Origin of the sequence: Streptomyces boluensis, from assembly GCF_009908195.1 — a bacterium.
Lineage (GTDB): Bacteria > Actinomycetota > Actinomycetes > Streptomycetales > Streptomycetaceae > Streptomyces > Streptomyces boluensis.
The window spans coordinates 1-40,721 of sequence record NZ_JAAAHS010000022.1 but is presented as its reverse complement, the minus strand read 5'-3'; the positions used below and the strand labels follow the sequence as shown (position 1 = coordinate 40,721).

General features: G+C 70.2%; 34 protein-coding genes and 5 tRNA genes. 25 read left to right on the top strand and 14 right to left on the bottom strand.

Going from position 1 to position 40,721, the window contains the following annotated elements; translation table 11 throughout:
* Window positions 1–5: 5 nt before the first annotated feature.
* Window positions 6–605: a YceI family protein gene (locus GUY60_RS05460; protein ID WP_161694335.1), complete on the bottom strand. Its 600-nt coding sequence runs from the start codon at window positions 603–605 to the stop codon at window positions 6–8.
* Between the two features lie 250 nt (window positions 606–855).
* Here GUY60_RS05460 and GUY60_RS05455 point away from each other — a divergent pair, with 250 nt between their 5' ends.
* The 4 genes from GUY60_RS05455 (at window position 856) to GUY60_RS05440 (ending at window position 9,020) form a co-directional block, all read left to right on the top strand.
* Window positions 856–4,698, top strand: coding sequence for an endo-alpha-N-acetylgalactosaminidase family protein (locus GUY60_RS05455; protein ID WP_161694334.1), 3,843 nt, complete (start codon window positions 856–858; stop codon window positions 4,696–4,698).
* A 3-nt stretch (window positions 4,699–4,701) separates the two neighbouring features.
* A complete protein-coding gene (locus GUY60_RS05450) occupies window positions 4,702–7,038 on the top strand; it encodes a polysaccharide lyase 8 family protein (RefSeq protein WP_161694332.1) in 2,337 nt (778 codons plus the stop codon).
* Window positions 7,039–7,201: 163 nt separating this feature from the next.
* Window positions 7,202–8,785 carry an acyl-CoA carboxylase subunit beta gene (locus tag GUY60_RS05445; RefSeq protein ID WP_161694330.1) on the top strand — a complete coding sequence of 528 codons (1,584 nt, stop codon included), beginning with the start codon at window positions 7,202–7,204 and terminating at the stop codon, window positions 8,783–8,785.
* A gap of 31 nt (window positions 8,786–8,816) precedes the next feature.
* On the top strand, window positions 8,817–9,020 hold the full coding sequence (locus tag GUY60_RS05440) for an acyl-CoA carboxylase subunit epsilon (protein ID WP_161694328.1): 204 nt from the start codon (window positions 8,817–8,819) through the stop codon (window positions 9,018–9,020).
* A gap of 275 nt (window positions 9,021–9,295) precedes the next feature.
* On the opposite strand, the gene GUY60_RS05435 is transcribed toward GUY60_RS05440, so the two are convergent.
* The 8 genes from GUY60_RS05435 to GUY60_RS05400 all read right to left on the bottom strand — a co-directional run bounded on the left by GUY60_RS05435 (window position 9,296) and on the right by GUY60_RS05400 (window position 19,823).
* Window positions 9,296–9,877: a GTP-binding protein gene (locus tag GUY60_RS05435; protein ID WP_161694326.1), complete on the bottom strand. Its 582-nt coding sequence runs from the start codon at window positions 9,875–9,877 to the stop codon at window positions 9,296–9,298.
* A complete protein-coding gene (locus tag GUY60_RS05430) occupies window positions 9,858–10,490 on the bottom strand; it encodes a DUF742 domain-containing protein (RefSeq protein WP_376771160.1) in 633 nt (210 codons plus the stop codon). The genes GUY60_RS05435 and GUY60_RS05430 overlap by 20 nt, the downstream gene beginning before the upstream one ends.
* Before the next feature lie 105 nt (window positions 10,491–10,595).
* Window positions 10,596–11,009: a roadblock/LC7 domain-containing protein gene (locus GUY60_RS05425; RefSeq protein WP_161694336.1), complete on the bottom strand. Its 414-nt coding sequence runs from the start codon at window positions 11,007–11,009 to the stop codon at window positions 10,596–10,598.
* Window positions 11,010–11,019: 10 nt separating this feature from the next.
* Window positions 11,020–14,262, bottom strand: coding sequence for a sensor histidine kinase (locus GUY60_RS05420; protein ID WP_161694322.1), 3,243 nt, complete (start codon window positions 14,260–14,262; stop codon window positions 11,020–11,022).
* A gap of 356 nt (window positions 14,263–14,618) precedes the next feature.
* On the bottom strand, window positions 14,619–15,200 hold the full coding sequence (locus tag GUY60_RS05415) for a GTP-binding protein (RefSeq protein ID WP_161694320.1): 582 nt from the start codon (window positions 15,198–15,200) through the stop codon (window positions 14,619–14,621).
* Window positions 15,181–15,585, bottom strand: coding sequence for a DUF742 domain-containing protein (locus GUY60_RS05410; protein ID WP_161694318.1), 405 nt, complete (start codon window positions 15,583–15,585; stop codon window positions 15,181–15,183). The genes GUY60_RS05415 and GUY60_RS05410 overlap by 20 nt, the downstream gene beginning before the upstream one ends.
* A gap of 89 nt (window positions 15,586–15,674) precedes the next feature.
* Window positions 15,675–16,088: a roadblock/LC7 domain-containing protein gene (locus GUY60_RS05405; RefSeq protein WP_187369938.1), complete on the bottom strand. Its 414-nt coding sequence runs from the start codon at window positions 16,086–16,088 to the stop codon at window positions 15,675–15,677.
* Between the two features lie 9 nt (window positions 16,089–16,097).
* On the bottom strand, window positions 16,098–19,823 hold the full coding sequence (locus tag GUY60_RS05400; protein WP_161694314.1) for a sensor histidine kinase: 3,726 nt from the start codon (window positions 19,821–19,823) through the stop codon (window positions 16,098–16,100).
* Window positions 19,824–20,383: 560 nt separating this feature from the next.
* Here GUY60_RS05400 and GUY60_RS05395 point away from each other — a divergent pair.
* The 9 genes from GUY60_RS05395 (at window position 20,384) to GUY60_RS05355 (ending at window position 24,326) form a co-directional block, all read left to right on the top strand.
* Entirely contained in the window at window positions 20,384–20,578 is a 195-nt protein-coding gene (locus GUY60_RS05395) for a hypothetical protein (RefSeq protein WP_161694312.1), read from the top strand.
* A 79-nt stretch (window positions 20,579–20,657) separates the two neighbouring features.
* The gene (locus GUY60_RS05390; protein ID WP_161694310.1) at window positions 20,658–21,446 is read left to right on the top strand and encodes a fumarylacetoacetate hydrolase family protein; all 789 of its coding nucleotides are present in this window, start codon (window positions 20,658–20,660) and stop codon (window positions 21,444–21,446) included.
* The gene (gltX, locus tag GUY60_RS05385; RefSeq protein ID WP_161694308.1) at window positions 21,439–22,917 is read left to right on the top strand and encodes a glutamate--tRNA ligase; all 1,479 of its coding nucleotides are present in this window, start codon (window positions 21,439–21,441) and stop codon (window positions 22,915–22,917) included. Before GUY60_RS05390 ends, gltX begins: the two co-directional genes overlap by 8 nt.
* Window positions 22,918–22,989: 72 nt before the next feature.
* Complete coding sequence (locus GUY60_RS05380; RefSeq protein WP_161694306.1) at window positions 22,990–23,727, top strand: HAD family hydrolase; 738 nt, start codon at window positions 22,990–22,992, stop codon at window positions 23,725–23,727.
* A gap of 87 nt (window positions 23,728–23,814) precedes the next feature.
* Window positions 23,815–23,886 (top strand) — tRNA-Gln (locus tag GUY60_RS05375).
* Between the two features lie 41 nt (window positions 23,887–23,927).
* Window positions 23,928–24,000 (top strand) — tRNA-Glu (locus tag GUY60_RS05370).
* A 63-nt stretch (window positions 24,001–24,063) separates the two neighbouring features.
* A tRNA-Glu gene (locus GUY60_RS05365) sits at window positions 24,064–24,136 on the top strand.
* Window positions 24,137–24,157: 21 nt separating this feature from the next.
* Window positions 24,158–24,229: transfer RNA gene (locus GUY60_RS05360), tRNA-Gln, on the top strand.
* Window positions 24,230–24,253: 24 nt separating this feature from the next.
* A tRNA-Glu gene (locus GUY60_RS05355) sits at window positions 24,254–24,326 on the top strand.
* Between the two features lie 261 nt (window positions 24,327–24,587).
* On the opposite strand, the gene ndgR is transcribed toward GUY60_RS05355, so the two are convergent.
* A complete protein-coding gene (ndgR, locus tag GUY60_RS05350) occupies window positions 24,588–25,304 on the bottom strand; it encodes an IclR family transcriptional regulator NdgR (protein ID WP_161694304.1) in 717 nt (238 codons plus the stop codon).
* 186 nt (window positions 25,305–25,490) lie between these two features.
* Here ndgR and leuC point away from each other — a divergent pair, with 186 nt between their 5' ends.
* The 5 genes from leuC (at window position 25,491) to GUY60_RS05325 (ending at window position 29,188) form a co-directional block, all read left to right on the top strand.
* Window positions 25,491–26,915 (top strand): 3-isopropylmalate dehydratase large subunit, encoded by a 1,425-nt coding sequence (gene leuC, locus GUY60_RS05345; protein ID WP_161694302.1) that lies wholly within the window; start codon window positions 25,491–25,493, stop codon window positions 26,913–26,915.
* Between the two features lie 6 nt (window positions 26,916–26,921).
* Window positions 26,922–27,515, top strand: coding sequence for a 3-isopropylmalate dehydratase small subunit (gene leuD / locus GUY60_RS05340; protein WP_161694301.1), 594 nt, complete (start codon window positions 26,922–26,924; stop codon window positions 27,513–27,515).
* A 252-nt stretch (window positions 27,516–27,767) separates the two neighbouring features.
* Complete coding sequence (locus GUY60_RS05335) at window positions 27,768–28,022, top strand: SCO5555 family protein (RefSeq protein ID WP_161694299.1); 255 nt, start codon at window positions 27,768–27,770, stop codon at window positions 28,020–28,022.
* A gap of 125 nt (window positions 28,023–28,147) precedes the next feature.
* On the top strand, window positions 28,148–28,822 hold the full coding sequence (locus tag GUY60_RS05330) for an HU family DNA-binding protein (RefSeq protein WP_161694297.1): 675 nt from the start codon (window positions 28,148–28,150) through the stop codon (window positions 28,820–28,822).
* 156 nt (window positions 28,823–28,978) lie between these two features.
* Window positions 28,979–29,188 (top strand): hypothetical protein, encoded by a 210-nt coding sequence (locus GUY60_RS05325; RefSeq protein WP_161694294.1) that lies wholly within the window; start codon window positions 28,979–28,981, stop codon window positions 29,186–29,188.
* Here the strand turns inward: GUY60_RS05325 and cofC are convergent.
* Entirely contained in the window at window positions 29,160–29,855 is a 696-nt protein-coding gene (cofC, locus tag GUY60_RS05320) for a 2-phospho-L-lactate guanylyltransferase (protein ID WP_161694292.1), read from the bottom strand. The two genes, GUY60_RS05325 and cofC, sit on opposite strands and share 29 nt — an antisense overlap.
* A gap of 158 nt (window positions 29,856–30,013) precedes the next feature.
* Here cofC and GUY60_RS05315 point away from each other — a divergent pair, with 158 nt between their 5' ends.
* From GUY60_RS05315 to GUY60_RS05305, 3 genes are all read left to right on the top strand, one after another.
* Window positions 30,014–30,805, top strand: a complete 792-nt coding sequence (locus GUY60_RS05315) for a lysophospholipid acyltransferase family protein (RefSeq protein WP_161694290.1) — start codon at window positions 30,014–30,016, stop codon at window positions 30,803–30,805.
* Window positions 30,802–31,812 (top strand): NAD(P)H-dependent glycerol-3-phosphate dehydrogenase, encoded by a 1,011-nt coding sequence (locus GUY60_RS05310; RefSeq protein ID WP_161694288.1) that lies wholly within the window; start codon window positions 30,802–30,804, stop codon window positions 31,810–31,812. Before GUY60_RS05315 ends, GUY60_RS05310 begins: the two co-directional genes overlap by 4 nt.
* Window positions 31,813–31,905: 93 nt before the next feature.
* Window positions 31,906–33,078 (top strand): D-alanine--D-alanine ligase family protein, encoded by a 1,173-nt coding sequence (locus GUY60_RS05305; protein ID WP_161694286.1) that lies wholly within the window; start codon window positions 31,906–31,908, stop codon window positions 33,076–33,078.
* 65 nt (window positions 33,079–33,143) lie between these two features.
* Here the strand turns inward: GUY60_RS05305 and GUY60_RS05300 are convergent, their stop codons facing one another.
* The gene (locus tag GUY60_RS05300) at window positions 33,144–33,626 is read right to left on the bottom strand and encodes a DUF3515 domain-containing protein (RefSeq protein ID WP_161694284.1); all 483 of its coding nucleotides are present in this window, start codon (window positions 33,624–33,626) and stop codon (window positions 33,144–33,146) included.
* A 20-nt stretch (window positions 33,627–33,646) separates the two neighbouring features.
* Window positions 33,647–33,880, bottom strand: a complete 234-nt coding sequence (locus tag GUY60_RS05295) for an Lrp/AsnC family transcriptional regulator (RefSeq protein ID WP_161694282.1) — start codon at window positions 33,878–33,880, stop codon at window positions 33,647–33,649.
* A 314-nt stretch (window positions 33,881–34,194) separates the two neighbouring features.
* On the opposite strand from GUY60_RS05295, the gene GUY60_RS05290 reads away from it, so the two are divergent.
* Window positions 34,195–35,160, top strand: coding sequence for a thiamine-phosphate kinase (locus tag GUY60_RS05290; RefSeq protein ID WP_161694280.1), 966 nt, complete (start codon window positions 34,195–34,197; stop codon window positions 35,158–35,160).
* A complete protein-coding gene (gene thiD / locus GUY60_RS05285) occupies window positions 35,157–35,957 on the top strand; it encodes a bifunctional hydroxymethylpyrimidine kinase/phosphomethylpyrimidine kinase (RefSeq protein ID WP_161694278.1) in 801 nt (266 codons plus the stop codon). The genes GUY60_RS05290 and thiD overlap by 4 nt, the downstream gene beginning before the upstream one ends.
* A 239-nt stretch (window positions 35,958–36,196) precedes the next feature.
* Here the strand turns inward: thiD and rpmB are convergent, their stop codons facing one another.
* Complete coding sequence (rpmB, locus tag GUY60_RS05280; protein ID WP_102913572.1) at window positions 36,197–36,382, bottom strand: 50S ribosomal protein L28; 186 nt, start codon at window positions 36,380–36,382, stop codon at window positions 36,197–36,199.
* A gap of 236 nt (window positions 36,383–36,618) precedes the next feature.
* On the opposite strand from rpmB, the gene GUY60_RS05275 reads away from it, so the two are divergent.
* Both GUY60_RS05275 and recG read left to right on the top strand, forming a co-directional pair.
* On the top strand, window positions 36,619–38,424 hold the full coding sequence (locus tag GUY60_RS05275; RefSeq protein WP_161694276.1) for a fatty acid kinase ATP-binding subunit FakA: 1,806 nt from the start codon (window positions 36,619–36,621) through the stop codon (window positions 38,422–38,424).
* Between the two features lie 68 nt (window positions 38,425–38,492).
* On the top strand, window positions 38,493–40,700 hold the full coding sequence (gene recG / locus GUY60_RS05270) for an ATP-dependent DNA helicase RecG (protein ID WP_161694274.1): 2,208 nt from the start codon (window positions 38,493–38,495) through the stop codon (window positions 40,698–40,700).
* The last annotated feature ends 21 nt before the right edge of the window (window positions 40,701–40,721 follow it).

Below are 40,721 nucleotides of genomic sequence, written 5' to 3'. Positions count from 1 at the left end.
GTGCGTTACTTCTTGATCGCCGAGATGTCGAAGTTCAGCTTGATCTTGTCCGAGACCAGGACGCCACCGGTCTCGAGCGCGGCGTTCCAGGTGAGGCCCCAGTCGGAGCGCAGGATCTCGGCCTTGCCCTCGAAGCCGACGCGCTCGTTGCCGAACGGGTCCGTGGCCGAGCCGTTGAACTCCAGGTCGATGGCGACGGGCTTCGTGATGCCCTTGATGGTCAGGTCGCCGTGGATCCGGTAGTCGTCGCCGCCACGGGTCTCGGCCGAGGTGGAGCGGAAGGACATGGCGGGGAAGGTCTCGGCGTCGAAGAAGTCGGCGCTCTTGAGGTGACCGTCGCGGTCGGCCGCACCGGTGTCGATGCTGTCCATCTTCACGTCGATGCTCGCGGTGGACGCCGCCGGGTTCGAGCCGTCCAGCTGGAGGCTGCCCTCGAAGTCGAGGAAGGCGCCCTTCACGTTGGTGACCATCGCGTGCCGGGCGGTGAAGCCGAGGCTGGAGTGCGAGGGGTCGATCGAGTAGTCGCCGGTGAGCGCTGCGAGCTCGGGGTTGACGTCGGCGGTGATGGTGGCGGTGCTGTCGTTCTTGCGGCCGAAGATGCCCATGACCTGCTCCTTGGGGGGACGAGCTTGAGGGGGACGAGCTCCGGACGAGTCCGAAGCAGGCTGTCGAACACCTGTTGAATGTTCAACGAGATTCACTGTAGCGCGATTAAGTTCAACATTCAACATCTATGGCGAAGGAGGTTCCCGGACCCGTGTCTCTTGGACGGAAGCGCGCCACTTCTTGGACTGCCGGAACCAGGAAACCCCCGGCCCGTTGACCCCGTACGAGGTGCGCCGCTACCCACGCACCATGTCCCGACGAACCCGAAGAATCCGCGCGGCCTGCGCCGTGCTCGCCGCCGCCACGTCCCTCGCCGTCGTGTCCCCGAGCCCGGTCACCGCCGCCTCCGGTGCGCCGCCCCTCCAGGCGCAAGTGATCTCCTCGCCGCAGCTCGACGTCGAGGTCGCGGCCGACTTCCCGCGCGTCACGTCCTACACCGACCGGGCCACGGGCGCCCGCCTGCTCGGCTCCACCCGCCCGGTCACCGAGGTCGTCCTCAACGGCGCCGCGTATGCCGTACGGGTCGAGGGCGCCCCCGACATCGAGGCGGACTCGGCCGCGTACACGCTCGCCTTCCCTGACCTGCCCGGCGTGCAACTGGACGCGACGCTCTCCGTCGACGGGCGCGCCACCGCGTTCCGGATCACCGCGGTCCGGGACACCGAGGCCTTCCGGGTCGGGACGCTCGACATCCCCGGGCACGACCTGGTCTCGGTGGGCAGCGCCGACCAGGGCGCCGAGACCGCCTTCACCCGGCTCGACCCGGACTCCACGAAGACCGCCGACGTGTTCGGGAAGGTCGGCGCCGACACCCCGGCGGAGAGTGCGCCGGCCGGTGCCTCGTACGCGATCGTCAATACGGGGCGGCTCGCCGCGGCCGTCGAGTCCAACTCGACGTACGACAAGCCGAGCGGCGCCACCGGCGGCGACGACGCCCGGTTCTGGCACCAGGCGCGGAAGACCGAGAGCGGCGAGACCCGGGTGGGTGTCTGGTCCGGGCAGTGGACGTACCGGGGCGCGGGCGCCGGGACGGTGGACCGGGACGATCTGCCCTGGGCGAAGGTCGTCGTCACGCCCGACGCCAACGGGGACAAGGCCGTCGACTGGCAGGACGGGGCCGTCGCGTTCCGCTCGATCGGCGTGAAGGCGCCCGGCGGCGAGCAGACCCCGGACCGGGTGATCACCCACATCCCGTTCAACTTCGCCAGCCAGGCCACGCACCCCTTCCTGCGCACCCTCGACGACGTCAAACGCGTCTCCCTCGCGACCGACGGCCTCGGCCAGCTGGCGCTGCTCAAGGGGTACGCGTCGGAGGGCCACGACTCCGCGCACCCCGACTACGGCGGCAACATCAACAAGCGCGCCGGCGGCCTCACCGACCTCAACAAGCTGCTCAAGGGCGGCAAGCAGTGGGGCGCGACCTTCGGCGTACATGTCAACGCCACCGAGGCCTACCCGGAGGCGAAGGCCTTCGACGAACAGCTCGTCGACAAGTCCAAGCCCGGCTGGAACTGGCTCAACCAGAGCTATTACATCGACCAGCGGCGCGACATCAACAGCGGTGACCTGGCCGAACGCTTCCAGCGGCTGCGCGAGGAGACCGACAGGAACCTGTCGCTCATCTACCTCGACGTGTACTACACGCACGGCTGGATCGCGGAGAAGACCGCGAGGGCCGTACGGGAACAGGGCTGGAACCTGGCCACCGAGTGGGCCGACAAGTTCGAGCGCGACTCGCTCTGGTCGCACTGGGCCAACGACCTGGACTACGGCGGCGCCACCAACAAGGGCCTCAACTCGCGGATCATCCGGTTCATCCGGAACGGCGAGAAAGACATCTGGAACGACCACCCGATCCTCGGCCAGACCTCCCTCGTCGACTTCGAGGGCTGGACCGGCGAGAACGACTTCAGCGCGTTCACCGACAACGTCTGGCAGAAGAACCTGCCCGCCAAGTTCCTCCAGCACCACACGATCCAGAAGTGGACCGAGAACCGCATCGACTTCTCCGGCGGTGTCCACGGCACCGTGGAGAACGGTACCCGGACGCTCTACGACGACGGCCGCAAGGTCCTCGACGGCGACGCGTATCTGCTGCCCTGGGACGGCGGCAAGAAGCTGTACCACTACAACAAGGGCGGTGGTACGACGAGTTGGGCCGCCTCCGACGGCGCCGCGTACACCGTGTACGAGCTCACCGACAACGGCCGGGTGAAGACCGGCACGGTCACCGCCACCGGCGGCAAGCTCACCCTGAAGGCCGACAAGGGCCGGCCGTACGTCCTCTACCCGGCCGACCGCACCCCCGAGCGCGCCGACCCCGCGTGGGGCGAGGGCACCCCGGTCGACGACCCCGGGTTCAACGACGCGGGGCTCGACGCCTGGACCACCACCGGCACCGTCGACCGGGACACCGACAGCCTCGGCCGCAACAACGGCAAGCTCTCCGGGCCCGGCGCCGCAGCCGTGTCGCAGAAGATCGACGGCCTGACCGGCGGCAAGCGCTACACCGCCTCCGCCTGGATCGAGGTCGAACCCGGCACCACCCGTCCGACCACGCTCTCGGCGGGCGGCGAGCACGTCACCGTCGAGCGTTCCACGGTGGAGAACACCATCGGGGGCAGCGACTGGCACGGCACGTACTTCCAGCGCGCCAAGGTCACGTTCACGGCGCCCGCCGACGGCCGCACCACCCTCAGCGTCGGCGCGGACCAGGGCGCGGGCACGGTCCGCGTGGACGACGTACGGCTCGTCGCGAACGCGCCCTCGACCGTCCAAGGGGCCGTCGCCCACGAGGACTTCGAGGCCGTCGACCAGGGATGGGGCCCCTTCCTCAAGGGCCCGGCGGGCGGCGCCAACGACCCGCGCACCCACATCGCGCAGAAGCACGCCCCGTACACCCAGGCGGGCTGGAACGCGAAGCTGGTCGACGATGTGCTTGGCGGCTCCGAGTCGCTGAAGACGCATGAGGGCAACACGGGGCTCGTGTACCGCACGGCCCCGGCGACCGTGCCGATGAAGGACGGGCGCGCCTACCGGGTCGAGTTCGACTACCAGGCCTCGCACGGGGGCGCCTTCGAATGGGTCACCGGCTACGACCAGTTCGCGGACGGCAGACCCGCCTCCGTCGAGACCCGGCACACCCCGCTGCCGCAGCAGCGCACCACCGGCCACTTCGAGCAGCGCGTCACGGCGGGCTGCGGCGACACCTGGACCGGACTGCGGATGCGCGAAGACGCCCCCGAGAGCGCCGACTTCGTCCTGGACGACTTCACCGTCACCGACCTGGGCCCGGCCGAGGAACAGGCCGCCTGCGCCACCCTCACGGTGCGCCCGGAGGCGGAGGTCCTGGAGCCGGGCCGGGCCAACGAGGTCACCGCGACCTTCACCAATCACGAGGCCACCGCCGCCGAGGACTTGAAGGTCACCCTCGGCCTGCCCGAGGGCTGGACCGCCGAGCCCGCCGGTCCGGTCACCCTCGACCCGGTCGCCCCCGGCGCAAGGGCAACCGCGACCTGGCAGGTCACCCCGCCCGCCGACGCCGCGTACCGGACGTACCAGCTCACCGCCGACGCCACGTACCGCACCGGCGACGGCGCCCGGAGCGTCACCGGCACGACCTCGGTGCGCACGCTGCCGCCCCCGCCCACCGCCGACGCCTGGGCCAGCGACCTGGACTGGACCGCCGCCGAGAACGGCTGGGGGCCGGTCGAGCGGGACCTGTCCAACGGCGGTACGGGCAGCGGCGACGGCACCCCGCTGAAGATCGGTTCGGTGTCGTACGAGAAGGGCCTCGGCACCCACGCACCCGCGAAGATCCGCTACTACCTGGGCGGGAAGTGCACCTCGTTCACCGCCGAGGTCGGCGTCGACGAGGCCCAACCGACGCGCGGCAGCGTTCAGTTCGGTGTCACGGCCGACGGCACGAGCAAGGCCGAGTCGCCGGTCCTCAGGGCCACCGACCCGGCGCACAGCCTCACCGCCGACGTCACCGGAGCCAAGTACGTCGAACTCCTTGTGGGCGACGGCGGCGACGGCAACGGTAATGACCACGCCGACTGGGGCAACGCCCGTTTCCACTGCGGAGGTTGAGACGTGCCGACAACACGCCGTACGTTCCTGACAGCTACGACCGCCACGGCGGCGGGGGCCGCGATGGGGGTGCTCGGGCCGCCTGCTTCGGCCGTCGCCGTGAGCGCCGAGGAGGAGTTCGACGCGCTCAGAGCCCGCTGGCTCACCGTGCAGCTCGGCACCGGCTACGACCCGGCCGCCGGGCCCTTCGCCGCCCGCCTCAAGGAGACCGGCGAGCTCGCGCGCGGGTTCCGCGACACGATGGCGCCCGCCGCCGACTCCCTCTGGCCCGGCTACGCCTTCGACCCGCCCGCCGGGATCACCCAGAGCTACAGCCGCCTGTGGACGATGACCCGCGCCCACGTCCAGGAGGGCACCGGCCTCACCGGCGACGCGGGCCTGCTCGCCGACATCGTGCGCGGCCTCGACCACCTCGCGACGACCGTCTACAACCCGTCCACCACGCGCTACGGCAACTGGTGGGAGTGGCAGATAGGCAGCCCACGCCTGCTCCTCGACATCGTCGCCGCCCTGTACGACCAGCTCACCGAGGCGCAGCGGGAAGCGGCCTTCGCGGCCGTCGGCCACTTCATCCCCGACTCCATGCTCGGCGACTACACCGGCACCTCGACCGGCGCCAACCGCGTCGACCTGTGCCGCTCGGTCGCCCTGCGCGGCATCCTCGGCCGGAAACCGGAGAAGGTCGCCCTCGCGCGCGACGCCCTCTCGCCGGTCTTCCCGTACGTCACCAAGGGCGACGGTCTTTACGCCGACGGCTCGTTCGTGCAGCACACCTGGGTCGCGTACGCGGGCACGTACGGGCAGGTCCTGATGGACGGGCTCGGACGCCTTTTCACGCTGCTCGCCGGGTCCACCTGGGAGGTCAAGGACCCCAAGAAGCAGATCATCCTGGACAGCGTCGAGCACGCCTTCGCGCCGCTCATCCACGACGGCCTGATGATGGACAGCGTCAACGGCCGTGCCATCAGCCGCGGTTACCTCAAGGCCGACGACCGCAAGGTGATGCGCTCCGACCACTTCCACGGCCAGGGCCTGATCGCCGCGATCGCGCTGCTCGCCCAGGGCGCGAGCCCCGCCGAGCAAGCCCGCTGGCACGGCATGGTGAAGGGCTGGATCGACCGCGACACGGTCTCCCCGATCCTCACCGGGCGGCAGTTCGACACCGACGACCTGGCCCGGCTGCACGCGGTCGCCGCCACCTCCGTACCGGCCGCGCCCGAACCCGTGGCGCACAAGCTGTACACCGCCATGGACCGGGCCGTGCACCGCAGGCCCGGCTGGTGCGCGAACATCTCGATGGCCTCGGAGCGGATCTCGTACTACGAGTGCGGCAACGGCGAGAACCCGCGCGGCTGGCACACCGGCGCGGGGATGCTCTATTGGTGGGGGCCGGAGGGCAAGTCGGACCAGTACACGGACTGGTTCTGGCCGACCGTCGACTTCTGCCGGCTGCCCGGAACCACCGTGTCCACCAAGCGACTTGCCGACAAGGCGGGCGGCGAGTGGGGCGAGCCACGGCCGGCCGCGCAGTGGGTCGGCGGCGCCACCGACGGCGAGTTCGCCGCCGTCGGCCAGCACCTCAAGGGCCTCGGCTCGACCCTGACGGCCCGCAAGTCCTGGTTCTGCGCCGCCGACACGGTGATCTGCCTGGGTGCGGGCATCACCGCGAGCGACGGAGTGCCCGTCGAGACGGTCGTGGACAACCGCAACCTCGGCGAGTCCGGCACCAACTCCTTCACACAGCAGGCGGGTTGGGCCCATCTGGAAGGGCACGGCGGCTGGGTCTTCCCGTCCGGCGGCCGACTGCGTACGCTGCGCGAGGACCGCACCGGCGCCTGGTCCGACATCAACACCACCAGCTCCACGGAACGCCGCACCCGCCGCTGGCAGACCCTGTGGTTCGACCACGGCACCGACCCCACCGACGCCTCGTACGCCTACCTGCTGATGCCCGGCGCGGGACAGCGCGCCCTCGCGGCCCGCGCCGCCGACCGCGACTGGCTGTCCGTCCTCGCCAACGACAACGCCCGCCAGGCCGTCTCCGTCCGCTCCCTGGGCCTGACCGCCGCGAACTTCTGGAAGGCCGGTACGGTGGGGCCGCTCACCGCCGACGGACCCGCGAGCGTGCTGCTGCGCCGCCGGGGAAGCACGGCAGACCTCACCGTCAGCGAGCCGAGCCGCACCGGACGCCCCGTGGAACTCGTCTGGCACCACCCGGCGGCCCGCGTCACAGCCGCCGACCCGACCGTCGAGGTCCTCGCCACCGGCAAGGAACTGCGGCTCCGGATCACCCCGGGCACAGCGGGGAGCAGCCACCGCTGTGAGGTGACTCTCAGCTGAACCGAGCACCATATTTGTGGGACCCCCACAAGGCGACCGCCCCCTGAGCAGTCACTTCAGCTGCACTGCCGAGGGTGTCTGTCCGGGGGTACCAGGAAAACGGGCCGGAGACTGTGAGGAGTCGACGGCCCGTTTCCCTTGGTCGGCTTCGTATGGTCACTACATGACCGTTTTGGACGACACCCCGGGTGAGCCCGCAGACGCTCGCGGCCGCGTGGCCGAGCTGCACGAGATCCGCGCCAAGGCGACGGCGGGCCCCAGCGAGAAGGCGACCGCCGCCCAGCACGCCAAGGGCAAGCTCACCGCCCGCGAGCGCATAGAGCTGCTCGTCGACCCGGGAACGTTCAAGGAGGTCGAGCAGCTGCGCCGGCACCGGGCGACAGGGTTCGGCCTGGAGAGCAAGAAGCCGTACACGGACGGTGTGATCACCGGCTGGGGCACGGTCGACGGCCGCACGGTCTTCGTCTACGCGCACGACTTCCGGATCTTCGGCGGCGCGCTGGGTGAGGCGCACGCGACGAAGATCCACAAGATCATGGACATGGCCATCGCGGCCGGTGCGCCGCTGGTCTCCCTGAACGACGGCGCGGGCGCCCGTATCCAGGAAGGCGTCAGCGCGCTCGCCGGATACGGCGGCATCTTCCAGCGCAACACCAAGGCGTCCGGCGTCATCCCGCAGATCAGCGTGATGCTCGGCCCGTGCGCGGGCGGCGCGGCGTACTCGCCCGCCCTGACGGACTTCGTGTTCATGGTCCGCGAGACCTCGCAGATGTTCATCACCGGTCCTGACGTCGTCAAGGCGGTGACGGGCGAGGAGATCACGCAGAACGGCCTCGGCGGCGCCGACGTGCACGCGGAGACCTCCGGCGTCGCGCACTTCGCGTACGACGACGAGGAGACCTGCATCGCCGAGGTCCGGTACCTCATCGGGATGCTGCCCTCCAACAACCGCGAGAACCCGCCGGTGACCCCCTCGGACGACCCGGCCGACCGGCGCTCGGACGTGCTGCTCGACCTGGTCCCGGCCGACGGCAACCGGCCGTACGACATGCACAAGGTCATCGAGGAGCTCGTCGACGACGGCGACTTCCTGGAGATCCACGAGCGCTGGGCCCGCAACATCGTCTGCGCGCTTGCCCGCCTCGACGGCCAGGTCGTCGGCATCGTCGCCAACCAGCCGCAGTCCCTCGCGGGCGTCCTGGACATCGAGGCCTCCGAGAAGGCTGCCCGTTTCGTCCAGATGTGCGATGCTTTCAACATCCCGATCGTGACGCTGTTGGACGTGCCGGGCTTCCTGCCAGGCGTCGACCAGGAGCACGGCGGCATCATCCGCCACGGCGCGAAGCTGCTCTACGCGTACTGCAACGCCACGGTGCCGCGTATCTCGCTGATCCTGCGCAAGGCGTACGGAGGTGCGTACATCGTCATGGACTCGCAGTCCATCGGCGCGGACCTCACGTACGCCTGGCCGACCAACGAGATCGCGGTCATGGGCGCCGAGGGCGCCGCGAACGTGATCTTCCGCCGCCAGATCGCGGAGGCCGAGGACTCGGAGGCGATGCGGGCGCGCATGGTCAAGGAGTACAAGGCCGAGCTGATGCACCCGTACTACGCCGCCGAACGCGGCCTCGTCGATGACGTCATCGACCCGGCGGAGACCCGCGAGGTGCTGATCGCGTCCCTGGCGATGCTCAGCAACAAGCACGCGGACCTGCCGTCCCGCAAGCACGGCAACCCCCCGCAGTAACCGCCTCACACGTTACGGAGACCCCGAACTCATGAGCACTCCCACTGATCACCTGCTGCGGGTCGAGAAGGGCCACGCGGAGCCGGAGGAGCTGGCGGCCATCACCGCCGTCCTGATGGCCCGCGCCGCGGCTCAGCCGGAGCCCGTTGTCGCGCACCGCGGCCGTACGAAGGCCGGCTGGCGCCGCCTGGAACGCACGCCGGGCTTCCGTGCCCCGCACAGCTGGCAGGACTGAGCGTCTGCCTTCCGGCTCCTCGGGCCCCCGTCACGCACGTCGTGGCGGGGGCTCTTGCTTTTTCCCCAGTCCCGCCCCTTCCCGAAAGTCCTGCGGACAGCCACGGGGCTCCGCCCCGGACCCCGCTCCTCAATCGCCGGAGGGGCTAATAGATAGCCCCTCCGGCGATTGAGGAGGCCCGTCCGGCGAGGACTTTCGGGAAGGGGCGGGGAGGGGAAACAAAAAGTCCCGCACCCCCAACCAGGGGCGCGGGACCAGAAGTTGAAGCGGAAGCGCTACCGCAGGCGAGCCATGAGCGCATGCTCGACCAGCGTGATCAGAGCCGACTTCGCATCGGCACGATGCCGCGCATCCGTCGTGATGATCGGAGTGTCAGGCCCGATCTGCAGAGCCTCCCGCACCTCGTCCGGGTTGTAGGGCTGGTGCCCTTCGAACCCGTTGAGCGCGATCACGAACGGCAGCCCGGAGTTCTCGAAGTAGTCCACCGCCGGGAAACAGTCCGCCAGACGCCGCGTGTCGACAAGGACGATCGCACCGATCGCACCCCGCACCAGGTCGTCCCACATGAACCAGAAGCGGTCCTGTCCGGGGGTGCCGAACAGGTAGAGGATCAGGTCCTGGTCGAGGGTGATGCGGCCGAAGTCCATGGCGACGGTGGTGGTGGTCTTGTCGCCGGTGTGCGTCAGGTCGTCGATTCCGGCCGACGCTGACGTCATGACTGCTTCCGTGCGCAGCGGGTTGATCTCCGAGACGGCGCCGACGAACGTGGTCTTGCCCACGCCGAAGCCGCCCGCCACCACGATTTTCGCGCTGGTGGTGGAGCGGGTTGCGCCGCCGCTAGAGCTTTCGAAGTCCACTGAGCACCCTTTCGAGCAGTGTCACGTCTGGCTGGCCGCCGGCGTTCTCGTCGCCGCCGGGCTGGTGGATGGCCACGAGTCCGGCCTCGGCGAGGTCCGCGACCAGAATCCGGGCCACCCCGAGGGGGATGGAGAGCAGTGCCGAGATCTCAGCGACGGACTTGATCTCTCGGCACAGGTTGCAGATCCGCTGGTGCTCGGGCAGTTGGCCCTGGAGCTGATGCGGCTGCGCCGTGGTGTGCACCAGCGCCTCGATGGCGAGCTGGTACCGCGGCCTGGTCCGGCCGCCCGTCATGGCGTACGGACGGACGAGCGGGTTGTGCGCGCCCCCGGCCGGCTGCGGCGGCTCAGCGGGACGCTGATGCGGCTGCACGGGCTGGATACGCGGCGCCTGCTGCTGCTCGTACGGACTGCGCGGCGCCGGAGGCCGCTGTTGGTCGTACGGCTGCTGCGCGCGCTGCGGCGGGGAGTAAGGCTGCTGCTGCCGACGGCTGGGTGCGGAGGGGAAGTTGTAGCGGTTGGGCGAACCCTCGCCGCCCTGGCCGCCTCGGTCCTGGCCGTAAGACCAGTTGGCCGAAGACGAACCCTCTGGGGGTGTTGCGCCACTTGCCACGTGCTTCCTCCTCCGACTGTGCCTGGCATCCATCACTGTGGTGCCGCGTCCCGAACTTTAAGGCCCCGGGACGCGAAAACGCACCGCCTGTCTGCTAGTTGAGAACTAACCGAGAAGGCTTCCCTGGAGCTCGGCCCGCAGGTCGGGGGTGAGCACGGTGCCCGCCCGGTCGACGAGAAGTGCCATCTCGTACCCGATGAGACCGATGTCCGCTTCGGGGTGCGCGAGTACGGCAAGGGAGGAACCGTCGGAGATGGACATGAGGAAGAGAAATCCTCGCTCCATCTCCACAACTGTCTGATTCACGCTGCCACCCTCGAAGATGCGGGACGCGCCCGCCGTCAGCGAGGTCAGACCGGAAGCGACCGCCGCCAGCTGGTCGGCACGGTCACGCGGGAACCCTTCGGACATAGCCAGAAGGAGTCCGTCGGCGGAGACCACCACCGTGTGGGAGACACCGGGGGTGTTCTCCACGAAGTTGGTGATCAACCAGTTCAGGTTCTGCGCCGCCTGGCTCATCGGGCTCACACTAACGCTCCTGGTTGTAGTTGCCACCAGGCCCACTGTGTTCACCAGTGGCCTGGCCGTTCGAGTCACTTCCTGCGTCGCGTCCCCGCTGAACACCGCGCCGCAGGTTGCTCAGCCTGCCACGCACGTCCTCAGGGGCACGGGAGATCTGCGGCCCACCCTGCGGGGTCTGCTCCGCCGTGCCCTCGACCAAGTTGGCCTTGGGAACCCGGCGCGGCAGTCCCGAGGTGGTGACCCCGCCCGCCCTGGGCTGCCGGAGCTGCTCGGCACGCTGCCAGCGGTCGTCGTTGGCGGAACGCCAGTCGTCGCCGGCACCGGCAGCGTCGGCGGGCCCTGCGGGCGCGTCTTCCGCGTGCGGCTGTGGGGGAGTGTCCTGGCCCGACGCCGACGGCCACTGCTCGCCGCCCGCGCCCTGGTTGCCGTTGCCCGCGGGTACACCGCCGCGGCGCGGCAGACCCGCGTCGGTCAGCTCGTGCACAGCCGAAGGCGCAGGTCCCTGACGGTCGAAACCTACACGGTCCCGGTCGCCTTCAGAAGCGCCAGGAGCAGATTCCGCTTCTGTCTCGTAAGCGTTACCGAAAGCATCCGTCGCGGGAGCCTGCCGCTGCCAATCACCTTGCTGCGTCTGCCCGTTGTAGTCGGCGTACGCATCCTGGCCCGACTGCCTTGCGGAGTACCCGTCGTCGTAGCCAGGTTCCGCATATCCGGATTCCGGATACTCGTCGTAGCCGCCGCCCTGAGGGGCGTAGCCCTGGTCGTACGCGGGCTGCTGCGGGAAGCCGCCGTGCTGCTGCTGCGCGTACCCGTCCTGCTCCTGCGCGTACCCGCTGTGCTCCTCGTACGCCTGCGGCTGCTGGTCGTACGCGGGGGCGTTCTGCTCGTACGCAGGGGCGTTCTGCTCGTAGCCCTGCTCCTGGGCGAGTTCGTCGCGGAACAGCGGGCGGTCCTCGGGCTGCTGCTCGAGGGCGGGGCGGCGCTCGGCCTGGAACAGCGAGCGGTCCATCGGGTCGTTCGCGGGGGAGCCCTCGCCGTAGCGGCTGTCGTCGAAGCCGAGTTCGGCGGCGGTGCGCAGCGGCGGGGCCTGGTACGCCTGGTCCTGCTCGGGCACGATCCGGGAGACCGTGAACTCGCTCTCCGGCAGGTCGTTGCCGCCGCCGCCGTGCGTGATCGCGTCGGGGAGCATGACCAGGGACGTGGTGCCCGCCTGCTCGCCGGAGGGGCGGAGCTGGACCCGGACGCTGTGCCGGTCGGCCAGGCGGCCGACCACGAACAGGCCCATGCGCTGCGAGATCGCGGCGTCCACGGTCGGCGGGTTGGCCAGCTTGTGGTTGATGTCCGCGAAGTCCTCGGCGGTGAGGCCGATGCCCTTGTCGTGGATCTCGACCATCACGCGGCCGTCGGGCAGCCGGGTCGCGGTGACGCGGACCTTGGTCTGCGGCGAGGAGAACGACGTGGCGTTCTCCAGGAGCTCGGCGAGCAGGTGTACGAGGTCGGTGACCGCGCGGCCGTGGATCTCGGCCTCCGGGACGCCGGACAGCTCGACACGCTCGTACTGCTCCACCTCGGAGGAGGCGGCGCGCAGCACGTCGACCAGCGGGACCGGCTGGTCCCAGCGGCGGCCCGGCTCCTCGCCGGCGAGGACCAGGAGGTTCTCGCCGTTGCGGCGCATACGGGTCGCCAGGTGGTCCAGCTTGAAGAGGTTCTCCAGCTGGTCCGGGTCGGCCTCGTTGTTCTCCAGGTCGGTGATGAGGGTCAACTGGCCCTCGATCAGCGACTGGTTGCGGCGCGACAGGTTGGTGAAGATCGCGTTGACGTTGCCCCGCAGCAGCGCCTGCTCGGCGGCGAGCCGGACGGCCTCGCGGTGCACCTGGTCGAAGGCGCGGGCGACCTCGCCGATCTCGTCCCGGGTGTTGATCGGGATGGGCTGGACCCGGGTGTCGACCCGGCCGGGCTCGGTGCGCGAGAGCTGGTCGACCAGCATCGGCAGCCGCTGCTCGGCGATGCCGAAGGCGGCGGTACGCAGCTTGAGCATGTTGCGGCTCATCTGGCGGGCCATGAGGCCGGCGATGAGGAACGCGAGGAGTACGGCGCCGAGTACGACCGCGCCGTTGATGTAGGCGTCCCGCTCGGCGTCGTTCGCGATCTGCGCGGACTCGGCGACCGCCTTGTCGATCAGCTCGGTCTCGATCTCGCGGTAACCGTCGAACTTCGCGGTGGTGGTCGCGAACCAGGCCTCGGGGGTGACGCCCTGCGCCCGCAGCGTGGCGGGCTTCGCGCCGCTGCCGATCAGCTTGACCATCGCGTCGGGGGACGGCGGGGCCTTGAACCGCTGGCCGTTCGCCTTGGCCTCGCGGGCGGCGGCGGCGAGCTTCTTCTTGCCCTCCGTCTGCTTGCCGCGCAGCATCCCGGTCAGGTCCTTGTAGTCCTGCTCGGTACCGGCGGAGACGTACTCGCCGATGGCGATCTTCTCCAGGTACGCGTACGAGCTGAACGCCGTCGACTGGGCCTCGAGGGTCGCGCGATCCGAGGCGGGGCGGACGATCAGGTGGGTGCCGATGGACCGCTGCAGGGAGACGGAGGCCTTGGCGAGGGAGACGGCGTACACGGTCCGGCCGTAGCTGGTGATGTTGCCGGTGCCGAGGCCGAGCTCGTTCGCGAACTCCATCAGGGAGTGCTGGACGACTACGTAACCCTCTTCGGTCTTCACCGGGTCCATGGCGCGGGTGTACGCGGTCTTGCGCAGGTTGGCGAGGCTCGACTCGTTCTTCTTGAAGAGGGAGAGGCGGCGCTCCAGGCCCTGCTTCTCCGGCATGTCCGCGACGACGTCGTCGAACTCCGCCTTGGCGGCGTCGGTGGCGGCGCGGGCCTTCTCGACCGCGCCGCCGTCGCCCTTGCCGAGCAGCAGCGGGGCGGCGGATATGTCACGTTCGTTGAGCAGCGCCTGGCCGTAGTTCTCGGCGGCGCGCACGATCAGCGCGGTCTTCTCCGCGTCCTCGGCCTCGTTCCACGTGTCAATGGAACCCTTGACCTGGAAGCCGCCCATCACGATGGCGACGACCACGGGTATGAGGAGAATGGCGTTCAGCCTGGTGGGCACACGCCAGTTGCGGGGCGAGAGCTTGCTACCGCTGGACACGGGCGCCGGTTCGGGCGCGGGTGCCTGTGCGGGTGATGCCGCTCCTCGCTGCGGCGGGGTGAAGTTGCCCCGTTCCGACGGCTCGGGGCTGTTCTTGCTTCGCCTCACTCGACCAACAACCTCTCGGCGAGGGCACCTGCATCGTGCCGCTTCGTCTCCACGCCCGTTGCTACTGGGCAGTTCAGCGAATTTGAGCACGTCAGCGGTGGCTCCACCAAACAGTGCGACGTGCTGGTTCCGGGTGACGTGGGCCTCAGATAAAACGGGCATAAACATCGAGGCCCGGCAAATGGCCAGAGCGATATCAGCACAGCGGTACCGCGTGAATGCGAGCTGTGTTGGCGACAGGGCAATTCTCTGTCGAAACGTTATGAACACCCGTGCGGGCCGTGTCAAAGGACACAGCCCGCTCCGTGGTGGCTACGGCAACTTCCGTACAGAGTGGCCGACTTGAGTCGTACGCGCTATCGCAACCGGGCCATCAGCGCGTGCTCGACGAGGGTGATGAGCGCCGACTTGGCGTCGCCGCGGTGCCGGGCGTCGGTGGTGATGATCGGGGTGTCGGGCCCGATCTGCAGCGCTTCGCGGACTTCGTCCGGGTTGTAGGGCTGGTGCCCTTCGAACCCGTTGAGCGCGATGACGAACGGCAGGCCGCTGTTCTCGAAGTAGTCCACGGCCGGGAAGCAGTCGGCGAGACGACGGGTGTCGACGAGCACGACGGCACCGATGGCGCCGCGGACGAGGTCGTCCCACATGAACCAGAAGCGGTCCTGTCCGGGGGTGCCGAACAGGTAGAGGATCAGGTCCTGGTCGAGGGTGATGCGGCCGAAGTCCATGGCGACCGTCGTCGTGGTCTTGTCGCCGGTGTGCGTCAGGTCGTCGATTCCGGCCGACGCTGACGTCATGACTGCTTCCGTGCGCAGCGGGTTGATCTCCGAGACGGCGCCGACGAACGTGGTCTTGCCCACGCCGAAGCCGCCCGCCACCACGATTTTCGCGCTGGTGGTGGAGCGGGTTGCGCCGCCGCTAGAGCTTTCGAAGTCCACTGAGCACCCTTTCGAGCAGTGTCACGTCTGGCTGGCCGCCGGCGTTCTCATCGCCGCCGGGCTGGTGGATGGCCACGAGTCCGGCCTCGGCGAGGTCCGCGACCAGAATCCGGGCCACCCCGAGAGGCATGGAAAGGAGCGCGGACACCTCGGCCACCGACTTGACCTCGCGGCACAGGTGGCAGATCCGCTGGTGCTCGGGGAGCAACCCCATCAGCTGGGCCGGGTCGGCCGTCGTGCTCACCAGCGCCTCGATGGCGAGCTGGTAGCGCGGCCTGGTCCGGCCGCCGGTCATCGCGTACGGACGCACCAGCGGCTGGTCGCCCTCAACGCCGTAGGAAGACTGGGCTCCGTACGGATCGTGAGGGGCGGTGGGCGGGGTCATGGATCCTCCGGGCGGGACAGCAAGTGGTCGGCGTGCCGTCTGACTTGGCCGGTGGGGGACGGGCCTTGACGGTGGTGGTGCGCTCCTGACTAGTGCAGCAGGCTTCCCTGGAGCTCGGCGCGCAGGTCGGGGGTGAGCACGGTGCCCGCCCGGTCGACCAGGAGCGCCATCTCGTATCCGACGAGGCCGATGTCGCACTCCGGGTGCGCGAGCACCGCGAGGGACGAGCCGTCGGAGATGGACATGAGGAAGAGGAAGCCGCGCTCCATCTCCACCACGGTCTGGTTGACCGGGCCGCCCTCGAAGATGCGGGACGCGCCCGCCGTCAGCGAGGTCAGACCCGAGGCGACCGCCGCCAGTTGGTCGGCGCGGTCACGCGGGAAGCCTTCGGACATCGCGAGCAGCAGACCGTCGGCCGACACCACCACCGTGTGGGACACCCCGGGGGTGTTGTCCACGAAGTTGGTGATCAACCAGTTCAGATTCTGCGCCGCCTGGCTCATCGGACTCAACTAACGCTCCTGCTGGTGAGAGGGGCTGCGGAAACTGCCGGTCTGGCCGGTTCCGGCATCGCGGCCCTGCTGGATGCCGCGGCGGAGGTTGGTGAGGCGGCCACGCACGTCGTCGGGCGCGCGCGACACCTGGGGTCCGCCTTGCTGTTGCTGCTGCTCCGCCGTACCGGCCACGAGGTTCGCTCGCGGCACCCGGCGCGGCAGGCCCGAGGTGGTGACCCCGCCTGCCGAAGGCTGCTTCACACGCTCGGCCTGGCGGCCGAGCTCGTCGTTGGGCGAGGTACGCCAGTTGGCGGGCGCGGCCGGGGGAGCGGGCGGCATCGGCGGGGCCGCCGGCGCCTGCTGCTCGGGGCTCCGGCCGGGACCGGCGGACCGGCCGCCGTTCTGCGGGGCGTTCTGCGGCGCCTGCTGCCCCTGGTCCGGGTGCTGGCCCTGCTGCTGGCCCTGCTGCTGGCCGTGCTGCTGCGCCTGCTGCTGCCCGTGGAACCAGTTGGTCTCCAGGGTGTCGAACAGCGGCGTACGACCGTCACCGGGACCGGCGGGCGGCAGCTCGGCGATGCTGCCCGTCAGCGGGTCGTGACGCTGCGGCTGCGGCGCCTGACGCGGCTCCTCGGGCGGCCGCGGCACCTGGTGCTCACCGGTGTCACGGGCGCCGTTGCGGGCACCGCCGCCGAGCGGCGCCTGCGGCAGCTCGGCCACCGGACGCTGCTCGGGCGCGGACCGCTGCGGCTCGGGACGCGCGAACTGGCCGCTGTCGCCCGCCTGTTGAAGCTCCGGCCGGGCGAACTGGCCGGTCGAACCAGGGCCGTTCGCCTCGGGCCCGAGCGCCTCGGGTCCGATCGACTCGGGTCCGGGCTGCTGCGGTACGGAGGTCTGCTGCGCGGCGCTGTCCGGACGCGGGGCGTCGAAGTCGGGCCGGGCGAACTGCGCGGTGGAGCCGGGGCCCTGCCGCTCGTCGCCGTCGACCCGGCCGAACTGCGCGGTGGCGTCGGCCTCCTGGTGCTCACGGGGCGCGTCGAGCGCGGGACGCTGCTGCGGGGCCTCGGCGCCCCAGGAGGACCGGGGCTGCGGGTTCCCGCCGGGCAGCTCGGCACGCGGCGCACCGCGCGGCGGCAGCTGCGGCTGACCGGACTCCGGACGGCCACGCCCCTGCTCGCCCCGCGCACGCGGCGGTACGGGGGCGTCCCCGGCCGGACCGGAAGGCTGCGCGGCACGCGGGCCGCCGAACACGTCGGAGCGCTGACCACCGGTGAGCGCGTCACCGACACCGGGCCGGCCCTGCGGGTCGGCCGGACGGTTCTGCGGCTCACCGGCACCGGGGCGCGACGGCAACTGGCCCGCGGGTCCCTGCGTACCGCGCGGTGCGGTGCCCTGCGGCTGACCACCCGGCGCCTGGCCGGGACCGCTGTCACGGCTGGGCAGCGCGGCCCGCGGACCGGAGCCCGCGACCTGGCCACGGGGAGCCGTACCACCGGCGAGCAGACCGCCACCGGAACCGGGGCTCGGCGTACCGCGGCGTGCGGCGGCGACACCGGCCGCGGCCTGGGCGGCGGCGGGACCACCGGTCGGCGCGGGCGCACCGCCCTTGCTCGGCACCTTCTTGCCGCCCTGGGCGACATCGACGGGGAGCATGACCAGGGCGGTCGTACCACCCGAGTCGGAGGGGCGGAGCTGGATGCGGATGCCGTGCCGCTGCGAAAGGCGGCCGACCACGAACAGACCCATGCGGCGCGAGACCGAGACGTCCACGGTGGGCGGCGACGCGAGCCGCTCGTTGATCGCGGCGAGGTCCTCGGGGGAGAGGCCGATACCGGTGTCGTGGATCTCGATCAGCACCCGCCCGTCGGGCAGCGCGTGACCGGTGACCTTGACCTTGGTCTGCGGCGAGGAGAACGAGGTGGCGTTCTCCAGGAGCTCGGCGAGCAGGTGCACGAGGTCGTTGACGACACGACCGGCGACCTCGGAGGTCGGTACGGCGGCCAGCTCGATGCGCTCGTACTGCTCCACCTCGGAGGCGGCGGCGCGGAGCACGTCGACCAGCGGGACCGGCCGGGTCCAGCGACGCCCCGGCTCCTCACCTGCGAGGACGAGGAGGTTCTCACCGTTACGACGCATGCGGGTCGCGAGGTGGTCGAGTTTGAAGAGGGACGACAGCTGATCGGGATCAGCCTCACGCGACTCCAGCTCGGAGATCAGGGACAGCTGACGCTGGATAAGACCCTGCGAACGCCGCGAGAGGTTGGTGAACATCGCGTTGACGTTGCCCCGCAGCAGGGCCTGCTCGGCGGCGAGCCGGACGGCCTCGCGGTGCACGTCGTCGAAGGCCGTGGCCACCTGGCCGATCTCGTCCCGGGAGTGCACACCGACCGACTCGACGGAGGTGTCGACGTCCTGCGGGTCGGCCTCGGAGAGCTGCTTGACCAGGTCGGGCAGCCGGTCCTGGGCGACCTTGGTCGCGGTGTCCTGCAGCCGGCGCAGCGAGCGGATCATGGAGCGGGCCACGACGAACGCGCCGACGAGCGAGACGCCGAGGACCAGCAGGATCAGCGCACCGTTGAAGATCGCCTCGCGCTGCGACTCGTCGCGCAGCTTGCGGGCCTCCTGCTCCATGTCGCCGAGGAGCGTCGTCTCGATCAGCGCCATCTGCCGGAGCTTGGCGGTGGAGGCGTCGTTCCAGTCCCGGTAGGACCGCTTCTCGCGGTTCTTCAGGCCGTTGGGGCTCTCCAGGACGCGGGCCGCGTAGTCGTCGGCGTCCTTGATGACGGCGTTGCTGTCGTCGAGCGGCTTCATCAGCTCGGCCGCGTTGCCGCCGGTGCCCTCGTAGGCCCGCTGGAAGCTGGTGAGCTCCGACTTCTCGTTGCGCAGCGCGGAGAGAGCGTAAAGCCGGTCGTTGTCGGAGAGCTTGCCGAACTCGGTCTTGTTCGGCGGGAGCGCAGCCGAGATCACGGCGCGCTGCACCGACGCGTACTCCTTGGCGGAGGAGAACGCCGCGAGCGTACGGGTGCGCTGGATCATCTCCGGGTTACTGGTCGCGAGGGCCATGTCCCGGGAGAGGCCGAGCAGTTGCTCGATCAGCTGGTTGTAGCTGGCGACGGTCTGCGAGGTGGGCAGCCCGTTCTTGTACGCGTCGCGCCGGATGTCCTTGAGGACGCGGAGCTGGGTGGAGATCTGTACGACGTTCTCGCGGATGGAGTCGATCGCCTGGTCGCCGCGGGCGTCGTCGATGTCCGACGTGCCCTGCAGGAACGAGTCACGGGCCTGATCGGTCTTGCCGCGCGCGCCCCGGACGGTGAAGTCGGTGGGCTTGGCGCCGTGTGCGAGGGGGCCCGCCGACTGGTCGCGCTCGTCCTGCAGCGCGGAGGCCAGCTTGGTGGCCTCGTTCGTCATGTCGGTGAGCAGCTTCATCCGGTCAAGCTGCTCCATCTCGTCGACGGAGTCGCTGATACGGATGGCGCCGAGGGTGGTCGCGGCGACCACGGGCAGGGCGAGCAGGGACACGAGACGGGTGGAGATACGCCAGTTGCGCAGCGCTATTCGTGAGCCGGCGCCGGTCGATGCCTTCGGGGTGGCCGGCTTGGACGTACCGCCCTTGGGCACACCTGTACCGCGGCCGCCGTCGGAGCCCTTGGCGTCGCTCGGCGAGGAGTTGCCGGCCACGGGGCCAGTCGCGCCGCGCAGCTCCGGCTCCGCCGCAGCGCTGCCTTCCCTCTTGAAACGTCCCTGCACTAGCGTCGCAACCTCTGGACCAGGCGCCCCTCCGCACAGACGGTGGGACGGTGTCGGCGTCGTGGAGCCCGAAGGACCCCGGTGGTCTTGAGTGACCGGCGCGTCTCCCCCTTTCCCACCGCCACTCGACGCTGCGTTGCGCCCGTGCGCGCCGGTTCATACCTGCGGCGGTTCCCGGGAATTCCAGCACAGTGCCGGATCTCCAACAAGCCCCGCTGCCGGGCTGTGACCTCCGTGACAGCGGGTGAGCGAGGGGTTACAAGATGTCGAGCCCCATCCCGGCCATATCGGGCTTTTACGTGCGACTCGCCTCCGTGCGCAGGGTGTCCCAGTCGCCATGATCGGGAGCGGAATCGGCGCTTCAGTACCGGAATGTCCCTTCCGATCCCGTCCGTAAGTCGCCCGTTCTGTCCGCTACGTCCGTCAGCTCGTGAGCAAACTCACATGAAGATCCAGGGGAGTTCACGGCTTTGCGGGGAATTCAAATGTTTAGCCTGACGCTTTACAGGGATGGCCGAACCGTCAACCCCCGCCCCGAGATCCAAGAGGTCGAAGCCGCCGTGAAGACGACGATGATGTTCCGCAACATAGCCAACCCGCGGCGCACCACCCTGGCGCACCTGAAGGACGCCGACGAACTGCAGGCGGCCCCGCAGCAGCCGGAACAGTCCGAACTCACGGAACTCCCGACCAACACGGCCAACCCCCGCCGCACGGTCCTGATGGTCGCCCCGGTCACCGCGGCCGCGGAGTAACACCGCGAGGTCAACCCCCCTGAGCGCGTTAGCCTGGAGCGTCAGTCTCCAGGCACCGCAAGCAGAGGGGCCGCATTCCGTGCGCATCGCCAGGTTCTCCATCGACGGCAATGTCGCCTTCGGCGCGGTCGAGGGCGACCCCGCCCCCGGCAAGGAGGGCGAACTCGTCCTCGACGTCATCAAGGGCATTCCGTACGCCGACTTCGAGCTGAGCGGGGTCAAGCTCCCGCTCAGCAAGGTCCGGCTGCTGCCCCCCGTGATCGGCAACAAGATCGTCGCCTTCGGGCGCAACTACGCCGACCACGCGCGGGAACTCGGCAACGAGGTCCCCGAGGAGCCCTTCGCCTTCCTCAAGCCGACCACCTCGATGATCGGCTCCGGCGACGCCATCGAGTACCCCGCCTTCTCCAGCGAGCTGCACCACGAGGCCGAACTGGCCGTGGTCATCGGCCGCATGTGCCGCGAGGTCCCGCGCGAGCGCGTCAAGGACGTCATCTTCGGCTACACCTGCGCCAACGACGTCACGGCCCGCGACGTGCAGCGCCGCGAGAAGCAGTGGGCCAGGGCCAAGGGCTTCGACACGGCCTGCCCCATCGGCCCCTGGGTCGAGACCGAACTGGACACCGGCGACCTGGCGATCCAGTGCACGGTCAACGGCGAGCAGCGCCAGCTCGGTTCGACGAGCCAGATGATCCACTCCATCGAGGACCTGATCGTCAACATCACCGAGGCGATGACGCTCCTCCCCGGAGACGTGATCCTGACCGGCACCCCGGCCGGGGTCGGCCCCCTCAACGTCGGCGACGAGGTCGCCGTCACCATCCAAGGCATCGGCACTCTCACCAACAAGGTGATCAAGCGTGGCTAACGCGAGCATCCGCGTACGTTTCTGTCCCTCCCCGACCGGCAACCCCCACGTGGGCCTGGTCCGTACCGCCCTCTTCAACTGGGCGTACGCCCGCCACACCGGCGGCCAGCTGGTCTTCCGCATCGAGGACACGGACGCGGCCCGCGACTCGGAGGAGTCGTACGAGCAGCTCCTCGACTCGTTCCACTGGCTGGGCTTCGACTGGGACGAGGGCCCCGAGGTCGGCGGCCCGCACACCCCGTACCGCCAGTCGCAGCGCATGGACATCTACAAGGACGTCGCGCGGAAGCTGATCGACGGCGGGTACGCCTACCCCTGCTACTGCACCACCGAGGAACTGGACGCCCGCCGCGAGGCCGCCCGCGCCGCCGGCAAGCCCTCCGGTTACGACGGCACCTGCCGCACCCTCACCGCCGAGCAGAAGCAGGCGTACGAGGCGGAGGGCCGCGCGCACATCATCCGCTTCCGGATGCCCGACGAGCCGATCACCTTCACGGACGCGGTCCGCGGCGAGCTCACCTTCACCCCGGAGAACGTCCCGGACTACGGCATCGTGCGCGCCAACGGCGCCCCGCTGTACACCCTGGTCAACCCGGTCGACGACGCCCTGATGGAGATCACCCACGTCCTGCGCGGCGAGGACCTGCTCTCCTCGACCCCGCGCCAGATCGCCCTGTACAAGGCGCTGATCGAGCTCGGCGTCGCCAAGGAGATCCCCACCTTCGGGCACCTGCCGTACGTGATGGGCGAGGGCAACAAGAAGCTCTCCAAGCGCGACCCGCAGGCCAACCTCAACCTCTACCGCGAGCGCGGCTTCCTCCCCGAGGGACTGCTCAACTACCTCTCGCTGCTCGGCTGGTCGTTCTCCGCCGACCAGGACGTCTTCACGATCAAGGAAATGATCGAGAAGTTCGACGTCGCGGACGTCAACGCCAACCCGGCCCGCTTCGACCTGAAGAAGGCCGAGGCGATCAACGCCGACCACATCCGCATGCTGGACGTGAAGGCGTTCGCCACGGCCTGCGAGCCCTGGCTGACGGCCCCGCACGCCAACTGGGCCCCCGAGGACTTCGACCAGGCCGCCTGGGAAGCCATCGCCCCGCACGCCCAGACCCGTATCAAGGTCCTCTCCGAGATCACGGAGAACGTCGACTTCCTCTTCCTCGACAAGCCCGTCGAGGACGAGGCCTCGTGGACCAAGGCGATGGGCAAGGGCGACCCGGTGGCCCTCCTCACCACGGCCCGCGCCAAGCTCGAAGCGGCCGACTGGACCTCCCCCGAGTCCCTCAAGGAGGCCGTCCTGGCCGCCGGCGAGGAGCACGGCCTCAAGCTCGGCAAGGCCCAGGCCCCGGTCCGCGTAGCCGTCACCGGCCGCACGATCGGCCTGCCCCTCTTCGAGTCCCTGGAGATCCTGGGCAAGGACCGCACCCTCCAGCGCATCGACGCGACCCTGGCGAAGCTCACCGCCTGACCACACCCCGCACGCACGACGAAGGGCCCGAAAGCCACCCGGCTTCCGGGCCCTTCGCCGTACGGTCGACCCATGCCGATCAAAGCCGTCCTCTGGGACATCGACGACACGATCTTCGACTACGGCACTGCGGACACCCTCGGTATGCGGGCCCACCTGGAAGCCGAAGGGATCCTCTCCCGCTACGGCACCGCCACCGACGCCCTCGCCCACTGGAAGACGACCACGCAGCGGCACTGGGACCGTTTCAGCGCCGGGGAAGTGGACTTCGTCACCCAGCGGAACGACCGCGTCCGCGACTTCCTCGACGACCCGGCCCTCTCCGACAACGCATCCGACGCCTGGTTCCGCCGTTACATCGGTCACTACGAAGCCGCCTGGGCCCTCTTCCCCGACACCGTCCCCACCCTCGACGCCCTCGCCGACGGCTACCGGCACGCCGTCCTCTCCAACGCCCACGCCGACCAGCAGGAGCGAAAACTCCGCGCCCTCGGCGTACGCGACCGCTTCGAGGCGCTGCTCTGCGCGGTCCAACTCGGCGTCGCCAAGCCCGCACCCGAGGCCTTCCACGCCGCCTGCGCCACGCTCGCCCTCGACCCCGCCGAAGTGGCGTACGTGGGGGACCAGCCGGAGATCGACGCCAGGGGCGCACACGACGCCGGGCTGCTCGGGATCTGGCTGGACCGCAGCGCCGCCGAGCCGCCGACGGCCGAAGTCCCGCGCGGCGTACGGCGGATCACCGGGCTCGCGGAGCTGCCCGGCCTGCTGGCCGCTGATACCCGTTTTGGAGCGCCGTCCACCTTCGGGTAATGTTCTTCCTGCGCCGCTCGCCGGGCCGGCAGGCCAAGCGGGAAGCGCAAACCCAAACAAAAACCCCCAAGGGGATTTGCGTTTTGGTGGCCTATGGTGTAATTGGCAGCACGACGGTTTCTGGTTCCGTTAGTCTAGGTTCGAGTCCTGGTAGGCCAGCTCGCAGAGCTTATCTGTGCCGCGGATCATGTATCCGCAAGGCCCCCGTTGTGTAGCGGCCTAGCACGCCGCCCTCTCAAGGCGGTAGCGCCGGTTCGAATCCGGTCGGGGGTACAGATCCTTCCCGTGAGGACAGCTATGGGTCGCACCCGCTGACTTCAATGCAGGATCGCTAGGGCCCCCGTTGTGTAGCGGCCTAGCACGCCGCCCTCTCAAGGCGGTAGCGCCGGTTCGAATCCGGTCGGGGGTACTCTCTGGTCTAAACCACCAGTGGGCTATGGTGTAATTGGCAACACGGCGGTTTCTGGTTCCGTTGTTCTAGGTTCGAGTCCTGGTAGCCCAGCGCAGTACAAGTGCAGTAAAGCTAGCCCCCGTTGTGTAGCGGCCTAGCACGCCGCCCTCTCAAGGCGGTAGCGCCGGTTCGAATCCGGTCGGGGGTACGCATCGAAGAGGCCCTCCGCATCCGTGCGGAGGGCCTCTTCGCTTGGTACGAGTTGGTACGAGGCAACTGGCGGGTTCCGCCGGGCAGTTCGGGTGGACGGTGTCAACGGCGGCCGCGGCACGTTCCGTTGAGACCCTCGGTCGTGAACCGGGCGTGTGGTGAAGCGAGTTGAGGCCGCTGCCCCAGGACGTTCGCGTACTCGCCGGTGCCGGGTCCGCCGCGGCGTTGAGGCGGACCCGGACCAGAACGGTGCGGAAGGTCAGCTGGTGCGGCGCAGCGCCTCCGAGAGGCGGCCCGCGGCGTCGATGATCGCCTGGGCGTGCATCCGGCCCGGGTGCCGGGTCAGGCGCTCGATCGGTCCGGAGACCGAGACGGCGGCGACCACACGGTTGGACGGGCCACGCACCGGCGCCGACACCGAGGCGACGCCCGGCTCGCGCTCACCGATCGACTGGGCCCAGCCACGGCGGCGTACCCCCGAGAGGGCCGTGGCCGTGAAACGGGCGCCCTGGAGGCCGCGGTGCAGGCGCTCCGGCTCCTCCCAGGCCATCAGGATCTGGGCCGAGGAACCGGCCTTCATGGTGAGCGTGGAGCCCACCGGGACCGTGTCCCGCAGTCCGGACAGGCGCTCCGCCGCGGCGACGCAGATGCGCATGTCGCCCTGGCGGCGGTAGAGCTGGGCGCTCTCGCCGGTCACGTCGCGGAGATGGGTCAGTACCGGCCCCGCCGTGGCGAGCAGGCGGTCCTCACCGGCCGCGGCCGCCAGTTCGGCGAGCCGCGGGCCGAGGATGAACCGGCCCTGCATGTCCCTCGCCACCATGCGGTGGTGCTCGAGGGCGACAGCGAGACGATGTGCAGTAGGTCGTGCGAGCCCGGTGGCCGCGACCAAGCCCGCGAGGGTGGCCGGACCGGACTCCAGGGCGCCCAGGACAAGGGCTGCCTTGTCGAGGACGCCAACGCCGCTAGAGTTGTCCATGCGTCGATACTCGCGTCTCACTCTGTGAAACGCAAGTTCAATTTCCCAGGGAACTTGTCACCCTGTACATACAGCGGCCCGCAGACCAACGGGTCCAGCGGATCACGTTCGGTACGAGGGGTACGGACGTCACCGCTCACATCTCTAGAAGTGGCCGGGCGCAATCTGCCGGCCGGAGGGAAAGCGATGGGTAGGACACTCGCGGAGAAGGTCTGGGACGACCACGTCGTCCGGCGCGCCGAGGGCGAGCCCGACCTCCTCTTCATCGATCTGCACCTGCTGCACGAGGTGACCAGCCCGCAGGCCTTCGACGGCCTCCGCAAGGGCGGCCGCCAGGTGCGGCGCCTCGACCTCACCATCGCCACCGAGGACCACAACACCCCGACCCTCGACATCGACAAGCCCATCGCCGACCCGGTGTCGCGGGCCCAGCTGGAGACGCTGCGCAAGAACTGCGCGGACTTCGGCGTGCGGCTGCACCCGCTGGGCGACGTCGAGCAGGGCGTCGTGCACGTGGTCGGCCCGCAGCTGGGTCTGACCCAGCCCGGCACCACCGTGGTCTGCGGTGACTCGCACACCTCCACCCACGGCGCCTTCGGCGCGCTGGCGTTCGGCATCGGCACCTCGCAGGTCGAGCACGTGCTGGCCACCCAGACGCTGCCGCTGGCCCGCCCGAAGACCATGGCCATCACGGTCGACGGTGAACTCCCCGACGGCGTAACGGCCAAGGACCTGATCCTCGCCATCATCGCGAAGATCGGCACCGGCGGCGGCCAGGGCTACATCCTCGAATACCGCGGCTCCGCCATCGAGAAGCTCTCGATGGAAGCCCGCATGACCATCTGCAACATGTCGATCGAGGCCGGCGCCCGCGCGGGCATGATCGCCCCCGACGAGACGACGTTCGCGTACATCGAGGGCCGCGCGCACGCCCCGCAGGGCGAGGACTGGGACGCGGCCGTCGCGTACTGGAAGACCCTGAAGACGGACGACGACGCGGTCTTCGACGCCGAGGTCGTCATCGACGCCGCCTCCCTGGCGCCGTTCGTCACCTGGGGCACCAACCCCGGTCAGGGCGCGCCGCTGTCGGCCAACGTCCCCGACCCTGCTTCGTACGAAGACGCTTCGGAGCGGCACGCGGCCGAGAAGGCCCTGGAGTACATGGGTCTGCAGGCCGGTCAGCCGCTGCGGGACATCAAGGTCGACACCGTCTTCGTGGGCTCCTGCACCAACGGGCGGATCGAGGACCTGCGCGCCGCCGCCGACATCGTCAAGGGCCGCAAAGTCGCCGACGGCGTACGGATGCTGGTCGTTCCCGGCTCCGCGCGGGTCGGCCTGCAGGCCGTCGAAGAGGGCCTGGACAAGGTCTTCAAGGAGGCCGGCGCCGAGTGGCGGCACGCGGGCTGTTCCATGTGCCTGGGTATGAACCCGGACCAACTGGCGCCCGGTGAGCGCTCCGCGTCCACCTCCAACCGCAACTTCGAAGGCAGGCAGGGCAAGGGCGGCCGTACCCACCTGGTCTCGCCGCAGGTCGCCGCCGCCACCGCGGTCACCGGCCACCTGGCCGCGCCCGCCGACCTGACCGACGTCCGTACGCCCGCTGGAGTCTGAGCAGCCATGGAAGCATTCACCGCGCACACCGGCCGGGCCGTCCCGCTGCGTCGCAGCAACGTCGACACCGACCAGATCATCCCCGCCCACTGGCTCAAGAAGGTCACCCGCGACGGCTTCGAGGACGGTCTCTTCGAGGCCTGGCGCAAGGACGCGTCCTTCATCCTCAACAAGCCCGAGCGGCAAGGCGCCTCGGTCCTGGTGGCGGGTCCCGACTTCGGTACCGGCTCCTCCCGTGAGCACGCCGTGTGGGCCCTGCAGAACTACGGCTTCAAGACCGTGATCTCGTCCCGGTTCGCCGACATCTTCCGCGGCAACTCGCTGAAGAACGGCCTCCTGACGGTCGTCCTCGACCAGTCGGTCGTGGAGCAGCTGTGGGAGCTCGTCGAGAAGGACCCGCAGGCCGAGATCACCGTCGACCTGGAGGCCCGCGAGGTGCGCGCCGAGGGCGTCACCGCCGCGTTCGAGCTCGACGAGAACTCCCGTTGGCGGCTCCTGAACGGCCTTGACGACATCAGCATCACGCTGCAGAACGAAGCCGACATCGCGGCCTACGAGACGAAGCGCCCGGCATACAAGCCGCGCACCGTCCAGGTCTGAATCGGCCATTCGGGCAACCGAATCGACACTCTCTTACGAACCGCGGTCTGCGTGCAGACCGCGGTTCGGTCGTTTGTCGGGTGCGACGTTCAACTCGCCGGTGACACAAGGGAGTTGGGGCGTCGTACGGGGAGTTGGGAAGCACCCGCCGCCAGCACGACTTAGGGGTCGCGCGGACCCCGAAAACCCCATTTGGGCGGCGCGCTGGGACCTCGCGAGGCGACAACTCGCCCTAGATGGCACAATCAGTGCATGGACCGCGACAGCCAACTCGAGCTCTACGGGCTCGTCGCGGACCGGCTGAAAGAAGCGCACGCGACGGTGCGCACACTGCAAGTCCCGGAGGGCGTACGGATGGCGCTGACCCGGAAGCTGCTGGTCATTACGGCCGCGGCCAAACACGACCTCACCGATGCGGCAAGGCGTCTGGATCAGTTCATGACCGAACTGGACGAGGGTCGATTCCCCACTGATGCCGATGCGGGCCGAACTGACGGAACTCTCTGACAGTCCAGCCCGTTGCGGCACAAGGGTGATTAGCCCGTTTCGTGTTTGATTTGCGGTATACATCTGCCTAACGTGCGAAAAAGCTTGAACACATTGGTTCTGGCAATGTCTCCGAAGGGGAAGACGTGAACAAGGCGCAGCTCGTAGAAGCGATTGCCGACAAGGTCGGTGGCCGTCAGCAGGCCGCCGACGCAGTCGACGCGGTCCTGGACGCCATCGTCCGCGCGGTCGTCAGCGGCGACCGGGTCTCGGTCACGGGCTTCGGCTCGTTCGAGAAGGTCGACCGTCCCGCCCGCTACGCCCGCAACCCCCAGACCGGGGAGCGCGTGCGCGTCAAGAAGACCTCCGTTCCGCGCTTCCGCGCGGGCCAGGGCTTCAAGGACCTGGTGAGCGGTTCGAAGAAGCTCCCGAAGAACGACGTCGCGGTCAAGAAGGCGCCGAAGGGCAGCCTCTCCGGCAGCACTTCCAGCCGCACCACCGTGAAGAAGGCGGCGGCGAAGAAGACGACCGCGGCGAAGAAGGCGGCCGCGAAGAAGACCACCGCCGCGAAGAAGACCGCGGCGAAGAAGACCACCGCCGCGAAGAAGGCGACGGCGAAGAAGGCCACCGCCAAGAAGACCACGGCGAAGAAGGCCGCGCCGGCAGCCAAGAAGGCCGCCGCGAAGAAGGCCACCACGGCCAAGAAGGCCACCGCCAAGAAGACCGCGCCCGCGAAGAAGGCGACGGCGAAGAAGGCGCCCGCGAAGAAGTCGACGGCGCGCAAGACCACCGCCAAGAAGACCACCGCCAGGAAGAAGTAACGGTCTGCAGGGCTCACTCACGCGCCGGGCCGGGCTCCCCTCGGGGAGCCCGGCCCGCGGTGTGTCCGGCGCCGGTTCACGGGGGAGCCGGCGCCGCTCCCGGTGCGCGGGGGACGGGCGGTGCGCCCGGCCCGCGGCGCCCGATACGCTGCGGCCATGCAGGCCACCGCGTACACGTACGACCCCGAGACCCGCAGCGGCAGTGTGCTTCTCGACGACGGCACCCCGGTGCCCTTCGACGGCCCGGCCTTCGACGCCGGGGGGCTGCGGCTGCTGCGGCCTGGACAGCGGGTGCGGATCGAGCTCGACGAAGCGGCGGGGGCGGACGCCCGGCGGATCACTCTGGTGACGCTGCAGACCCTCTGAGCAGGCCCGTACGCACGCCCAGTTCGGCCGCGGCCAGCGTGTGCGGGCCGACGCCGAGGGACAGGGCGACGGCCAGGTCGTCCGCCGTATCCACGTCCTGGCGGACGCTCGCCACGTCGAGCAGGGGTATCTCCACGGCGCCCGAGGCCGCGTGCCGGGCCCGGGACGCGCCGCCGAAGTGCGGGGCCAGTGGGACCGAGGGGGCGGCGCACAGCAGCGTCGTACCGATATCCGCGGCATCGGGGAGAAATGCCCGTGGAAATGCGCGCGCATAATCAAGAACTCGGGCCAATTCCGTGGTGCGGAGTGCGGGCAAATCCGCGTTCAACGCCGCCACCGGGGCCGTCGGGCGCAGCGCGCGGGCGGCGCGCGCGCCGTGGGTCAGCGCCGCGTTGAGCCCCGCGCCCGGTTCGTCCCGCACCGTCCGGGCGCCCAGGGCCGCCAACTCCCGTGCGGCGCGGGCGTCGTCCGTGACGACCACCACATCGCGCACCGAAGCGCAGGCCAGTGCCGCGGACACGGTGTCCTGGGCGAACGCGAGGGCCAGCGAGGGCCGCAGCCGGTCGCTCGCGGCGGCCGCGAGCCGACTCTTCGCCCGCACCAGCGGCTTCAGGGGGATGACCAGGCTCCACGCGGGCGGCTGAGTGCGATCGGCTTGTGTGCGCATGGCCGCCCATTCTTGCCTGCCGGCGGCTCCGGCGTACGGCCCTGTGGACAGAGAGGCCCGAACGGCTTGGCATACGGTGTTCTCGACAGACTGAGTACCTGGGGCGACACTTGTGCGGCGCACCAGCGCACAACAGGTCAGCAGAGGAAGGTGTCCGAGTGTCCCGCCGCAGAATCGGCTTCTGGTACCGCCTGGCGGCGGTCATCGCAAAACCGCCGCTGGTGGTTCTACTCAAGCGGGACTGGCGTGGTGTGGAACACATTCCGGCCGACGGTGGATTTATTGCCGCGGTGAACCACAATTCCCATGTCGACCCTTTGGCATATGCGCACTTTCAGTACAACACTGGACGTGTACCGCGATTCCTGGCGAAGCACGGACTATTCAACGGCGGATTTGTCGGAGCCATGATGCGTGGTACCGGACAGATCCCCGTGTACCGAGAGAGCACCGACGCACTCAGTGCGTTCCGCGCCGCCATCGACGCGGTGGACCGCGGTGAATGCGTGGCGTTCTATCCCGAGGGAACGCTCACCCGCGACCCCGAACTCTGGCCCATGACCGCCAAGACGGGCGCCGCCCGCGTAGCGCTCCAGACCAAGTGCCCGGTCATCCCGATCGCGCAGTGGGGAGCCAACGAACTCCTGCCGCCCTACGCGAAGAAGCCGCACCTCTGGCCGCGCAAGACGCACATCGTGCTCGCCGGTGCGCCGGTCGACCTGAGCCGCTTCTACGACAAGGAGATGACGCCCGAACTCCTCAAGGAGGCAACGGAAGTCATCATGGCCGCCATCACCGCGCTCCTCGAGGAGATCCGCGGCGAGAAGGCACCCGCGACGCCGTACGACCCGCGTCAGGCACGCATCGCACAGCGCCGCAAGACAGAACAGCGGAAGACCGCCGGTACGCCCGGCGAGAAGACCGGCGCAGCCGGGGAGGACACCAAGTGACACCGCCTGTGAAGGCAGCCGTCTTCGGTACGGGTTCGTGGGGTACGGCCTTCGGCATGGTGCTCGCGGACGCGGGCTGCGACGTGACCCTGTGGGGCCGCCGTCCCGAGCTCGCCGAAGCGGTCAACTCCGGCCGTACCAACCCCGACTACCTGCCGGGCGTGGAACTCCCCGCGCGGCTGCGGGCGACCACCGACGCGGCCGAGGCGGCGTACGGCGCGGACTTCACCGTGCTCGCCGTGCCCTCGCAGACGCTGCGCGGCAACCTCGCCGCGTGGGCGCCGCTGCTCGCCCCCGACACCGTCCTCGTATCGCTCATGAAGGGCGTCGAACTCGGCTCCGCGATGCGGATGAGCGAGGTCGTCGAGGACGTCACCAAGGTGCCGTCCGAGCGCATCGCCGTCGTCACAGGACCCAACCTCGCGCGCGAGATCGCCGCCCGCCAGCCCGCCGCGGCGGTCGTTGCCTGCAGCGACGAGTCCGTGGCGCAGCGGCTCCAAACGGCTTGCCACACCGCGTACTTCCGGCCGTACACCAACACCGACGTGGTCGGCTGTGAACTCGGCGGCGCCGTCAAGAACGTGATCGGTCTCGCCGTCGGCATCGCGGACGGCATGGGCCTCGGCGACAACGCCAAGGGCTCCCTCATCACCCGCGGCCTCGCCGAGACCACCCGGCTCGGGCACGCCATGGGCGCCGACCCGTTGACCTTCTCCGGGCTCGCCGGACTCGGTGACCTGGTCGCCACCTGCTCCTCGCCGCTCTCGCGCAACCACACCTTCGGCACCAACCTCGGCAAGGGCATGACCCTGCAGGAGACCATCGCGGTCACCAAGCAGACCGCCGAGGGCGTCAAGTCCTGTGAGTCCGTGCTCGATCTGGCGCGCAGGCACGGCGTCGAGATGCCCATCACGGAGACCGTCGTGGACATCGTGCACGAGGGCAAGCCGCCGCTGGTCGCCCTCAAGGAGCTGATGGGGCGCAGCGCGAAGTCCGAGCGCCGCTGACCTCCCGCGTACCGCCCCCACCGCGCGCGTGCGCCGACTCGACGCCGCACGCGCGCTGACTCGGCCGATACCAGCAGGTACGCTCAACGCGATATGAGCAGCGAGACCTCCTCCCAGAGCCCGGTCCCCTCCCAGCCAGGAGGGGAATCCCGCAAGCCGCGCGTGGCCGTCGTGTTCGGCGGACGCAGTTCCGAGCACGGCATCTCGGTCGTCACGGCGGGTGCCGTGCTGCGCGCCATCGACCGCGACAAGTACGACGTGCTGCCCATCGGCATCACGCACGACGGCCGCTGGGCGCTCACCGCCGACGCCCCGGACCGGATGGCGATCACCGACCGTTCCGTACCGGACGTGGCGCAACTCGCCGACTCGGTGGACGGCGCCGTGGTGCTCCCCGTCGACCCGTCCAACCGCGAGGTCGTGCTCGCCGAGCCGGGCTCCGTGCCCAAGGCGCTCGGCGAGGTCGACGTGGTCTTCCCCGTCCTGCACGGCCCGTACGGCGAGGACGGCACCCTGCAGGGGCTCCTGGAGCTGTCCGGGACGCCGTACGTCGGCTCGGGCGTCCTCGCCTCCGCCGTGGGCCAGGACAAGGAGTACATGAAGCGGGTGTTCACCTCCTTCGGGCTGCCGGTCGGCCCGTACGTGGTGATCAAGCCGCGCGAGTGGGAGACCGACCCGTCGGCCGCCCGCAAGAAGATCGTCGGCTTCGCCGGTGACCACGGCTGGCCGCTGTTCGTGAAGCCCGCGCGGGCCGGCTCGTCCTTCGGCATCACCAAGGTCGACTCCCTGGAGGGCCTGGACGAGGCCATCGAGGAGGCGCAGCGGCACGACCCGAAGATCATCGTGGAGGCGCTGCTCCGCGGCCGCGAGATCGAGTGCGGTGTCCTGGAGTTCGAGGAGGGGCCGCGCGCCAGCCTGCCCGCCGAGATCCCGCCGGTCTCCGACCACGCCTTCTACGACTTCGAGGCCAAGTACATCGACTCGGCCTCCGGGATCGTGCCCGCCCCGCTCACCGACGAGCAGACCGCCGAGGTGCAGCGGCTCGCGGTCGAGGCGTTCGACGCGGCGTCCTGCGAGGGGCTGGTGCGCGCGGACTTCTTCCTCACCGAGGACGGCGAGTTCGTGATCAACGAGATCAACACCATGCCGGGCTTCACGCCGATCTCCATGTACCCGCGGATGTGGCAGGAGAGCGGAGTGAGCTACCCGGAGTTGGTGGACCGCCTCATCCAGGCTGCCCTGCGCCGCCCCACCGGACTGCGCTAGCGCACCCACCCGCACGCACGAAGGGCCCGGCCGTCCAACGGCCGGGCCCTGTCGTGTAGTTGGGCTCAGTTCGCGATGCCCTCCGGTACCGACTTCTTGACCGGCTCCGCCAGGTCGATGAGCGAACCCGCGCCCTGCTTCGCGTGCTCGGCGTTGAACGTCACCTCGACGTACGCCGCACGCAGCGTCGTGGTGAAACGGTACGAACCGTCCTTCTGCTCCTCGGTCAGCCAGCCCACGCCGTTGACCTCGGAGCCGTACGCCTCGGGGTCGGCCATCGCGGCGGGCCGGGGTACACCGCAGCGCAGTATGATCGCCGAGCCTCCCCATCCGGCAGTCAGTTCGGAACGCGGCTGCGGATCCTCGCGGTCGAGCCCGTCGATCCGCTCGGGCAGCCGCTCGTGCAGGTCGCGGCAGAGCCGCGCCGTATCGGCGTCGGGGGAGGGAACCGGTACCGTCGCCCGGTCGTCCGTCGAAGAACAGCCCACGGTCAGGCAGAGCAGACCGAGGGCGGGCAGACAGATCAGCCGGCGGCGGAATACGTTCACCGGCCAAGCGTAGACGGGGGCTACAAGTGCACGACCGGGCAGGTCAGGGTGCGGGTGATGCCGTCCACCTGCTGGACTTTCGCGACCACCATGCGACCGAGTTCATCCACCGTGTCCGCCTGGGCGCGCACGATGACATCGTAGGGACCGGTCACGTCCTCGGCCTGGATCACGCCGGGGATCTTGCCGATCAGCTCGGCGACCACGGACGCCTTGCCAACCTCGGTCTGGATCAAGATGTACGCCTGTACCACGGAACCTCCAGGGCGGCCACGAGGATCATGTGGGGAAATGGGAACAGCGAGCCCGCAGCGCTCTCGGGCATGGGCTGTGGCGGGAGACGAGGCGCCACGGTATCGCGTCACCGTGCGTCGCGGGGAGACCCGCGGGGCCTGTGGCGCGGACACCACGGCGTACGGACAAACGAAGTTGACGTACCTGTTGACGGTACCCGCGGCCAAGTCGCCCCGCGACCGCACGCGCGCCGGGCGGTCGGCATGACGGCCGGCGCGAACCTCGGCACGACACTCGGCATGACACTCGGCATGACAGGAAGAGGCGAGACTCGATGAAGGGCACCGTGGGCGAGCTCGGGGAGTTCGGGCTCATCAGAGAGCTCACGTCCCGGCTCACCACCACTCCGGCGGTACGCCTCGGACCCGGCGACGACGCCGCGGTCGTGGCCGCCCCCGACCGCAGGGTCGTGGCCAGCACGGACATCCTCCTCGAAGGACGGCACTTCCGCCGCGACTGGTCCACCGCGTACGACGTGGGCCGCAAGGCCGCCGCGCAGAACCTCGCCGACATCGCCGCCATGGGCGCCGTGCCGACCGCGCTGCTTCTCGGCCTCGTCGTCCCCGCCGAGCTGCCGGTGACCTGGGCGAGCGAGCTGATGGACGGGCTGCGCGACGAGTGCCAGGTCGCGGGCGCGGCCGTGGTCGGCGGCGATGTCGTACGCGGTGACACCATCACCATCGCGATCACCGCGCTCGGCGATCTGCGCAACCACGAGCCGGTGACCCGCGCCGGCGCGCAACCCGGCGATGTCGTCGCGTACACCGGCTGGCTGGGCTGGTCCGCCGCTGGGCTCGCGGTGCTCTCGCGCGGCTTCCGCTCGCCGCGCGCCTTCGTGGAGGCGCACCGCAGGCCCGAGCCGCCGTACCACGCGGGCCCCGCCGCCGCCGGGCTCGGCGCCACCGCGATGGCCGACGTCAGCGACGGCCTGATCGCCGACCTCGGGCACATCGCCGAGTCGAGCAAGGTGCGCATCGACGTCAAGTCCGCCTCGATCGACGTGCCTTCGCAGATGAACGACATCGGCCAGGCCGTCGGCGTCGACCCGCTGCAGTGGGTGCTCACCGGCGGCGAGGACCACGCGATCGTCGCCACCTTCCCGCCGGACGTACAGCTTCCGGCCCGCTGGAAGGTGATCGGCGAGGTCCTCAACCCCTCGGCCCTGCCCCAGGTCACCGTCGACGGCGCGCCCTGGACCAGCAAGAGCGGCTGGGACCACTTCGGGGAGATCGAGTCGTGACGGCGGCGCCCCCTCGTCTACTGACCGTCGCCGGGTCCGACTCCGGCGGCGGCGCGGGCATCCAGGCCGACCTCAAGACGATGCTGGCCCTCGGCACCCACGGCATGAGCGTCGTCACCGCCGTCACCGCGCAGAACTCCCTTGGCGTGCAAGGCGCTTGGGAACTGCCGGTGGAGGCGGTACGCGCCCAGTACCGCAGCGTCGTCGACGACATCGGCGTACAGGCCGTGAAGACCGGCATGCTCGCCTCCGCCGAACTCGTCGAGGCCGTCGCGGAGTTGCTCGCCGGCACCGACGCGCCCACGGTGATCGACCCGGTGGGCATCTCGAAGCACGGCGACTCGCTCCTCGCCGCTTCGGCCCTCGACTCGGTCCGTACGAGGCTGCTGCCCGTCGCCACCGTCGCGACGCCGAACCTGGACGAGGTGGCCCAGCTCACCGGCGTACACGTCGAGTCCGAGGACGGGCTGCGGCGGGCGGCGGCGGCGCTCCTGGACTTCGGGCCGCGCTGGGCGCTGATCAAGGGCGGCCACCTCAGCGGCGACGCCGTGGATCTCCTCACCGACGGCACCGAGGAGCACTGGCTGCGCGCCCCGCGCCACGACAACCGCCACACCCACGGCACCGGCTGCACCCTCGCCAGCGCGATCGCCGCAGGCCTCGCCAAGGGGCTCACCGTGCCGGACGCGGTACGCGCGGCGAAGGAGTACGTCACCGGGGCGATCGCGGCGGGCTTCGCTCTTGGCGAGGGGATCGGACCGGTCGACCACGGGTACCAGTGGCGGTCGGGCTCCTAGGGAGCAATGGCCAACGGCCAGTGGTCAGCGGTCGCGGGGCCGCAGTGGTCGTGGGGCCGGTGGCTCGTCCACCGGCTCGCACCGTCCCGTCCCGCCCGCGCACACGAGAAAGCCGGCCCACCCGAAGGTGGACCGGCTTTCACAGCAACCAGCTAGGTGGCCGCGCAATGGCCTCCCCTGCTCTGGGGGCACTTCCCAGCGGTAGCTGGGGGAGAAGCCGAGAGCGTGGGGAAGTTACGTCAGCGCGAGACCTTGCCGGCCTTGATGCACGAGGTGCAGGCGTTGAGGCGCTTCGGCGTCCCACCGACCACGGTACGCACGCGCTGGATGTTCGGGTTCCAGCGACGGGGAGTACGGCGGTGCGAGTGCGAGATGTTGTTGCCGAAGCCCGGCCCCTTGCCGCAGACGTCGCAGTTGGCAGCCACGGGTCACTCCAAAGACTTCAGATGCACTAACGGATAATCCCGGCATGCCGGGATCTAGTGATCTGATTGGCGGTGCCAGGGGGGAATGTCGGCCTGACTCTCATCAGGCAACCGAAGCAGCATACAACGGCGGCTTCGGTACAACGAAACTACCATGACCGCCCGGGGGCCTGCCCCGGGCAGCCTCCCGACCGGGGACTACGCTGCGAGACGACGCCTGAGCAAGGAGGCAGCCGGTGCCCCAGACCCCCGACGCCGAGGTGGTGCGCACTTGGTGCGGACTGGCGCTCCGCGCGCTCGGGAGGGCCCGCGAGGAGATCGACGCGATCAACGTCTACCCGGTCGCGGACGGGGACACCGGAACCAATCTCTACCTGACCGTGGAATCCGCCGCTCGCGCGGTCGACGCGGTCTTCAAGGGGCACGAGGCCGCCGGGTCCCAGGCGGGCCCTTCACTCGCCGACGCGGCCCGCGCGGCGGCGCACGGTGCACTCATCGGGGCCTGCGGAAACTCCGGCACGATCCTGGCGCAGCTGCTGCGCGGAACGGCCCAGGTGCTGGCCGAGGAGACTCCCGCCGAGGGGCCCGGACGTGGTGCGCCTCACACCGGATCCGACGATTCCGGCCACTCTGATGGTGCCCACGCTGATGGTGCTCGGTCTGACGGTGCCCACCTTGATGGGGCTCGATACGAGGGCGACGTCCTGCGGCGCGCACTGCGGAGGGCCGCCGAGTCCGGGTACCAGGCGGTCGCGCACCCCGTCGAGGGCACGGTCCTGACGGTCGCCACCGCGGCGGCCGCCGCGGCCCAGGAGGCGGACGGCGACTGCGCGGCGGTGGCCCTGGCCGCCTACGAAGGCGCCGCCGCCGCCCTGAAGCACACCCCGGAACAGCTCGCGGTACTCGGCCGCGCGGGCGTCGTCGACGCGGGCGGCCAAGGACTCGTGGCGGTACTCGGCGCCCTGGTGGAGGCGCTGTCCGGACGGTCACCGGAGCGGTCGGTACGCGTGGGGGGCGGGGGGCACGCGCGCGTGGCGGCGTTTTCGCCGGGCGCCGTGGACGAGGCCCCGGCCGACTCCGTGGACTGTGTTGTCGAGGGTGCGGGGGAGTGCGGCACCGGTCCCGCCTTCGAGGTGATCTACCTCCTGGAGGCGGACGACAGCGCGGTGGACCGGCTCCGGTCCCGCCTCGACTCCCTCGGGGACTCCCTGGTGGTGGTCGGCGGGGACGGGCTGTGGAACGTCCATGTGCACGTGGACGACGCGGGCGCCGCCGTGGAGGCGGGCGTCGAGGCGGGCCGCCCGTACCGCATCCGGATCACGCACTTCGGGGCGCAGGACGCGCACAGCGGCGGGCACCCGCAGCAGCCGCGCGAGCGGGCGCAACGCGCGATCGTGGCCGTCGTGCCGGGCGAGGGCCTCGCCGAGCTGTGCGCGGAGGCCGGGGCGACCACCGTGCTCGCGCGGCCGGGGGAGCCCCCGGCGAGCGGGGAGCTGGTCGACGCGATCCGCCGGGCGCACGCGCGCGAGGTGGTGCTGCTGCCCAACGACCCGGAGCTGCGCTACACGGCCGCGGCCGCCGCCGAGCAGGCACGCGCCGAGGGCGTACGGGTCGCGCTCATCCCCACCCGCTGCGCGGTGCAGGGCATCGCGGCGCTCGCCGTGCACGAGCCGGACCGCCGGTTCGACGAGGACGTGGTCGGGATGACCTCGGCGGCCGGTGCCACCCGCTATGCCGAACTCGCCGTCGCCGAGCGGCAGTCGTGGACCATGGCCGGCATCTGCCAGGCCGGTGATCTGCTCGGCCTGATCGACGGGGACGTCGCCGTGATCGGTGCCGAGGTCACGGCCACGGCCGCCGCCGTGCTCGACCGGATGCTCTCCGCGGGCGGCGAGATGGTCACCCTCGTCCTCGGCGACGAGGTCCCCGAGTCCGTCGCCGACCGCCTTGAGCAGCACGTACGCGAGCATCACCTCGCCGTCGACACCGTCGTCTACCGCGGCGGCCCGCAGTCGCCGCTGATGCTCATAGGCGTGGAGTAGATCCCGCACGCTTGGCGGGGACGCGGCGCGGCCGGGGTTTTCCACAGGCTCGGCACGTTGTCAGAGCCATGGTGTGCAATGGATTCGTGCCCGCGCTCGAAGAACCCCTGAAGAAAGTCCTCGGCCCCGCCACCGCGAAGGTGATGGCCGAGCACCTCGACCTGCACACGGTCGGCGACCTGCTCCACCACTACCCGCGGCGGTACGCGGAGCGGGGTGAGCTGACCACAATGTCCGACCTGCCCCTGGACGAGCATGTGACGGTGGTCGCGCAGGTCGCGACGGCCCGCGTCCTGAAGTTCAACAACGGCCGCGGCCAGCGCCTCGAAGTCACCATCACTGACGGCAGCGGCCAGCTCCAGCTGGTCTTCTTCGGCCGCGGCATCCACAAGCCGCACAAGGACCTGCTGCCCGGCACACGCGCGATGTTCGCGGGCAAGGTGTCCGCGTTCAACCGCAAACTCCAACTGGCCCATCCCGCGTACGAATTGCTGCGCAAGGACAGCGAGACCGAGGCCACGGACACCGTGGAGTCCTGGGCCGGAGCGCTGCTCCCGATCTATCCGGCCACCGCCAAGCTGGAGTCCTGGAAGATCGCCAAGGCGGTGGACGCGGTGCTGCCCAGTGCGCAGGACGCCGAGGACCCGCTGCCGCCCTCGCTGCGGAGAGGGCGCGGCCTGGTCACGCTCCCCGAGGCACTCCTCAAGATCCACCGGCCGCACACCAAGGACGATGTGGCCGAGGCCAAGGACCGCCTCAAGTGGGACGAGGCGTTCGTCCTCCAAGTCGCCCTGGCCAGACGCCGGTTCGCCGAGACCCAGCTGCCCGCCGTGGCCCGCAGGCCAGTGCCGGACGGCCTCCTGGACGCCTTCGACGCCAAGCTGCCGTTCACCCTCACCGACGGACAGCAGCGGGTCACCAAGGAGATCTTCGACGACCTGGCCACCGAGCACCCCATGCACCGGCTGCTCCAGGGCGAGGTCGGATCGGGCAAGACGATGGTCGCCCTGCGCGCCATGCTGGCCGTCGTCGACGCGGGCGGGCAGGCCGCGATGCTCGCGCCGACCGAGGTCCTCGCCCAGCAGCACCACCGCTCGATCACGGAAATGATGGGGGAGTTGGCGGAGGGCGGCATGCTGGGCGGTGCCGAGCGGGCCACCAAGGTGGTGCTGCTCACCGGCTCCATGGGCACGGCCGCGCGCCGCCAGGCCCTGCTCGACCTGGTCACCGGCGAGGCCGGCCTCGTCATCGGCACGCACGCGCTGATCGAGGACAAGGTGCAGTTCCACGACCTGGGTCTGGTCGTCGTGGACGAGCAGCACCGCTTCGGCGTCGAGCAGCGCGACGCCCTGCGCGGCAAGGGCAAACAGCCGCCGCACCTCCTGGTGATGACCGCCACCCCCATCCCGCGCACCGTCGCCATGACGGTCTTCGGTGACCTGGAGACCTCCGTCCTCGACCAACTCCCCGCCGGGCGCTCGCCGATCGCCACCCATGTCGTCCCCGCGGCCGACAAGCCGCACTTCCTGGCCCGCGCCTGGGAACGCGTCCGCGAAGAGGTGGAGAACGGCCACCAGGCGTACGTCGTGTGTCCCCGGATCGGTGACGACCTCGACGACAAGGCCGCCAAGAAGAAGTCCGCCGAGGACGAGGCGGAGAAGCGCCCGCCGCTCGCCGTCGTCGAGGTCGCCGGGCAGCTCAGCGCCGGACCGCTGAGCGGGCTGCGCGTCGAGGTCCTGCACGGCCGCATGGCACCCGACGACAAGGACGCCGTGATGCGCCGCTTCGCCGCGGGCGAGGTCGACGTCCTGGTGGCCACGACGGTCATCGAGGTGGGGGTGAACGTCCCGAACGCCACCGCGATGGTGATCATGGACGCCGACCGCTTCGGCGTCTCCCAGCTGCATCAGCTGCGCGGCCGCGTCGGCCGAGGCTCCGCCCCCGGTCTGTGCCTGCTCGTCTCCGAGATGCCGGAGGCCAGCCCCGCGCGGGCCCGGCTCGGCGCGGTCGCGGCCACGCTCGACGGCTTCGAGCTCTCCCGCATCGACCTCGAACAGCGGCGCGAGGGCGATGTGTTGGGGCAGGCCCAGTCCGGAGTGCGGTCCTCGCTGCGGGTGCTCGCGGTCATCGAGGACGAGGAGGTCATCGCCCAGGCCCGCGAGGAGGCGGTCACGATCGTCGCCCGCGACCCCGAGCTCGACCGGCTCCCCGCACTGCGCACGGCACTGGACGCGCTGCTCGACAAGGACCGGGAGGAGTACCTGGACAAGGGCTGACCACCACGCCCACCCGACGCC

Bases quoted from the DNA above. Each gene is read 5' to 3' on its own strand.
- GUY60_RS05460 (WP_161694335.1), bottom strand. From the start codon at position 605: ATGGGCATCTTCGGCCGCAAGAACGACAGCACCGCCACCATCACCGCC.
- GUY60_RS05455 (WP_161694334.1), top strand. From the start codon at position 856: ATGTCCCGACGAACCCGAAGAATCCGCGCGGCCTGCGCCGTGCTCGCC.
- GUY60_RS05445 (WP_161694330.1), top strand. From the start codon at position 7,202: ATGACCGTTTTGGACGACACCCCGGGTGAGCCCGCAGACGCTCGCGGC.
- GUY60_RS05440 (WP_161694328.1), top strand. From the start codon at position 8,817: ATGAGCACTCCCACTGATCACCTGCTGCGGGTCGAGAAGGGCCACGCG.
- GUY60_RS05425 (WP_161694336.1), bottom strand. From the start codon at position 11,009: ATGAGCCAGGCGGCGCAGAACCTGAACTGGTTGATCACCAACTTCGTG.
- GUY60_RS05410 (WP_161694318.1), bottom strand. From the start codon at position 15,585: ATGACCCCGCCCACCGCCCCTCACGATCCGTACGGAGCCCAGTCTTCC.
- GUY60_RS05405 (WP_187369938.1), bottom strand. From the start codon at position 16,088: ATGAGCCAGGCGGCGCAGAATCTGAACTGGTTGATCACCAACTTCGTG.
- GUY60_RS05380 (WP_161694306.1), top strand. From the start codon at position 22,990: ATGCCGATCAAAGCCGTCCTCTGGGACATCGACGACACGATCTTCGAC.
- ndgR (WP_161694304.1), bottom strand. From the start codon at position 25,304: ATGGACAACTCTAGCGGCGTTGGCGTCCTCGACAAGGCAGCCCTTGTC.
- leuC (WP_161694302.1), top strand. From the start codon at position 25,491: ATGGGTAGGACACTCGCGGAGAAGGTCTGGGACGACCACGTCGTCCGG.
- leuD (WP_161694301.1), top strand. From the start codon at position 26,922: ATGGAAGCATTCACCGCGCACACCGGCCGGGCCGTCCCGCTGCGTCGC.
- GUY60_RS05335 (WP_161694299.1), top strand. From the start codon at position 27,768: ATGGACCGCGACAGCCAACTCGAGCTCTACGGGCTCGTCGCGGACCGG.
- GUY60_RS05325 (WP_161694294.1), top strand. From the start codon at position 28,979: ATGCAGGCCACCGCGTACACGTACGACCCCGAGACCCGCAGCGGCAGT.
- cofC (WP_161694292.1), bottom strand. From the start codon at position 29,855: ATGCGCACACAAGCCGATCGCACTCAGCCGCCCGCGTGGAGCCTGGTC.
- GUY60_RS05305 (WP_161694286.1), top strand. From the start codon at position 31,906: ATGAGCAGCGAGACCTCCTCCCAGAGCCCGGTCCCCTCCCAGCCAGGA.
- GUY60_RS05290 (WP_161694280.1), top strand. From the start codon at position 34,195: ATGAAGGGCACCGTGGGCGAGCTCGGGGAGTTCGGGCTCATCAGAGAG.
- recG (WP_161694274.1), top strand. From the start codon at position 38,493: ATGGTGTGCAATGGATTCGTGCCCGCGCTCGAAGAACCCCTGAAGAAA.